This window comes from Sphaerisporangium sp. NBC_01403 (assembly GCF_045040145.1).
GTDB classification, from domain to species: Bacteria; Actinomycetota; Actinomycetes; order Streptosporangiales; family Streptosporangiaceae; genus Sphaerisporangium; species Sphaerisporangium viridialbum.
In genome coordinates this window covers 8,405,361-8,461,826 of the sequence record NZ_CP109534.1, presented here as the reverse complement: position 1 = coordinate 8,461,826, position 56,466 = coordinate 8,405,361, and the positions used below count along the sequence as shown (strand labels likewise).

Sequence of the window (56,466 nt, the reverse complement as noted above, 5' to 3'; positions counted from 1 at the left end):
TCCCAACAAGCTCGCAGAGCTGATGCTGCGCCTGCTCATCCGCTTCACCCTGCGCGTCGGCCAGCGTGCCGAATACCTCGCGGACGACCTGGCCGCACGCGCCGGCTCGTCGGCGGCAACCCGGTCCATGCTCGAAACCCTCGTACTCGGCGACAGCGTGGACACCTTCTTCCAGCGCCGGGCCGTCACTCACAGGGGAAAGCGGTCCCCACGCGCCGACTCACGCGGGCCGGACGACTTCGGTCTGTGGCAGGAACTGCGGGAGCACATCGCCTCAATCCCCGAGATCGAACGCACTCGGCGGCTCCGGGTGTCGGCCCTCCGGATGACCTCCGTGGACACCACTCATCCCCCCACCCATCTGCGCGTCCGCCGGATCAGCGCACGGAAGCCCGAGGAGGCCGCGATCACCCTTGACGAGGCGGAGACAGCCTCCACCGAGGCCGAACTGGCGGCAGTGCGCGCCCGGGTGGCCCGCGTCGTACTCAACTGACCTACCAGCACACGCTTGGAGTCACCGCTCCTTTTTCAGGGCGTCCAGCATGATCCTGAGGTCGGTCGTGGTCATGGCGCGGACCTGGGCTTGGACCCGCGCGGCCAGACTGTGACCTCGGTCCGTTATGACGAACGCCCTCCGCTCGCCGGACCATGAAATCGGCATGCCCTGTACTCCTCACGATACTATCGGCGGCGATACTATCGCTAGGAGGTGCATGTGAGCGGGTTCGTCGGCCGGGAGGCGGAGCTTGCGGCGCTGCAGGGGTTGCTCGACCGGGTGACCTCGGCCGCCGGTGATCTCCGGCCGGGGTGGTGCGTGCTCATGCGCGGGCGAAGGCGGATCGGCAAGTCCGCCCTGGCGGAGGAGTTCGTGACCCGCAGCGGCCTGGCGTCTCTGTACTTCACCGCCGCGCGCGCGAGCGCCGAGCAGGAGTTGCGGCAACTGCTCGACGACGTCGCGTCCTCCGACCTTCCTCACCGTGAACTCTTCGTCCAGACCCCGCCGGCCAACTGGAACAGTGCGCTCCAACTGCTGGCGGACGCGATCCCCGACGATTCACCATCGGTGGTGGTGATCGACGAGGTCCCCTACCTCATGGAGCGCATCGATGCCTTCGAAGGGTTGCTCCAGCGGGCCTGGGACCGCTTCCTGAGCCGCAAGCCCGTTCTGCTGATCCTCATCGGCTCGGACATGTCGATGATGGAGGCGCTCAACAGCTACGAGAGGCCGTTCCATCAGCGGGGCACCGAGATGGTGATCAGGCCTCTCAATCCTGCCGAGATCCAGCGGATGCTCGATCTGGACGCCAAGACGGCCTTCGACGCGGCTCTCGTCACCGGTGGCCTCCCTCTGGTGTGCGCCGAATGGGCACCAGGAACGTCGGTGTGGGAATTCCTGCATGATGCGCTGACCAACCCGGTATCGGCCCTGCTCGTCTCAGGAGAGAGGACGCTGGCCGCGGAGTTCCCAGGACAGGCCATGGCAAGGGAAGTGCTGGAGGCCATCGGCAGCGGGGAGCGCACCTTCGTCAACATCGCGCGGGCCGCGGGAGGCATCTCCCATTCCACCCTCACCCGCGCGGCGGACCTCCTCACGGCCAAAGGCATCGTGTCCTCGGAGCTCCCGCTGAGCACCCGCCCATCGAAGGAACGCCGATACCGGATCACCGATCCCTACCTTCGCTTCTGGCTCTACTTCCTGCGGCCGCACATGCCGGAGATCGAGCGACGCCGGGGTGACCTCACGCTACGGCGGATCGCAGCGGGCTGGGGCAGTTGGCGCGGAAGGGCGGTCGAGCCATTGGTACGCGAGGCGCTGGCCCGGTTGGTACCTGATGGACGGCTTCCCTCCGCCGAGGCGATCGGCTCCTACTGGACACGGAGCAACGACGTCGAGATCGACATCGTCGGAGCGGACCGCGCCCCCATCGCCAAGGAACTTCGCTTCGTCGGATCGATCAAGTGGCTGAAGAGCGCCTTCGACGATCACGACCTCCAGGAACTGATCCGGCACCGGGCCGCGCTGACCGATCGCACACTCCCATTGGTCGCCGCGTCCCGAAGCGGCGCGACGTGCGACGGACTCACCGCTCTCTACGGCCCAGAGGAACTCATCACCGCGTGGAGGCATCAGAGTTGACCAGAGAACCGCTAGACGGCGCTCGCTTCGTGGAGCCGGATCGGGTGAGGGCGGGTAGCGACCTTCCAGACCACGATGACGAGGAGCACCAAGAAGAGACCGTAGAGATCCAGGTGGATGCCGATCTGGGCCGTGTCCGGCTGTGCCGGTCCGGCTGACGATATGGCCTTCGTGACCGCGCAGGCCAGGAAGACTGGCGCTCCCACGGCCAGCACGTGAAGCGAGCGGGACCGTATCGCGAGACCGGCACGGATGACGTCGTCATCCGCACCGGGCACGGGACCGCGTGCCAACTTGAGCTGGATGAGAACGCTCAGGAGCGCGACCGCGGCGGCGAGAACCAGGGTGACTGTTTCCTGGATGCCATCGGTGACAGCCGACAGGAGTACGAACACCCAGCCGGCGACCGCCAGGATTGACAGGAACTGTGCGGGCATGGACAGCAACGCCGGCGGGCGGCGGTCACCGCCGTGAGGTCGCGGCAGCCGGAGTTCCGCGATCACTGCTCCCGTGTACCAGCCGAGGAACGGATAATCGAACCGATCCCGAGACTGATCTCGCCTCGAACGACCTTGACCAGGAGATACACCGCGAGCCCCGTCAAGAACCCGGCGGCTCGCCAGCGGCGGGTCGTACGGAGATAGCTGATCGCCATGGCGCCGTTGCCCAGGGTGATGTCGAGGTCATGGAGAGCGGCGAACCTCTCCAGCCGTTTCCGTTTCACCGGGCCACACTGACTTGCCACGATCGCGGCCACGGCCCCGATTTCCACCACGGCCACCAGCACCGATGCGATCATGACATATCCCCCTTTCTGGGGTTAGGTGATCAAACCGCAGACAGCGGATGACCATCCCTCCTACTACACGACGCACAACGGACGCGGCGCGTACTCGGTCGAGTGGCAGAAGTACATGGCCGACCATGTGTGCGCGCCGCCCAAGAAGAAGCGGAAGAAGACTTCCTGACCGGGCGGACCACGGTTCCTCCCCGGCGGTCGGCTGAGGCGATATTTCGGGATGACTCGGTCTTTGTTAGGTCTTGACTCTTGTTAGAAGATCGTGTTGATTTGCCAGAGACCTGTGGAGGACTACCTCGGAGTACCGAGGTACCGGGCGGGGTCGTTGCGCGGGATCAGTCCTGTTCATCCATCGTGTGCGGACCTGTGCCGCACGAAGGAGCGAAGAAGTGTCGAGACTGCGCATCATGGCGTCCCTCGCCGCTGTGGCGATCGCGGGGGCGCTGGCGGTGGTCCTGCCCGTGGCGCCCGCGTCCGCGGCGGCCTGCGCGACCCCGTGGAGTTCGTCGGCGGTGTACACCGGCGGGATGACCGCCTCCTACAACGCGCACAACTGGTCCGCGAAGTGGTGGACGCAGAACGAGGTTCCGGGCAACGCCGACGTCTGGGCCGACCAGGGCACCTGCTCCGGTGGCGGGAGCACGCCCCCTCCCTCCGGCTCGTGCAGCTACCCGAACTGGGTCGCCGGCCGGACGTACGTCACCGGCGACATCGTGAAGTACACCAACGGCCAGTACTACCGGGCCTCGCACGACAATCCCGGGTACGACCCGACCATCAGCACGTGGTACTGGGACCCGTACACCTGCAGTGGCGGCGGTTCGACGCCGCCGCCCACGGGCGGGTTCGTGGTGAGCGAGGCCCAGTTCAACCAGATGTTCCCGAGCCGGAACTCCTTCTACACCTACAGCGGCCTGGTCGCCGCGCTGAGCGCGTACCCCGCGTTCGCGACGACGGGCAGTGACACCGTCAAGAAGCAGGAGGCGGCGGCCTTCCTGGCCAACGTCAACCACGAGACCGGTGGGCTGGTCTACATCGTCGAGCAGAACACCGCGAACTACCCCCACTACTGCGACACGAGCCAGCCCTACGGTTGCCCGGCGGGGCAGGCCGCGTACTACGGTCGCGGTCCAATCCAGCTGAGCTGGAACTTCAACTACAAGGCCGCGGGCGACGCCCTCGGCATCAACCTGCTCAACAACCCGAACCTGGTGCAGACCGACGCCTCCGTGGCCTGGAAGACCGGCATCTGGTACTGGATGTCGCAGAACGGGCCCGGCACGATGACCGCGCACAACGCGATGGTCAACGGGTACGGCTTCGGCCAGACCATCCGCAGCATCAACGGCTCCCTGGAGTGCGACGGGAGGAACCCCGCGCAGGTGCAGAGCCGCGTCTCCGCCTACCAGAGGTTCACGCAGATCCTGGGCGTCTCCCCCGGTAACAACCTGAGCTGCTGACCCGTAGCGCATGACGGAGAAGGGTGCGGCCCGGTGGCCGTGCCCTTCTCCGTTGTGTGCGGCTACTCAGCGCGAATGTGGATGTCTCACGTAGATTGTCGCGATTGAGGGGGAATGAGAAGCGTGGGGGAGCCGTTGCGTACTCCCGGGGACGGCCGCGCGGCCAGCGGGGTGAGTCCGGCCTCGACGTCCACGACGCGCAAGGAGAACGCCCCGGTGACGACCGTAGCGAGCCCGAAAGGCATCGGCCTCAAGTCGGAACGCGGCCCGGTGCTCGCGGCCATCATGCTCTGTACGGGGCTGGTGGCACTCGACAGCACCATCATCGCGACGGCCGTTCCATCTGTGGTCAGCGACCTCGGCGGCTTCTCGCAGTTCCCCTGGCTGTTCTCCATCTACCTGCTCACGCAGGCGGTGACGGTCCCGATCTACGGCAAGCTGGCGGACATCTTCGGTCGCAAGCCGGTCATGTTCTTCGGCATCGCGGTGTTCCTGCTCGGCTCGGTGCTGTGCGGCGTCGCGTGGAGCATGCCCGCGCTCATCATCTTCCGCGCCCTGCAGGGCATCGGCGCCGGGGCCGTGCAGCCCATGAGCATCACGATGGTCGGCGACCTGTACTCCGTCGAGGAGCGCGCCCGCGTGCAGGGCTACGTGGCGAGCGTCTGGGGCATCTCCGCCGTGATCGGGCCCACGCTCGGCGGCCTGTTCTCCGAGTACGTCTCGTGGCGCTGGATCTTCTTCATCAACCTGCCGCTCGGCGCCATCGCGGCCTGGATGCTCGCCCGCCGGTTCAAGGAGCGGGTGACGCGCAGCTCCCACCAGATCGACTACGTCGGGGCCACGCTGCTCACCGGCGGCTCGTCCCTGCTCATCCTCGGCCTGCTCGAAGGCGGGGTGGCCTGGGGCTGGGCCTCGGTGCCGAGCCTGGTCATCTTCGCGGTGGGCGCCGTCCTGGTGGCCGCGTTCGTCATCGTGGAGCGTAGGGCGGCCGAACCCATCCTGCCGCTCTGGGTGTTCCGCCACCGCACGCTCACGGGAGGCAACCTCGTCGGGCTGGGCGTCGGCGCGCTCATGATCGGCCTCAGCTCGTACGTCCCGACCTTCGCGGAGGGCGTCCTCGGCACCGGGGCCCTGGTGGCCGGGTTCGCCCTGGCCGCGCTCACCGTCGGCTGGCCCCTGGCCGCGACCCTGTCGGGACGCCTCTACATGCGCATCGGGTTCCGCGACACGGCGCTCATCGGCAGCGTCCTGGTCGTGGCGGGCGCCGTCCTGTGCGCCCTGCTGGGCCAGAACGCGAAGGTGTGGATGGTCGCGGGAGCGTGCTTCGTCGTCGGCGCCGGTCTCGGACTGGCGTCCAGCCCCACGATGGTCGCCATCCAGTCGGTCGTCGGATGGGAGCGCCGGGGCGTCGTCACGGCGACCAACATGTTCTGCCGTTCCATCGGTAGCGCGGTGGGGGCGGCGGTCCTCGGGGCTATCTCCAACGCCACGCTCGCCGACCGCTTCGCCCACCCGCCGGCGTCACTGGCCGGCAAGCTGCCCAACAGCGTCGACGCCACGAGCCTCGTACTCGGCGCCCAGGGACCCGCCGCACAGTCGGCCACGGCCGTCTTCGTACGCAAGGCGCTGTACGACGCGAGCCACCACGTCTTCCTCGCGCTCGTCGTGGTCGCGGTGCTCAGCGTGGGCGCGCTGCTGCTCATGCCCCGCCGCACCGAGCAGCTCAGCTTCGACTGACGGTTCCCCCATGGCGGCGGCCGGGAACGGCATAACCGCCGTCCAGCCGGGAACGGGTGTGGGTGAAGGGAAGAGCATCGATCGCCCCGGTAAGGGGATGAGAAACCATGGCGATCTCTCTCAACCACACGATCGTCCCCGCGCGGGACAAGCGCGCCTCGGCCGGGTTCCTCGCCGGGATCCTCGGCCTACCTGTCGGCGAGCCGATGGGCCCGTTCATACCGGTGCGCATCGGGGAGTCGCTGACCCTGGACTTCGCGGACGTCGACTTCACCACCAGGGGCGTCACCGACATCGCCCCGCACCACTACGCGTTCGAGGTCGACGAAGCCGAGTTCGACCAGATCTTCGACCGGATCGAGCGGGCGGGCCTCGACTACTACGCCGAGCCCCACGAGCCCAAGCACTTCGGGGAGATCAACACCTCGCGTGGTGGACGTGCGGTCTACTTCGACGACCCCGACGGGCACATCATGGAGGTCATGACCACCCCCGGCGTCGACCCCCGCTGACGCGCAGGGTGTGAAGGCCGGCGGGCTGGGCTGACGGTCAGGCTTCGCCTGTTGCGAGTGCCATGCCGAGGGGCGTGCGCTCGTACAGCACCTGGTGGCCACGGCGGCGGGACGCCAGCAGCCCGGCGTTGCGCAGGACGGTCAGGTGCTCCGACACCGACGATGGCGCGAGGCCGTGCCGGTGTGCGAGAGCCGTGGTGGACGCGGGCTCGTCGAGGCCGCTCAGGATCGCGGCCCGGTTCGCGCCCAGCAGCCGTACGAGCGCGCCCGGCGCCTCGGGAACGGGACGCTGCCACAGGGCGCCCATGCCGCGCGCCGGATAGATCACCGTGGGCTGCCAGCGCGGGGCGAAACCGCTCACGACATCGGGCCACACGAAGATGCTCGGCATCAGCAGCACGCCCCGGCCGCCGAGATCCCACACGCCCAGGGACGCGGCCGGACTGCTGATCGCGAGCGTGCCGCCGGACCAGCGCAGGCCGGGGTGCAGGTCGGCGAACAGGCCCTCCAGCCCGCCGTCCGCCAACTGCCGCGACCGGTAGGCGATGTCGGCCTCCAGCAGGGAACGCAGGCGCGGCCAGTCCGCGGCGATCAGCGCCTGCCAGGCACGTTCCGTCAGATCGGCCAGCCTCTGCACGGCACGCTCGGGGTCGTCGAGCATCTCCCTGCCCAGCGGCGACTCGGCGGCTCCGGGGGTGCAGGCCAGCGAGCGCGCCATCTCCTCGTGCGCCACGGCGGGGTCGGTGACCCGCAGGAGCGCCAGCTCGTCCTCGAACGAGGCGGGCGAGGTGAAGGGGGTGCCCGGCGGCGGGCCCAGGAAGTCGGGCGTGTAGCCGCCGCGCGGCATGAACAGCCACAGGGCGGAAAGGTCGAGGCCGGCGACCGCCTCCCGCATCCTTCGCAGCCACGGCCGGTGGTAGCCGTGCCGCCCCCGGCGTCTCAGGGTCCGTACGGCCTCATGGGTCTCGCAAAGCGGCGAGAAACCGAACCGGCAGCGCAGCAGATCGTCGGTGCCGAACCGCAGTCGCAGCGGCATGGTCCCTCCGAAGATTCGGCTGCGACCGAAAGTCTAGAAGCCGCCCGGGTGCCCTGGGCAAGCTGCCGCCATGTCCTCCCCTCCCGCTCCCGAGAACCCCCACCCCACCGGCACGCGTCCGGACGGCGACGGGGAGCGGAGTGCCGGGTATCGGGCTGTGTTCGGGGTGCGGGAGTTTCGGGCGGTTTTCGTCGCGCATGCGATGTCCACGCTCGGGAGCGTCGTCTGCGAGATCGCCCTGGCCGTCCTGGTCTACAGGCTCACCGGCTCGCCGCTGCTGAGCGCGCTGACCTTCGCGTTCGGCCTGCTGCCGTACGTCCTCGGCGGCACTCTCCTTTCGTCCCTCGCCGACCGCTTCCCCGCGCGCCGGGTACTGGTCGTCTGCGACCTGGTGTCCGCCGCGTGCGCGGCCGGGATGCTACTGCCGGGCATGCCCGTCGCCCTGCTGCTCGTGCTGCGCTGCGTGATCGCCGCCGTCGCGCCGGTCTTCACCGGCACGCGTGCCTCGACGCTCGGCGACATCCTCGGAGAGGGTGACCTGTTCGTCCTCGGCCGCTCGGTGATACGGATCGTCGCGCAGAGCGCGCAGCTGGCGGGCTTCGCCATGGGAGGGCTGCTGCTGGCCGTCGCGTCGCCGCGTACCGTGCTCGCGCTGACGGTGGCGACGTTCCTCGGCTCGGCGGTGCTGCTCCGCTTCGGCACCCGCCGCCGGCCGGCGCGGGCTGCGACGGGCGGCGGGACGGTCCTGGGCGCCTCGCTCTCCGGGATGCGGCTGCTGCTCGCCGACCGGCGGATCCGGGCGCTGCTCCTGCTGTCGTGGGTGCCGCCGATGTTCGTGGTGGTGTCGGAGGCCCTTCTCACCTCGTACGCCGACTCGCTCATGCTGAGCCCGGCGGGGCTCGGGCTGCTCATGTGCGGCATGCCGATCGGCGCGATCACGAGCGAGACCCTGGTGGGCTCGCTGCTCGGCCCGCGCGGCAGGGCACGCCTGACGATGCCGGTCGCCGTCCTCGCGATGCTGCCCGCCCTCGGGTACGCGTTCGAGCCCTCGCTGGGCTGGGCACTGGTCTGCCAGATCCTCACCGGTTGCGGCATCTCGTACAGCCTCGGCCTGGACCAGTGGTTCATCGCCGCCGTGCCTGAGGAGCTGCGCGGCCGGGCGATGACGCTGATGACGGCCGGGCTGATGACCGCCCAGGGCCTCGGCATGACCCTGGCGGGCACGGCCGCCGAGTTCTTCCCGGTACACCAAGTCATCCTCTTCGGGGGCGTCCTGGGCATAGTGTGCGTATCAGCGGTGCTGCGATCCGTACGGACGTCGGCCCGCAGCACCGTCCATCGCGCGGAGGCCCCTCCTCAGCCCAGCTGAGCCTCGCCGACCGCTGCCGCTCTCCGGTGCCAGTCCTCACGCCGCCCTTTGGGCACGGCTCGACCGATCCCGCAGGTCATAGAAGGAAGACATTGAAGCGATACATCATCACGGGCACCCCGGGCGCCGGAAAGACGACGATCCTCCGGTGTCTGGAGGCGCTCGGGCACAGCGTCGTGGACGAGGCGGCGACGGCGGTCATCGCGTCGGAGCAGGCGCGGGGCGAGGCCGAGCCGTGGGCGCATCCGTCCTTCGTCGACAAGATAATCGCCTTGCAGCGGCAACGGCAGACGGATGCCCCGGCAACGGCCATCCAGTTCTACGACCGTTCGCCGATCTGCACCCATGCGCTCAGCACCTATCTGGGATACCCGTCCTCACCGGCGCTCTCCACAGAGATCGAAAGGATCACGCGCGAGGGCGTCTACGAGCGCCAGGTCTTCTTCGTCCGCAATCTCGGGTTCTGCGAGCCGACCGCCGCCCGGCGGATCAGCTTCGAGGACTCCCTTGAGTTCGAGCGTGTGCACGAGGAGAGCTATCAGCTGTTCGGCTACGAACTCGTCGGCATTCCGGCCGGAGAACCGGCTGATCGCGCGGCCGCGATCACGAACGCCATCTCGCGGCTCGACGGTGAGAACCGTCTGGCGACCGGGATCTCGTAGGCTGCCCCCATGTCTTCGCGAACTCCTCACGCTCAGCGGCCTTTGCGGGAACCGGTCGCACCGAAATTGAAGGGCCTTCTGAGCGGCGCGCGACTGCCCGAGCACGATCTCGTGGACGACGGTGCTTACCGGTCGCTGGAGTTCGACGGCGTCGACCTGTCGTCCCGGGACGCCGACACGGTCGAGTTCGAAGGATGCCGGTTCGTCGACATGCGATTCTCCGGCACGGTGATGCGCCGGGGCGGTTTCTCCGACGTGGCGATGGAGCGCTGCGACCTCTCCAACATGTCCGCCAGGTCGTCGTCGATGCACCGCACCCGGGTGACCGCGAGCCGGCTGACCGGCATGGCCTGGTCCGAGTGCGGGTTCCGGGACGTGCTGTTCGACGCCTGCCGCGGCGATCTCACAGGGTTCAGGTTCTCGACGTTCAAGAACGTCGTCTTCCGCGACTGCAACATGCTGGAGGTGAACTTCCAGAACGCGGATCTGAAGGGCGTCCGATTCGAGCGCTGCGACCTTACAGGCGCGCAGTTCTCCAACGCCCAGATGGAAGGCGCACGGTTGAACGACTGTGTGTTGCTGGGGATCGGCGGAGTTACCAGCCTCAGGGGCGTGACCGTCAGAACCTCGGACGCGCAGGGACTCGTCCACAGCCTCGCAAACGCCATGGGGATCCTCATCGAGGACTCGTAGTCGTGAAAGGCCTGGTCACAGCGGGCGACCTCACGGCCTCCGCCCCGTTGGGCGGATTGCAGGAAGGTCGGATACATGGCGCGCTTTTGAAGCGCTCCTAACCGCTCGGGAAGTTAGGGGCAGAAGGCCGTCGTTCCACGCTGACAGGATCTTGCCCCTGTCATGCACCAGACGCGGAGACCAACGGCCGTGACGCGAGGCCATTGATCGTTACTCTCAGTAGTCGAATGGTTGTCTCTTAGCCACAACAGCCGATCATTGAGAGGCCTCTATGGAAATGCGCCCCGCAAGGAAAGCCCGTACAAGCAGGAAAAGCCTCACGCGCGGGCTGCACGGACTTCTGCTGTTCAGTGCCGTGATCGCGATGTCCACGACCGCACACGCCGGTACGACGGCTCCCCCACGCCCCCCGGTGAAAGTCACGATGGCCCCCGCTTCCAGTGGCATCCCCGGCCAGTACATCGTGAGGCTGAAACCCGGCGCGAACACCTTCGGCGAGGTGGTCCCGGTGGGCGTGCGCCCCCTCTACACCTACCAGCGCGTGGTCAACGGATTCGCCGCCCGGATGACGCCCGCCCAGCTCAACCAGCTGCGAATCCATCCCTCCGTCGCGGCGATCGAAGAGGACGCCCTGGCCTACGCCTTCGGCTCGCCGCGCCCGGCCGGACCGGTAATGCGGCGCGTTCCGCCGGCGGCGCCCACCACCTCCTGGGGGCTCGACCGCATCGACCAGCGCCGCCTCCCGCTCAATCACCTGTTCAGTCCCGTGCACACCGGTGCGGGGGTGACCGCCTACATGATCGACAGCGGCATCGACCAGGCGAACACCCAGTTCACCGGCCGCCTCGTCCCCGGCTACAGCACGGTCAACGACGGTTACGGCACCAACGACTGCCTGGGCCACGGCACCATGACGGCCGGCATCGTCGGCGGCACCACCTGGGGAGTGGCCCACGCCGTGAAGCTCTCTCCGGTCCGCGTCCTCGGCTGCGACGGCAGCGGCGCGTTCTCCCAGATCATCGCCGGGTTCGACTGGGTGGCCGCCCATGCCGTCAAACCGGCCGTCGCCAACGCCTCCCTCGGCGGGCCGAGGTCCGACGCGGCCAACGCCGCCGCCACCGCGCTGGCCGACTCCGGCGTGTTCGTGTCCGTGGCCGCCGGCAACAGCTCCATCGACGCGTGCGGGATCTCCCCGGCCAGCGCCCCCCGGGTGCTGACCGTCGGAGCCTCCACCATCACCGACACCTTCGCCTCGTTCAGCAACGTCGGTTCCTGCGTCGACATGATCGCTCCCGGCGCGAACATCACCTCGGCCAGGAAGGGCGGCGGCAGTACCTCGGGCAGCGGAACCTCCTTCGCCTCCCCCTACGCCACCGGGGTCGGCGCGCTGTTCAAGCAGACCTACGGCGACTACGACACAGCCACCGTCCTCAGATGGCTCATCAGCGCGACCACCCCCAACGTCCTGACGGGCGTGCCTTCCGGCACCGGCAACAAGCTGCTGTACTCCGCCGGGCTCTAGCTCGTCCCGCTCCCCGGCGGTTCTCCTCGACGGCACGGTGCCGGTAGGCCAGGAATTGGCCTTGATCAGGCGAGACGTTGGCTCGCGTCCGAAGGGCCGGTGTTTGATCCGAAGATCACGGCACTCAAGACTGTGACCACTGCCAACGCGATGACCAGGGGGAACACACATGGGACCTTTGTGGGGACGTGTGGCGCGCGGTGCCGTGATCCTCGTCGCGGTCGCGGGGTTCGGCCAGCCGGCCGCGAATGCCAGCTCGGCCGGCCAGCCACCGCCGGGTGACCCCGCCACCACATCAGACGCGTCTGGGAAGATCACGTCGGCCAAGGCGCTGGTGCTGGTGGTCGGCCAGGGACCGGTCCTCGTACCGCCCTCCCGGGCCGTGGTCTTGCAGTGCTCGCCCAAGGGAGGCGGAACGCACCCAAAGGCCCGGGAGGCCTGTGCCGTGCTGGCACACGTAGACGGTGACGTGCAAAAGTTGAAGAGCCCACCCGGAAAAGTGTGCACGGCGATTTACGAGCCGGTGACGGTGTCGTCGGTCGGCGTCTGGGACGACCACTTCCTGCTGTCGATACGCACCTTCGGCAACGCCTGCGAGCTGCGTAACACGCTGGGGCCCGTCGGACTCTTCTGACGTGCACCCGATGAGTGAGCCGGCAAAGGGTCCAGCGGACGCCGGACCCTTTGCCGGCTCAGGCTCGCGTTCGCCCTCTTGAACGTGATCTACGTGGGAACAATGGTGGCATGGAGTTGTTCCCAGCGATACCGCTGGCCGAGTGGCGCGACACCAAGGCCACGCTGCACCGGTTCGCCCAGGTAATCGGAAAGATCCGGTTGGCCGCCGGAGTCCGGCGCAACCACTGGTGGAACGCCCCGTTCCACCTCACCGGGCGAGGTCTGACCACACGTCCCATGGGGCAAGTCGACGGCAACCCCATCTTCACGATCGACTTCGACTTCGTCGGGCATCGGCTCCACATCACCACGGTGGACGGCAGAGCGATGTCGTTCCCGCTGTACGGCCAATCGGTGGCGTCCTTCTACCGTGACACCATGCGGGCACTGGCCGATCTGGATGTGCGAGTCCACATCGACATACCGCACCCGTTCGACCTTCCGGACACGGGCCGGCCGTTCGAAGACGACACCGAACACGCGGCCTATGACCCGGTCATGGTCACCCGTTACTGGCAGGTCCTCAGCCAGGTGAATCTGGTGCTGGAGGAATTCGCCGCCGACTATTCAGGCAAGATCAGCCCGGTACACCACTTCTGGCACACCTTCGACATCGCCTGCACCAGATTCGGGGACCGTGTGGTCGACCAGCCGCCCGATGCGGACCCGGTGACCCGCGAGGCGTACTCGCGGGAGGTGATCAGTTCCGGCTTCTGGTTCGGCGACGACTCCTTCCCCGAGCCGGCCTTCTACTCCTACACCGCTCCCGAGCCGGAGAGGCTGGAGAACGAGCCCCTGCTGCCCGAGGCCGCACAGTGGATCGCGCAACGCGGCAGCCATCTCGCCGTCCTGCCCTACGCCGACGCCCGGACCGAGGCCGACCCGCGCGCCACCGTGCTCGCGTTCTACGAGAGCGCCTACCGAGCCGGAGCACGTCTGGCGAAGTGGGACATCCCCCGCCTCGCCTGCCCCGGCGGCATCACCGACCCGCTATTGAGCACCTGAGGGAACGCCATTTCACGCCTCAACGGTGAGAACGGTCCGGTCACCTAGAGATGGAGGGCGCGCGCTTCGCCGACTGCGTGCTGACGGGGATCGGCGGCGTGACCAGCCTCAGGGGCGTGACCATCAAGAGCCGGGACGCGCAAGCTCGTAAGTAGGCGCCGTTTCCCTTGGTCGGGGGCGGGGGACGCGCAGGGCGGCGGCGAAGATCGTCGCGATCAGAGTCAGGCCGACCAGCACCAACGTCGCTCCCCTGGGTCCGGCGTCCAGGAGCCTGCCCGCCGCGAACCCGCCTGCGAGGGCCACCGCCCCGGCAAGGAAGCTGAGCAGGCCGAAGTAGCTGCCGAACCGCTGGGACGGCGCGCAGCGCGTGATGATCTGGAACATCGCCGACTGTGTCAGCCCCGCGGCCATTCCGTGCAGCACGGCGGCGGCCGACAACACGATGATCTGGTCGCCCCCGGGAGGCACGGCGAGCAGCGTCAGATAGCCGGCGCCCGCGCAGAGCAGCCCGCTTCTGAGCACCCACGGGCGCTCGCCCCGCCCATCGGCGGCACACCAAGGCTGGATCGCGGCCGCGGCCATCGCCACCACGCAGAAGAACAGGGTCGTCGCGCCCGCGCCCACCTCCTTGAGCGGGACCACGGTGACGATCTGGTCGGCGAGCAGGGTGCTGGGTGCCACGGTCAGCGCGAATCGCAGGAACCGCCGATCCCTGAGCGCCAGCGACACCCCCTCGGTGAGCCCGCGCACGTCCAGCCCGGCCCTTGTGACGGCGCCGTGCCGGCTGCTCAGGAAGCCGTGCCGAGGACGCAGGAGCAGGAACAGCATGGCGCTGACCGCCCACGCGCACGCCGTTACGGCGGCCAGCAGCCCGAACCCGCCGTTCAGCAGGAGCAGCCCGATCGGCGGGCCGGCCACCGCGCCGAGCTGACCGGCGATCACGTAAGCCGCGAAGCCTCGGGAGCGACGGGCCGGCCTCACCCCGGCCAGCAGGGACTGCGCGGCCGGATGGAACAGCGCCCCGCCCACCGCCAGCACCACGGCGGCGCAGAGCAGCTCGCCAATGCCATCGGTGGTGCCCAGCAGCGTGAACCCCACCGCCCGCAGGGCGCAGGCCAACGCTCCCGCACGCGCCGGGCCGATCGCGTCGGTGATCGCGCCGACGGGCAGGAACAGCATGTACTGGAGCGCGACGCGGACGCCGAGCACCACGGCGATGGTCCCGGCGAGCATGCCGAGATCGTGGCGCAGGTGGGAGACCAGGTGTGCCATCACCGCGAAGTAGCCGAGGGAGATGGCCAGCTGGATCCCCACGACGACCGTTACCACCCGCCGATCCATTCGTACGGGGGTAGGCATGCCGGCTCCCTGCTCTCCATCCTGGACGCCAAGAGCAGACCAGAACCCGTCACCCACGTCCAATATCGGTATGACCATCGACACGATATCCGGATGACTATCGCTGCAGGTAGGCGAGCTGCTGGGCCGGGTCACACCATGGGTTCCGCCGTGCCGTCGGACGGGACGCGCCCCGGCACCCTCGCGTGGGTGAGCAGGGACAGGTCATAGGGCCGGAGCGCGTCGGATCTGTCCCACAAGGAGGCGTCGATCGCGTCGCGCTGGCGGGCGTGCTCGACGACGTCGAAGCCGTGCGCCTTCAGCAGAGAGGCCATGCCGTCGGGGCCGAGGAAGGTCAGCCAGGGTTCGCCGCCCCCGGCCGAGACCGGCATCACGGCCTCGACGTACGCCTGACCCGCCTCGTCCCGCAGGTCCTCGGGGAGCATGCTGTCGGCGACGACCTCGGTGCCGGGCGCGAAGCCGCCGATCACGGTCAGGGTCTGCCCGATGGCCTCACGGGTGAGGTACATCGTGACGCCGAGCCAGCTCACGAACGCGGGCCGGGACGGATCGAACCCGTGGGCGACGAGACGGTCCAGCAGCGACTCGGTCTCGAAGTCGAGGGGGACGAAGGTGACGGTTCCCGGCACCGCGACCCCCGTGTCCTCCAGCAGCCGGATCTTCCACCGCTGCGTGGCCGGATGGTCGACCTCGAACACCTGAACCCGGACCTGGCCGTCCGGCTCCGGATGATCTACGTACGAGCCGCCGGCCGCCCGGTAGGCGTACGAGTCGAGGCCCGCGCCGAGGATGACGTACTGGCGGATGCCCCCGCCAACCGCCTCGGCCAGGCGGTCCTCGGTGTAGCGGCTCCGGGTGACGGCGGCCGCGCGAGCGCCCGCGAGGATGACATGCGTGCCATGAGCGCGGTGGTAGCCGACGAGCTCCTCGGCCCGATCTCCCAGCAGCTCGTACGCCAGAGTGTCGGCGAAGATCCTCGGCTCGTCGTCGACGATCAGATGCGCGGCCCGCGCGGCGGCGGCCATGAGCGCGGTCTGGCTTGGTTCTCCATCGTGATTCACGCAAAGGACACTACATACAGATTTTGGCATTATATCAGGAAATAAAATCTTTCAAAAGCGCCATCGAATCACAATTAACTAACACCAGCCACGCCGCATTACCGCACACAGGCGCCGAAGCATCGTGAGATCCGCCGCAAGGCGGCGGTCGCCCCGTCCAGCCTGGCGCCGCTGACGGAGTTGCGGGGATCTGCCCGGAACGGGCATCCGCCTCCTTCACACGCACGCCAACCGAGGGGATGGCGGCGGCAAACATCCAACGGCTCGCGCTCACCGTGCGCGGGCAATCACATACTCTCCGTGTCTAATGGCTGACGCATGAGGAACGGCCGGGCCGGCCCGGAGGGACATCCCTTCAGACGCAGCGGCCCGGTCGGACCGACGTCATTCGATAGCAGGGGAGAAATCGTGACCAATCGTGTCGTGATCAGTTTGGGAACGGCTGCCTTCGCGGCCGTTACCGCGTTCTCGCTCCCGGCCGCGTCGGCCATGGCCGCGCCGGTTGACGAAACTCCCGTCACCGACACACCGCTGGCTCCCGTCACGGAAACGCCGCTGCCTCCGGGCGTGGTCAAGCTGACCGACGGCGAGCAGTGCCCGGCGAAGACACTGTGCCTCTACCGCGACTACGGCCACAAGGGTCCGGCCTACGGCATCGGAGCGGGCCACCAGGTGGACCTCAGCAAGCTGCCCATCGCCGGCGGCGTGGCCGGGCGACCCAGCGCGGCCAACAACATCTCCTCCTGGGTCAACAACACCGACTACAAGGCGAAGCTCATCAACATCGACCCGCCCGCGCTCAGCCGCTCACTGAAGAAGGGGCGCTCCCTCGAAGAGCCGGCGGCCACCAACGACACCGTCGACAGGGTCGACTGGGCCGCCGCCAAGTAGCCTCCACCCCGCCCCGGGCCGCCCGACACGGACGGCCCGGGGCCTTCGCGTCCTCCCGACCGCTCACGAGCGCCCGGCCGTCACCGCGGCGGCTCGGGCGCGCTGCGGGACGACGGTGTAGCGGGGGTCCTTGGCCGAGGCGACCCCCGCGGAGAACACGCTGAGACGTACGCAGGCCGACGCCGCCATGAGAGCCATCCCCGAGAGCACGGCGACGGAGCGCCTCCGCCCGGCCAGCACCGCCCCGGTCGCCCCCGCCACGGCCAGCGCCTCTCCCGCGCGCAGCAGGGTGCCCGCGCGTCCCCGCTCGTAGGACTCGGCGATCATGCCGAGGCGGCGGCGCATCAGCCGCCCAGCGGCCAACTCCAGCGCGGTGCCGAAGACGGCGGCGCGGCGCGCGGGGGCGTTCTCCGAGGACGGCGCCGCGATCATGGCGGCGCCCGCCGCCGTGGCCGTGGCCGAGCCGGCGAACAGGAACGGCATCTCCCGGTAGCCCTCGTGCCAGGCGGGCACGGCGGTGTCGCTCACCAGCACGGCCGTGTACGTCGTGATCGCCGGGCCGATCACCGCGGCCCCGTAGCACGCCGCGCGACCGGCGAGCGGGAACCGCCCGGTGACATCGGGGAGCATGCTGATCCCGACCAGCGGCGCGTACGCGGCCAGCAGCCACGAGCCGACGTTCATCGGCGAGGTGGGCTTGAAGGTGCGGAGCATGTGCAGGAAGCGCGCCGGCCGTCCGAGATCCTCGACGAGCAGCACCATCGACAGCGTGATCCCGGCGAGCGCGGCGACCTTGCCGGCCCGCGCGAGCCCCGGACGCCCGGTGAGCTGGCCTCCGGCGGCGAACACCGACGAGGCCCCGGCCAGGCCTCCCAGGTAGAGGTAGCCGCCGATGTTCGCCTCGCGCCAGGTCGGCGCCTTCAGGATCGGGCGGTTGTAGTACGAGACGATCTCGTCCGCCATCCGCGTCGCCTGGCCATCAACACGGCCTCGCGTGGTCATTTCACTCTCCTTGCCGGTCCGGGCGCGGCTCATCGGGGTCCAACGGCGAAGGCGGTGGCGACACCGCAGGCCAGGGTCAGCGCGGCGACGGCCGCGTGCCGCCACATCGAGTCGAGGTCGCGCGTCGTGTCCTTCGGGGCCGGGGGCAGGCCGTACACCTCGGGCTCGTCGAGCAGCAGGAAGAAGGCGCCGTTGCCCCGGACCCCGTCCTCGGGGTCGTGACCGTAGAGGCGGGCGTCGGCGACGCCGTCCTGGCGCAGCTCCTGGACGCGGGCGGCGGCGCGCTGCAGCAGTTCGTCCAGCGGCCCGTACTGGATGGACTCGGTGGGGCAGGCCTTGGCGCAGGCGGGGGTGAGGTCGTCGACCTGCCGGTCGTAGCACATGGTGCACTTGAACACCCGGCCGTCGCCCTCGCGCTTGTCGATCACGCCGTACGGGCAGGCGGACACGCAGTAGCCGCAGCCGTTGCAGATGTCCTGCTGCACGACCACGGTGCCGAACTCCGTGCGGAAGAGCGAGCCGGTCGGGCAGACGTCGAGGCAGGCGGCGTCGGTGCAGTGCTTGCACACGTCGGAGGCCATCAGCCAGCGCAGGTCGCCGGCGCCCTGGTCGCCGGAGTCGGCGGGCTTCTTGATGGGCTTGCGCTGCTCGATGAAGGCGACGTGCCGATAGGTGGACCCTGAAAGCTGCTCGGTGTTGTCGAAGGACAGGCCGGTGAACTCGAACGGCGGGTCCGCCGGGAGCTGGTTCCACTCCTTGCAGGCCACCTCGCACGCCTTGCATCCGATGCACACGGAGGTGTCGGTGAAGAACCCCATGCGGGGCGGATGCTCCGCGTAGCCGGTCTCCTCCTGAACCTCGGGCAGCCTCGTGGCCACCGGGATCGATCGCACGGTCATCTCCTCAGACCTCCTGGTGGGCGGGCTCGGTGATGCCGGCCCGGCGGCGGTACGTCTCCACCAGCCGCGGCAGGCCGGCGCCGCGTGGGCGCCGTCCTGGCTGGATGTCCGCGGTGAACGCCTTGTCCTCCTGGATGTCGGCGTTCGGGTCGAGCACGATGGGCGCCAGCTCGTTCGCCGGGTCGCCGGTGGCGCAGCCGTTCGGCCCGTAGTGGTACGGCAGGCCGATCTGGTGGACGACACGGCCGTTCATGCGCAGCGAGGGGATCCTGTCGGTCACCATGACCTTCGCCTCGATCGCGCCCCGGGCCGTGATGATGGTGGCCCAGCCGCCGTGCTCCAGCGTGCGCTCCTCGGCGAGCGCCGGCGAGATCTCGCAGAACATCTCCGGCTGGAGCTCGGCGAGGTAGGGCAGCCAGCGGCTCATGCCGCCCGCCGTGAAGTGCTCGGTGAGCCGGTAGGTGGTGACGACGTACGGATAGACCTCGCTGCCCGGCGGGTGGTAGCGGTTGCCAGGACGGTCGTACGTCAGCCGCGCGGGATTGCTCCGGTGCGTGCGGTAGAGCGGGTTGTCGCAGGGGGTGTCCTGCGGCTCGTAGTGGGTCGGCAGCGGCCCGTCCATGAGCCCGGCCGGCGCGTACAGCCAGCCCTTGCCGTCGCCCTGCATGATGAACGGGTCGATTCCCGACAGCGCGTCGGTGCCCACGGCGTCGTGCGGCGGCCGGTAGCCGGGCGGTCGGTCGGCGATGAAGTCCGGGATGTCGTGCCCGGTCCACCGGCCCTGCTCCGCGTCCCACCAGACGTACGCCTTGCGCGCGCTCCACGGGTTCCCCTCGGGGTCGGCCGAGGCGCGGTTGTACAGGGTGCGCCGGTTGAGCGGCCAGGCCCAGCCCCACTCGTGCGACACCCAGCTCTGCTCGGTGTGCGGCTTGCGGCGGGCCGCCTGGTTCACCTCGTCCGCGAACACCCCGCAGTAGATCCAGCAGCCGCAGGAGGTCGACCCGTCGCCGCGCAGCTCGGTGTAGGACGACAGCAGGCGCCCGTCCGGGCCGTACCCGTTGACCTCCTGGAGCACCGCCTCGGCGCTCGGCTCGGCGATCTCGCTCTCCACCGGGTAGTCCCAGGTCAGGTCAAGGATCGCGCGGTCGCTGGGCGCGGCGGAGTCCGCCAGCCGCTCCTTGACCATCCGCCCGAGGTGGTAGACGAACCACAGGTCGCTGCGGCAGTCGCCGCTCGGCGCGACGGCCTCGTTGTGCCACTGGAGCAGCCGGTTGGTGTTGGTGAACGTGCCGCTCTTCTCGGTGTGCGAGGCCGCGGGGAAGAAGAAGACCTCGGTGCCGATCTGGTCGGTGCGCAGCTCGCCGCTCTGGATCTCCAGGCCGTCCTTCCACCAGGTCGCCGACTCGATGAGCACGAAGTCGCGCACCACCAGCCATTCCAGGTTCGCCATGCCGAGCCGCTGCAGCCGGGTGTTCGCCGATCCGACGGCGGGGTTCTCGCCGAACAGGAAGTAGCCCTTGCACACGCCTTCGAGCTGCGCCATGACCGTGTCGTAGGTGCTGTGCGAGCCGGTCAGCCGGGGCAGGTGCCCGAAGCAGAATTGGTTCTCAGCGGTGGCCGCGTCCCCGTAGTACGCCTTGAGCAGGCTGATCACGTACGACCTGGCCTCGGCCCAGAAGCCCTTCTGGGTGCTGATGACGTCCACGAATTCGTCGAGGTTCTCGTCGGTGTGCGCGTACGGCATCGGGATGTAGCCGGGCAGCAGGTTGTAGAGCGTGGGAATGTCGCTGGAGCCCTGGATGCTGGCGTGCCCGCGCAGCGCCATGATGCCGCCGCCCGGCCGCCCGATGTTGCCCAGCAGCAGCTGCAGGATGCTCGCCGTCCGGATGTACTGCGTGCCGACGGTGTGCTGCGTCCACCCCACCGCGTACGCGAAGGCGCTGGTGCGGTCGCGCCCGGAGTTGGAGGTCAGCGCGTCGCAGACCTTCATGAAGGTCTCGCGCGGGATCCCGCAGGTCTCCTCGACGACCTCGGGGGTGTAGCGCGCGAAGTGCCGCTTGAGTATCTGGTAGACACAGCGGGGGTTGGTGAGCGTCTCGTCCCACTCGGGGTGCGGGGTCACCGGGGCGCCGCCCGAGCCGTGCGCCTCGCTCCTGCCGGGCATGTGGTAGGCGTCCAGGCTCAGCCGCCGGCCCGAGACCGCCTGCACCTGCGGCCCCTTGTACTGCCAGCTCGTGACGTCGTACATGCGCGTCTCGGGGTTCCATCCCGAGAAGATGCCGTCGAGGTCCTCACTGTCCAGGAAGTCGTCGGACACGATGGTCGCGGCGTTGGTGTAGTTGAGGACGTACTCGCGGAAGTCCTTCCCCTCCGTCAGCACGTGGTTGACGATCGCCCCGAGGAACGCGATGTCGGTGCCCGCGCGAATCGGCACGTACAGGTCGGCCAGGGCGCTCGTACGGCTGAAGCGCGGGTCCACGTGGATGATCGTGGCGCCGCGCAGCTTGGCCTCCATCACCCACTGGAAGCCGACCGGGTGCGCCTCCGCGAAGTTGGAGCCCTCGATGATGATGCAGTCGGAGTGCTGCAGGTCCTGCATGAACGTGGTCGAGCCGCCCCGGCCGAAGGAGGTGCCGAGACCGGTAACCGTCGAGCTGTGGCAGACCCGGGCCTGGTTCTCCACCTGCACGACGCCGAGCCCGGTCATCAGCTTCTTGATGAGGTAGTTCTCCTCGTTGTCCAGGGTGGCGCCGCCGAGGCTGGCGATGCCCATGGTCCTGGCCACGCGCCTGCCGTCGCACTCCTCCTGCCAGGTCTCCCGCCGGGTGCGCACCACCCGGTCGGCGACCATCTCCATGGCGGTGTCGAGGTCGAGCTGCTCCCACTCGGTGGCGTACGGCCTGCGGTACAGCACCCCGCGCTCGCGGCCAGGGCCGGTGGTGAGCTGGAGCGTCGCCGAGCCCTTGGGGCAGAGCCTGCCCCGGCTGATCGGGGAGTCCGGGTCGCCCTCGATCTGGACGACCTTCTCGTCGCGCACGTAGACGTCCTGCCCGCAGCCCACGGCGCAGTACGGGCAGACGGACTTCACCACCCGGTCGGCGGTGGACACGCGGGACCTCAGCGCGTCGGTCCTGGGTGACCTGACCGCCGCGCCCAGTCCGCACGGGTCGGGGCCGGTGAGCTGCCGAAGCACCGGCCACCGACCCAGGAAACCGCTGATCCCCATTTCGCCCCCGCCCGCATCAACTCGGCGAATCAACACCGTTGCCGTCGGGGGGCACACCGCGCTTTCTGCCCGTACCTCCCCCGCGGGGAAGAACTCCAACCTCCGGGACGAGTGGGAGAAACGGCTCTACGCGTCGTACGGGCTGGCGCCGGAGCCGATCGCGGTGAGCATCGTGGCCAGGTGCGCCTGGGCGGCGGCGTGCAGGCCGTGCCCGAAGCTCACCCGCGCGACGCCCAGCGCGCCGAGCTCGGTGAGGGACGGGACGCCGGGCCGGAACAGCACGTTGACCGGCCCGCCGATCTCGTCCGCGAGCACCCGGATGACGTCGGGATCCGAGGCGAGGATGGGGTACACGCAGTCGGCTCCCGCCCGGAGGTAGCCGCGCCCGCGCTCTACCGCCTCTGCGAGCCGCTGGGCCTGCGTGCCCTCGCCGTGGGCGAAGGTGTCGACCCGCGCGTTGAGTACCAGGTCGACGCCCGCGTCCGCCGCGGCGGCCCGCACCGCGGCCAGGAAGTCCGCCTGCTTCCCCGCGTCGACCATCGTGCCGGTGGCGGGGTCGGAGTCCTCCAGGTTGAGCCCCACCGCACCGGTGTCCGCCAGCCGTTCGACCAGCTCGGCGGGCGCGAGCCCGTACCCCCGCTCCAGGTCGGCGGTGACCGGCACCGGCACCGCGCGCGCGATGCGCGCCACCGCCTCGAACATCACGCCGGGCGGGGTCGTCTCGCCGTCCTCGTACCCGAGGACCGGGGCGACCGCCGCGCTGCCGGTGGCGACGACCGGGAACCCGGCCGCCACCACCGCGCGCGCCGAGGCGGCGTCCCAGATGTTCGGCAGCACGAGCGGGCTTCCCGGCACGTGCAGCGCACGCAGCGCGGCCGCCCTGGCATTGGCGTTCGTCGTCATGAGCCCCATGCTAGGCAGCCATTGGACCGGCGATCAGATCCACTTCGCCGCCGGAACGCTGGACCACTTTCGATGCCTCAGCTTGCGTCGAGGGACTTGTCCGCCACCGGCTCGGTGCCGTTCAGGCTGGGCGGCGTGGCGCCGGACAGGAGGGAGCGGGCGAGGCCGAGCCCGGTGCCGCCGAGCGTGAGCGCCTTGGCGAGCAGCTCTTCCACGCCCTGGGCGCCGTTCAGGACGACCATGTGGTCGATGTTGCCGAACGCCTTCGAGCCCGCCTCGACGATCGCCGGCCAGTTCTCGGCGAGCTGCTGGGCGATGACCGCCTCCTGGTTCTCGGCCAGCGCCTGCGAGCGGGCCCTGATGGAATCGGCCTCGGCCAGACCCTTGGCCCTCGCCGCCTCCGCGTCGGCCAGACCGCGTGCCTTGGCCGCCTCGGCCTCCGCGAGGCCGCGCGCCTGCGCCGCCGCCGCCTCGCCCTCACCGGTGGCGCGAGAGGCGGCGCCGGCCGCCTCGGCGCGGAGCCGCACGGACTCGGCCTCGGCCGCGGCGGCCTGCTTGACCTGCGATGCCTGCGCGGCGGCGCGCAGCTCGGTCTCCTTGGCCTCGGCCTCCGCCTGGGCGATGCGGGCGTCGCGCTCGGCCTGCGACAGCGTCACCGTCTCGTACGCCCTGGCGTCGGCCGGCTTGCGCACCTGGGACTGCAGCCGCTGCTCGGCGAGCTGGGCCTCCAGCTCGGCGGCGCGGGTCTCCTGGACGACGACCTCCTGGCGCGCGGTCGCCTCGGACAGCGGGCCGGCCTGGCGCGACTTGGCGGCGGCCTGGTCGATCTCCGCTTGGTATCCGGCCTGCTGGATCTGCGACTCGCGGACGGCTCCGGCCTTCTTGGCCGCGGCGACCTGCTCGGCCTCGGTGGCCTCCTGGTCGCGCTGGGCCTCGGCGATGCGGGCCGAGGCGGCGACCCTGGCGGCGTGCGGCTTGCCGAGGTTGAGGATGTAGCCCGTCTCGTCGTCGATCTCCTGGATCTGGAGGGAGTCGACCACCAGGCCGAGCTTGCTCATCTCGTCGGCGGCGCTGCTGCGGGTCTCGCCGGTCAGCCGCTCGCGGTTGAGGATGAGGTCCTCGACGGTCAGGTTGCCGATGATCGAGCGCAGGTGGCCGGTGAAGAGCTCGTGGATCGCGCCGTTCATGCTGTCCTGCTGGTCGAGGAAGCGGCGGGCGGCGTTGGCGATCGAGACGAAGTCGTCGCCGACCTTGTAGATGATCACGCCGCGCACCTGCACGGGGATGCCCTGCTGGGTCACGCAGTTGACCTGGAGGTTGGTGGCCCGGCTGTCGAGCCGCAGCCGCCGCGCCGTCTGGAACCCGGGCAGCACGGCCGCGCCCTTACCCGTGATTATCTTGAAGCCCAGGCTGTCCGCGAGCTCGTTCCTCGTGTGCGCACCGAGGCCGGAGATGATCAGCGCCTCGTTCGGCTCGGCGATGCGCCAGACCGCCTTGAACAGAAGAATGATGACGACGAGCAGGACGATGACACCGCCGGCCCAGATGGCCAGCTCCGTGGTGGTCATGGAGACCTCCGAAAATGAGGGGGGAGAGGAAGAGTCAGACGATCGCGCGTGCCACGTAGACCGTGCGCGGCGGCGAATAGTCGACGACGACGATGATCGTCCCTACCGGGATCTCCTCGTCGGGAACCGTCGGATGGGCGTAGAAGGCCTCGACGCCCCCGCGTATCGGCACCATCACCTCGCCCACAAGGCCCGGCCCGATCCTGCCGGTCACCCTGCCCTGCCTGCCGACCACCCGTACACACCCCGTCGCCGCACATCGACCGTGAACGCGAACGTTACCCCGTTCGCCGCGTTACATCATCAGCGGAGCGAGTGCCGAACAGCACTTCACCGCGAATTCGTACGTCCGCGCGTCTCGTCTTCAACCGGCCAACGACCGGCCTGATCACCGCGTTCCCATCGACAACAGCGAATCGGCACTCAAAGCAGGATGTCACCCGTGCGGTCGGCGCAATAAATGCCAAAAGAGTTGGCCCGCGCTCCCCGACACGCTCCGTTTCCCGCTCCGCCCGGCTGATGATCGCGGCATGATGGCTCATTTCCCGCTTGGCGGAGATTTTCCGGGAAGACGAGCACACGAGCACGGGGAGTCCGTCTCCGAGCTGCCCCCCGGATCCGGTGACGTACAGCGGGGACGCGGGCTCGGGATGGACCGCGAGATCAGCCGCAGGGACTTCTTCGACGGGGTGGCGGCGGTGGCCGTGTGCGCGGCGCTCGGCTCCCGCACGCGGCACGCCGGAGCCGCCGCGGCCGGGCACGCGACGAGGCTCCCCGCCCGCTCCCACGGACTCCAGGGCGACACCCCCGACGCGCTCGGCGTGGCGCACGCCCTGCGCGACGGCAGGTTCTGGGAGCGCGCGGGCACGCCCGAGCCCACCGGGGAGAGCTACGACCTCGTCGTGGTGGGCGCCGGCATCAGCGGAGTCACCGCCGCCTACACCTGGACACGGCGCGACCCCCGCGCGCGGGTGCTCATCCTCGACAACCACGACGACGTCGGCGGCCACGCCCGCCGCAACGAGTTCCACCCCGCCGGACGTACCGGGCCGCTGGTCGGGCACGGCGGCTCGCGCTCGCTGTACGCGCCCTCGGCCTGGTCCCCGGACGGTAAGGACCTGCTCGCCGGGCTCGGGGTGAAGTCGCGCGGCGGCCACCTCGACCCGGACCTCTACCCCGGGCTGCTGATGCACGACGGCGTCTTCTGCGACAGGGAGTCCTTCGGCGCCGACAAGCTCGTGGTGCTCGACCCGGGCAGGACGACCGCCCAGTGGGTCGCGGAGCTGCCGATCGCCGTCCAGGCCAGGAAGGACCTGGTCATGCTGTTCGACGATCCCCCCGACTGGTTTCCCGGCCTGCGGGACGAGGAGAAGAAGGAACAGCTGGCCGGGCTGACGTACGCGGGCTTCCTCCGTGACGTCTGCCGCGTGCATCCCGACGCCGTCAGGTTCTGCCAGACGATGCCCAACACCACCTGGGCCTACGGTTCCGACGCGCTGGGCGCCATCGACGCGTGGGCGGGCGCCGACCGCTTCACCTATCCCGGCTTCGCGGGGCTGAAGCTGGACGGCACCAAGCCCTCGGCGTACAACTCCCCGAGGGTGACCAGGAGCTGGGCGGCACAGGACGCCGACGTGTACTGCTTCCCCGAGGGCAACCAGGCGCTGGTCCGCATGATGGTCGCGCGCATGGTGCCCGGGTTCGCGGGGGCGGCCTCGGTGGAGGAGATCACCACCACGTCCTTCGACTACGGCCGCCTGGATCGTCCCGCGAACCGCGTGCGGTTGCGCCTGTCCAGCACGGTGGTGCTCGTGCGCAACGACGGCCCGGCCGAGACGGCGGCGACGGCGACCGTCGGCTACTTCGACGGCCACGGGGTCAGGACCGTGCGGGCGGGCGCGGTGGTCATGGCCTGCTGGAACATGGTGATCCCCCACCTCGTCCGCGACCTGCCCGCGGAGCAGAAGGAGGCGCTGCGCCAGGCGGTGAAGCTGCCGGTCGTGTCCGCGACGGCGCAGCTCCGCGACTGGCGCGCCTTCAGGGAGGCGGGGATCCGCCGCGCCCGCTTCACCGGGGCGTACTGGGTCACCGCCGAGCTGGCGCCGCCGGTCAGCGTCGGCTCCTACCGTTGCCCGAGAAGCCCGGACGAGCCGATCAACGTCCACCTGGTCCACACCCCCGCCACGCCAGGGATGGCGCCGAGGGACGCGGCGGTGGCGGGGCGCCGCGCCCTGTTCGGCACCCCGTACGGCACGCTGGAGTACGGCGTCAGGGAGCAGCTCACCCGGCTGCTCGGCCCCTGGGGGTTCGACCCGGCCCGCGACATCGAGGCGCTCACCGTCAACCGCTGGGGTCACGGGTACGCCCCCGAGTACGCGCGGCCGTGGGACGCGTTCTACCCGGACGGGCCGTTCCCCGCCGACACCGCCCGGCGGCGCTTCGGGCGCATCGCGATCGCCAACTCCGACTCGGTGCCCGGAGCGGACGCGGACGCCGCCGTCAGCGCCGCGTACAGGGCCGTGCGGGAGCTGGAGGACCGCCGGTCACTGTGATGAGGACCGCGGGCGGCGGATCATCGTGAAGGCCCACGAGGTGTCGGGCTCCACGGCCCAGCGGGTGAGGCGGCGCACGGGCGGCGTGCACAGCACGGTGGCGAGCACCACGCCGAAGGCGGCGACCAGGGCGATGCCCCACGGAGTGGCCAGCCCGTCGTCGTACCTCTCCATGACCTTCACCACCAGGCCGTGGAGGAGGTAGGCGTACATCGTGGCCGCGCCGAGGCCGGAGTACCACGTGCGCCGCGAGGGGGTGACGGCGAGGAACGCGGCCACCAGCAGCGCGCCGGCCGACAGCATGCCGAGCCTGATCAGGGTCCCTGTGACGTCGCCCACGCCGATCTTGTCGTTGCTGTGCCGCCACCGGATCCACTCGGTCGCGATGTCGGTGTGGAAGGCCAGCGCGGCGACGAGGCCGGTGGCCAGGACGACGGAGCCGAGCACCCGTACCGGGGGACGCTTGAGGAAGTCCAGGTGCTCGGGGCGGAGCATCAGGCCGAGGACGTAGAAGGGCAGCAGTCCGAGCGTGCGGTTCATCGACAGCTCGTCGGGGAGCTCGCTCATGCCGGAGAGCAGCGACAGCCCGACCGCGACGGCGAGCGGCCAGCGAAGCTGCTGCCACACCGGGGTCGACAGCCGCCACATGAACAGCGACATGAGGAACCAGGTGAGGTAGTACGGGTCGAGCAGGCTGATGTCCAGCTTCCCGTACAGGATGAGGCGCGGCAGCGAGTACACCAGCTCGAAGATCACGTACGGCACGGCGAGGCCGCTGATCAGCTTCCTCGCCTTACCCGCCGAGAAGGTGAAATTTCGTGATAAGTAGCCGCTCAAGGTGATGAAAAGCGGCATGTGAAACGTGTAGCCGAAGAAGTAGAGCGCGTGCGCGACCGGCACGTCCCGGAGGTCCTCGATGAGGTGTCCCGTCACCACCAGGATGATCGCCAGGTACTTGGCGTTGTCCAGGAACGGATCGCGAGTGGAGGGAGCGGCGATGCCGGAGGGAGCGGCGGTGGCGGCGGTCACAGCCCACGAACCCTAGCGAGACCGCCTGGGAATCAGGCGAACGACGGATGGCGCCTCGGCGAACACCCGTCAACGACGCTCAACTGACCTTGCCGTCGGAGAGACCGGTGACGGCGAGGCTCGCGTCCCAGAGCGCGGCGGCGAGGCCGGGGTCGGTCATGCCCCTGGTCGCCGACGCCGGGGCGTTCCCCGCGAAGTAGCGCCCGCTGTGCTTGGTGCCGTCGGGCGAGGTCGCCAGGTGGACCATCGTGCTCGCGCCCTGCTCGGGCGTCCGCGCGACCCCGGGAAGCACCATCAGCAGCTTCATGTAGAGGCTGTCGGGGGCGAAGCCCGTCCGGATGATGCCGGGGTGGAAGCACGTGGCGGCCACGCCGCGCCTGGCCAGCGCGACCGTGAACAGCGCGTTCGCCTGCTTGGTGTCGCCGTACTGCAGCCAGGCGCTCCAGCGTCTGCCCGACCTGTCGAGGTCGGCGGGGTCGAGGCGGCCGGTTCTCGCGGCGCCCGAGGAGGTGGTGACCACCCTGCCACCGGACGCGGCGACCCGGTCGAGCAGGAGGTTGGTCAGCAGGAACGGCGACAGATGGTTGACCTGGATCATGATCTCGTGGCCGTCGCGCGTCAGCTGCCGCTTCGCCGACATGACCCCGGCGTTGTTGGCGAGCACGTCGATGCGCTCGTACCGGTCGAGCAGGTCGGCAGCGAGCCTGGTGACGTCCTCGAACGAGGTGAAGTCGGCCATGGCGATGTCGGGCCGGCGGCCCGAGGCGCTCGCGACGCGGCCGGCGACGGCGTCGAGCTTGGCGCGGGAGCGTCCGACCAGGACGACGTCGTGCCCGGCGCGGGCCAGCCCTTCGGCGGCGGCCGCACCAATGCCCGCACTGGCCCCCGTAATCACAGTAATCATCTGTCCTCCAGTACGCCGGAAGCCTATCGGTGCTAGCCTTCTGTGCGATCTTCCGGAGGTGCATTTCCCCCTAAATGCGGCTAGAGCCTCCGAGCGATGCAGGAGTGACCATGGGTTCTGGAAAGCGGTCCATCCGGTACAAGATCTTTTCCTTGCTACTCCTCCCCCTGCTGTCGCTCAGCGCTTTGTGGGGATTTGTCCTCAATCTCACGATCGGTGATGGCATCTCGCTCCTGAGTGCGAACACGATCTATCAGAGCATCGGCGTGACTTCAACCGAGCTGGGGCTCCAGATCCAGGCCGAGCGTGCGCTGTCCGCGGGCACCCTCAGCGTGCGGGCCGGCGACCAGAACCGGCTCGCCACCCAGCGGCACGCCACGGACAAGTCGCTCACGGAGTTCCGCGCCGCGGGCACCGCCGAGCAAGCCGAGGGATCGCTCTCCGACGCGATGCAGACCGCGCTGACGTCCCTGCTCAACGAGCTGGAGCACCTGCCCAGCATCCGGGCCGACGTGGACACCGCGCAGTCGAGCCGGCTGGAGACCACGCAGTCCTACAACCGCATCATGGACGCGCTCTTCCGCGTGTACGACCGCATGGTGTCGGTGCCCGACCTCTCGATCTACGTGCAGGCCGGGGCGATGCAGGCCATGGGCAACGGCCGCGAGATCATCGCCCGCGAGAACGCGCTGATGAGCGGGGCCATCGCCACGGGCGGCCTCTCCGACGCCGAGTACATCGCCTTCTCCGAGTGGGCCGCCAACCGGCGCCTCCAGTACGCCAAGGGCATGGCCTCGCTGGACCAGGAGCTGCGCACGCCGTACGAGGAGGTCTTCGCCTCCCCGACCTTCAAGCGCTTCACCGCCATGGAGCAGGACCTCGTCGGCAAGGCCCGTGCCGGCGGCCCGCTGCCGGGCTCGCTCGCCAAGTGGCAGCCGATCACCGACAACCTCTCGGCCATGCTCGACCAGGTGAACGCGAAGGCGTCCTCCACCCTGGCCGACCGCGCCAAGAGCGTCGCCACCGGCATCCTCATCCGCATCGGCCTCGCGGGCGGCCTCGGCCTCGTCGCGGTCGTCGCGTCGATCATCATCTCGGTGCGCTTCGGCCGCCGCCTCGTACGTGAGCTGGCCGACCTGCGCAACTCCGCCCGCGAACTGGCCGACGTGCGGCTCCCGAGGGTCGTCGAGCGGCTGCGCGGGGGCGAGGAGGTCGACGTCGACACCGAGGCGCCGCCGATCGTCGGCGGCGACTCCGCCGAGGTCGCCGACGTCGCGCAGGCCTTCAGCTCCGTGCAGCGCACCGCCGTGGAGGCGGCCGTGGGCCAGTCCAACCTGCGCAGGGGCGTCAGCCAGGTCTTCCTCAACCTCGCCCGCCGCAAGCAGGGCCTGCTGCACCGCCAGCTCACCCTGCTCGACGCCATGCAGCGTCGCGCCAGGGAGCCCGAGGCGCTGGACGACCTCTTCCAGCTCGACCACCTGACCACCCGCATGCGCCGCCACGCGGAGAGCTTGATCATCCTGTCCGGGGCGGCGCCCGGCCGGGCCTGGCGCAAGCCGGTGCCGGTGCTCGACATCGTGCGCGCCGCCGTGGCCGAGGTGGAGGACTACACCCGGGTCAACGTGATGCCCCTGCCGAACGCCTACCTCAGCGGCACCGCGGTCGCCGACCTCATCCACCTCATCGCGGAACTGATAGAGAACGCGACGATGTTCTCTCCCCCGCAGACGCGCGTGCAGGTCCGCGGCGACTCGGTGGCCAACGGCTTCGTGGTCGAGATCGAGGACCGAGGCCTCGGCCTGACCCCGCAGGAGTACGCCGCGATCAACGACCGCCTCGCCAACCCGCCGGAGTTCGACCTGGCGGACAGCGACAGGCTGGGCCTGTTCGTCGTCGGCCAGCTCGCCGCGCGCAACGGCGTGAGCGTGATCCTGCGGGCGTCGCCGTACGGTGGCACGACGGCCATCGCGCTCATCCCGAAGGAACTGGTGGCCGACGACGGCTCACCGTCGCCGATCCCCGGCTCGCTCGCCGAGACCGGCCCGCAGCACGCGCGGGACTCCCTCACCGGCAGGGCGTCGCAGCAGCCTCCGGCGCTCGCCGCCGGGCCCGCCGGCGAGAAGTCGATGTTCTTCACCCCCCCGAGCGCGCGGTCTCCGGAGTCCACGCCCTCGCTCACCGTCGTGCCGAGCATCGCCGACACCGGGCCGATCGACACCTCCGGCATCGGGAGCCAGGGCAGGCCGCTGGCCGACGCCGAGGATCCCCCCTCGCTGCCGACGCGCACCTCCACGTCCAAGGGCAGCCACAGGGGCCTGCCGCGCCGGGTGCGCCAGGCGAACATGGCCCCGCAGCTCCGGGAGACCACCGGCCCCCTCGCCGCTCCCACGCCTCCCGCCGCACGCCCCGAGGTCGGACAATCCAGCCCTACTGGACAAACCGAGCGATCTCCGGACGAAGCTCGTGCTATGTTCTCCGCCTTCCAGCAAGGAGGACGCCGAGGACGCGCCGAGGCCGACCAATATCCGCAAGACGGTGCGCCGGAGGACGAGGGCCGGACCAGCGAGCGCGTGAGCAGGCACGACGACGAGAATGCCCTCCAGGACCGGGCATCCGAGAGTCCCGAAGGAGCCACCGCGCGCCCGAGCGAACGTGACCAAAAGCACGAGCTGCGCAACCATAGTGAGGGTTACGTACATCAGACGACTGGCGAGAAGGGTGACGAATGACCGGCAAAGTGTCGTCTAACGGCGAACTCAACTGGCTCCTCGACGATCTCATCAGCAGGGTCGCCGCCGTGCGCCAGGCGGTCATCCTCTCCACCGACGGCCTCGTCGTCGGAGCCTCCAAGGGCTTCAGCAGGGAGGACGCGGAGCACCTCTCCGCGGTCGCGTCCGGCTTCCAGAGCCTGGCCCGCGGCGCCGGGCGCCACTTCGGCGGCGGCGAGGTGCGGCAGACCATCGTCGAGATGGAGTCCGCGTTCCTGTTCGTGACCGCGGCCGGCACCGGCACCTGCCTGGCAGTGCTGAGCAGCTCGGACGCCGACGTGGGCCACATCGCGTACGAGATGGCGATGCTGGTCAAGCGCGTCGGCCAGCACATCTCCACCAACCCCCGGCGGACGTTGTCATGACGACACGCGGCGAGCAGTGGCTCGACGAGGAGGCCGGGCCGATCGTACGGCCCTATGCCCTGATCCGTGGCCGTACGCGGTCGTCGGGTGACAATCTGGACCTGATCGCTATGGTCACGGCGACCGGGTCTCCGTACACTGGCGAGGCCGGTCTCGGCCCCGAGGAGCAACGCATCCTCGAGCTGGCCGACCGGCCGATGTCGGTCGCGGACATCGCCTCCGAGATCGACCTGCCGCTCGGCGTGGTCCGCGTTCTCCTCGGCGATCTCCAAGACCAGGGCATGATCAGCGTACGGGCTCCCGCCCAGGCGGGACCGCGCCCAAATGAGCGCATTCTCAAGGAAGTGATCAATGGCCTACGAGCCCTCTGAGGAGCCCGTCGCCCTCAAGATCCTGGTGGCGGGCGGCTTCGGCGTGGGGAAGACCACGCTGGTCGGAGCGATCAGCGAGATCCGTCCTCTGCGCACAGAAGAGGTCCTCTCCGACCGAGGCATCGGCGTCGACGACATCGACGGCGTGGAGGGGAAGACGACCACCACGGTGGCCATGGACTTCGGGCGGATCACGATCCGCGAGGGTCTCGTGGTCTACCTGTTCGGCACGCCGGGCCAGGAGCGCTTCTGGTTCATGTGGGACGAGCTCTCCTACGGCGCGCTGGGCGCGGTCGTCCTCGCCGACACGCGGCGCCTGACCGACTGCTTCCCCTCCATCGACTACTTCGAGCAGCGCGGCACGCCGTTCATCGTCGCGGTCAACTGCTTCGACGGAGCCGACAAGCACGAGGCCGAGGACGTCCGCATCGCGCTCGACCTGGACCCGGACATCCCGGTCATCCTCTGCGACGTCCGCCGCCGCGCCTCCGCCAAGGTGGTCCTCGTGACCCTGGTCGAACACGCCCTCCGCACCCTCACCCCAGCCGCCGGATAGGAGCCACCCCCGCGCGCCCTGGCACGGGCGCCGGCGGGTGATCTCCTCACGGGGGGCGGCACCCGGCGGCCGCAGTTATTCAGCCCTCCCGTGACCCAGTGCCGTGGTGAGCCGTGTGATACCCACCCGGGGCCGTGAACGACCCGGAACGCCGGAAAGGCGGGCTTCGACACGGATCACGAGCGCTGGAGATCGCTTATGCGCATGTCCGACAGGCCTAGCAGGGCCGCGCTGTCATCCTCCGTCAAACCGGCCTGCCGGAGGCGTGCCGCCATGTCCGAAGCAGTGCGACGAAGATGCGCGCGCTCCTCCTGGTAGGAAGCGAGGAGCTCCTGCGGAACGCCAGATATCTCGTACACATACTCAACCGAAATCGGGACATCCCCGGGCAGATCAAGGACGAAGTGCTTGACCGCCTCGACCTCCTCGAAGAGCTCCGCGAGCGTGCGGCCGGTCACCCCGGACCGGATGGGAGCATCGAGAGGGTCGGCGCCCCAGACCACGATCTTCGTATCGAGCGTCTCCTCAAGGGTGACGCCAAACTTCAGGTGGCGAGTGATCGGCACGGTCATCGCAGCCAGCCCTCCTGGTAAGTGCTCAACACGCGGCCACGGTAGCCAGGGAGCCTCGCCTCGCCTTGGGAACCACAGGCTGGAGCCCAAGCCGGTACCGGAAGGAGCCTGCGTGTTATCGACCCCAAGTCGGGGTCGCTCGCAAAATTAGATGACGGCGAAGGCCTTCGGTCAGGCCAGCACGGGCTACCTTCCCTACCTTCTTGCGCGGCCTGTTAAGTGAGGTCGCCTCTCTTCAGGCCACCAACGAATGTCTGCCATTCACTGCTAGTCAAGTACAGCATCGGTCCGTTTGGATCCTTCGAGTCGCGAACAGCCCGTCCTCCGCCCGGGAGTGCTGCTACCTCGACGCAGTTGTCATTGGCCCCACTTCGGTCGCTCTTTCGCCAGGTGAGCGGCATGTTTCGATCCACGTGACCCGCCTACTTCCTGTATTCGTCCATCTGGGTGGTCATACGGCTCACCGACTCCTCTGGCGAAAGCGCCAATGCCTGTACTTGGCTGTAGATCAGCGCATATCGCCGATACTTTTCCGGCGTTTCCAGCCAAAGATTCTCGGTGGCTGTCTCCATGTATACGAGGCTGGGGTCGTCTACCGGAGACGGGAAGTCCAAGATCATAAACCCTCCGATCATGGCGGCGTGTGCCCCTACCGAGTTCGGAAGCACCTGAACCGTAACATTTGGGCGCGCTGCCATCTTGATCAGGTGTTGAAGTTGTTCCTCCATCACCTTTGGACCACCGACGGCTCTGGCGAGCGCGGCCTCATCTATCACGGCCAGAAGTTCGGGCGGAGACTCACGGTCGAGGATCTTCTGTCGCGTGAGTCTGGCTTCCACATGGCGCTCGATCACGTGATCCGCTTGTTCGTCAAGGACCTGGCCCGCCCGCCAGACCGCCCCCGCGTATGCGGCCGTCTGCAGGAGCCCGGGGACGATCAATGCCTCGTATGTTCTGATCACGGAGGCGCCGGCTTCGAAATCCGGCAGTGAACTGCGGAAGACATCCTCGTAGTCGGCCCACCAGCCACGCTGGCGCGCCTCCCTGGCGAGATTGATCAACGCGTCGCGCTGGCGCTCGTCCGTGACGCCGTAGAGATCCAGCAGAAGGCGGATGTCATGAACGTTGGGGAGCTTCCACTGATTGCGCTCCATCCGCGCGACCTTGGATGGGTCCCACTCAAGTCGCTTCGCAGCCTCGGTTGCGGTGAGCTCTGCCGCCTGGCGGAGTTCGCGGAGTACATGAGATAGCCGTCGCCGCTTGACAGTCGGACTCATCACAATGCCGACCTCCTACCTATGACTCGCCAATAAGGGTCCGGCCCCAAATAGGACCTATCTATCTAAATGAATTTCGCTATTGCGAATCCATTGAGGGGATAGCACTATGGTGACCGTCATCGATCACTGATGGTGGCCGAACGGTGACGGTGATACGAAATCGTGAACAAGCACTTCGGTAACAACGTCGAAAATCCGACACTTCGCCCAAGTTGCGCAAGGGTCGTCTGACCCGACTGAAGAGTCGCGAGATCTCGACAATTACGGCAATCAAGACAGCTTTGACGAAGCTCGGCATACCGCAAGGGTTCAGATATCTGAACGGGGCCGCGGCAAACGACCGAACGGACCCCTTGAACACACGCTGGAGGTGCGACCCGTGATCAACCCTAGTAGAACTGTGCGCGTTGTCCGGGTTCGTTGGCGGGCTGGGCAGCCGCCGATGCCGCTTGGGTGTCGGTGGTGTGGGCATCCGCCGTACGCCCACGAGGCCGCGAGCCTGCCGCACCGGCCGGGTCACGAGTGGGAGCAGCCCACTCCGGCGCAGGTCGACGCCCGGATGAGCGCGCGGCGGCGTCTCGGGTTGGACGGCCGGTTGCCGACGGTGATGCCGATGCGCCCGCTGCCCAGGCGCGAGCCGTATGGGATCTCGCACGAGCCCTGTCACGTCTCGCTGGAGTCCCACGTGGCGTTGGCCGGACGGCACAGGCGTACGGCGGAACCCACGACGGCGGTTGCCGTTCCGTACCGGCGTGGCCGGCCTCCCGGTACGCGAGTCCCACCCGGCGAGCGCGAGCCGTACCAGCAGCGGGTAGCGGCGTGAACAAACGCGATTACAGGACGCGGCCGGGTGGACGGCACCGGAAAGGGGCGTCTGCCGAGAAGGTCACCCGGCAACCATGGGACCTCGCCGAACGAGCCTCCGCTCACCAGTTGGACCTGATGGAACCCGGATGGTCCATCTGGTACGGCGTCGGCACGCGACGTTTCCACGCCATCGCCACCTGGTCCGCACCCCGCCCGCTGATCGTGCAGGCCCGCACCGCCGACGAACTACGCGACCTCATCCGCGAAGCGGAACGGACAACGCGCTCAAGCCCCACGGCCGACCGGCTTCTCCCGGCACCCCACCCACCCGCGCTGACCCCATCCCGAGGAGTTTCGATGCCCGGAACGCCGGACGGTCTACGTACCGTCTGCTGGGACCTCCCTCACGACCTCTCAGTGATCGGCAAGACCCGCGAACTGGTCAACGGCATCCTCACCGCCTGGACGTTCGGCGAGCTCGCGGACGACGTGGTCCTGGTCGTCAGTGAACTGCTGGCGAACGCGGTCAACTATGGCGATCCTCCGATCAGGCTCTCCCTCTGGGCTTCGGCCGGGGAGCTGTGCGTCCGGGTCACCGACCATGGGAACGGTCAACCCCGCCACCTCGACCTCGGCATCGACGCGACCCACGGCCGCGGCCTCACCATCGTCGCCGCCCTCGCCCACGACCACGGCATCACCCCGCTCACCGACGGCCCCGGCAAGACCGTCTGGGCCCGCTGGCGACACGCCGGCCAGAACACCGGCCGCATGTCCATCGAGCAGGTCTAGTGGGTCAAGGTGAGCGCCGCCCAGCCGTCGCCGGTGAGCTCGTCCTCACCCGCGTAATTGAGCAGCTCATCACGCACCAGACGAGTAACGGTCTCCGCGCCAAAGACACGCAGCCTCCCCTCGTCGGCCCCACTCATCAGCCGCAGAACCGACGCTTCGACTTCCGCGGGGCTCGTTCCTCAGACGGTGCCTCTGGGGTGGGTGGTCAGGTGGTGGCCTACTCGGCCGACGAGGCGGGCCATTTCGTAGGCGATCAGGCCGGCGTCGGCGTCCATCTTGCTCATCACCGCGAGGCAGCTTCCGTTGCCCGCCGCCGTGACGAACAGCAGGGCCGCCTCCATCTCCACGATGGTCTGCCGTACCGCGCCGCCGCCGAAACGAAGACTCGTGCCCTTGGCGAGGCTCTGGAAGCCGGCGGCCACGGCCGACAGGTGTTCCGCGTCCTCGCGCGAGAGGCTGCCGGAGGCCGCGACGCGCAGCCCGTCGTTGGACAGGATGATCGCGTGCCGCACGTCCGTCACCCGCGTCACGAAGTCGTCAAGCAGCCAGTTCAGCTCGGTCGACATCCCCACACCTCCTCGCCGTCTCATTCACCGCCGGCAACGCGGAGATCGTGATCCGGATGGACCCGCTCGATGCCATGTCATCGCCGGGGCGCCGTCAGGGGCCGGCAGCCGAGGGCGAAGACCGGCGATGAGACTAGCAGTGTGGCGGCTGCTTTTCTTGATACATCCGTGATATTTCGTGAATTGGGTTCTTAGGCGATCAGTGTCGGCTTAGCACCCTGGTGGACTGGCCCGCGCTGCTTGAAGTGCTTTTCATGGCCGGAGCGAGCATCATCGCCAGGGCTCGGCCGGCGCTCATCGCCGGGGTCCTGGCCGGCATTCTGGCCGGGGTACGCGCGGGGCTCACCGGCCTGCTCCTCGTGGGGGCGGGCACCACGGTCGGCGCGGACTCCACGGGCACCGGGGTCGCGGCGGCGACGGAGGCGGGCACCGCGGTCGCGGCGGGCATGGCGGGCGCGGCGACGGGCATGGCGGGCGCGGAGGTGAAGGCGACCGGCATGGCGGCGACGGCGGGTGCGGGGGTGGCGGAGGGGGCGTCCGCGAGGCTCCAGGTGATGCGGGTGAGGTGTACGGCCACGACGGCGAGGACGGCGGTCTCGATGCCGAGGAGCGACCATTCGACCGTGCCGACCATCACCCGGTGCCCGGGGAGGGCCACGTAGGTCAGCACGGCCAGGGCGCCGCCCGCGCCCAGCGACAGCCACTCCAGCGGGCGGGCCGCAGGCCGCCAGCGCTCGTCGTCGCCGAACCGCCGCACCATCAGCGCGGCGGCCCCGGCGAGGGCGACCAGCGCCACCACGATCATGATGTCCGCCGCCACCGTCCCCGGCAGCAGGGCCGTGCCGGTCAGCGACGCCGCCCACACCGCCACGAGCCGCTCGGGCCAGCCCGACACGGGCGCCCGTACGGCGCGCAGGCACGCGAGCAGGCCGAGCGAGGACGCCGCGAGCAGCACCATCGCGAGCGCCGTGGCCGGGCCGCGGTCGAGCGCCGCGGACCGGCCGATCGTCAGGTGAAGCGTGTCGAGGGGAACACCGATCAGGCCGACCGCCATCATGATCGACGCGACCAGCACTCCGGTACCGGCGACCAGGGGGTTAAGCCTTCTCAGGGGAAGCATGGACCAAGACTGACCCGAAACGATCGTTTCGAACATCCGGTGCCGCCCCTGAGCGACCCCTGAGGCGATCCCGGGGTACCTCAGGGTCGGAGGCCGGACCTCGGGCGACGGTTCCCGCGCACCAGAGGTCAGATCCCGGCGACCGGCCCCGCGCACCGGAGGACAGACCTCGGCGACGGGCCCGCGTATCGGAGGTCAGATCCCCGCGACGACCTCCGCGTAGCGGGAGCGGACGTCGGGCGCGGGGTCCGCCTCGAAGAGCTCGGGTGTTCCGGCATCCCACCTGGGAGGTTCCGGGGTGCCCGCGAGGAGCCAGGCGGCCTGGCGGGCCGCGCCGTCGGCGACGTACTCCCCGGGCTCGGGCACGAGCACGGGACGTCCGAACACCGCGGGCGCGATCCTGCGTACCGCCTCGGAGTTGGCGCCTCCGCCGATGAGCAGCACCCGCCGGGGCGAAAGCCCAAGCGCGTCCAGCGCGTCGGCCAGCCCGCACAGCATGCCCTCCACGGCGGCCCGCGCGAGGTGCGCGGGGGTCGAGTTGGACAGCCGCAGCCCGTGCACCGAGCCGGTGGCCTCCGGACGGTTCGGGGTCCGCTCCCCTTCGAGGTACGGCACGAGCACGAGCCCGTCCGCACCGGAGGGGGCCCGCAGGGCGAGGTCGGAGAGCTCGGCCGTGGTGACGCCGACCATGCGCGCCGCCGCGTCCAGCACCCGGGCGGCGTTCAGCGTGCACACCAGCGGCAGGAACCGCCCGGTCGCGTCCGCGAAGCCCGCCACGGCTCCCGAGGGGTCGTGGCTCGGGACGTCGGAGCAGGCGAAGACCGTCCCCGAGGTGCCGATGGAGACCACCACGTCGCCGGGGAGCAGTCCGACCCCGAGCGCCGCGGCCATGTTGTCGCCCGTGCCGGGCGCGAGCCGTACCGCCTCGCCCCGCCCGGTCTCGCGCGACTCCCCCGCCTGGCCGGTGGGGTCGAGCACGCGGGGCACCAGGGGGGTGTGGCCCATGGCCAGCTTGAGCAGGTCGGAGCGGTAGGAGCCCGTCGCGGGCGACCAGTAGCCGGTGCCGGAGGCGTCGCCCCGGTCGGTCGTGAGCGCGCCGATGCCCGGCGACCCGGCGAGGCGCCAGGTGAGCCAGTCGTGCGGCAGGCACACCGCCGCCGTGCGCGCCGCGTTGTCCGGCTCGTGCTCGGCCAGCCAGCGGAGCTTGGTCACGGTGAAGGAGGCGACCGGAACGCTGCCGGCCGCCTCGGCCCATGCCTGGGGCCCGCCCAGCTCCGCGATAAGGTCCTCGGCCGCGCGCGCGGAGCGGGTGTCGTTCCAGAGCAGCGCGTCCCTGACGACCTCGCCGTGCTCGTCGAGGCAGACCATGCCGTGCTGCTGCGCGCCCACCGACAGCGCCGCCACGTCGGCGAGGCCTCCCGCGGCGGCGACCGCCTCCTGGAGCGCGTTCCACCAGTGGTCCGGGTGGATCGCGGTGCCGGGCGGGTGGGGTGCCCGGCCCTCGCGGACCAGGCTCCCCGTCTCGGCGTCGCGGATGACGACTTTGCAGCTCTGCGTCGAGGAGTCGACTCCCGCGACCAGGGTCATCCCCGCACTCCGAGGAGGTGCTCGAGCGCGAGCTGGTTGAGGCGGGTGAAGTGGAAGCCGCGCTCGGCCACCTTGTCGATGTCGAAGTCGTCCTTCGCGAGGTCCTCGTAGGTCTCCCCGGCGGCCAGGGTGGGCTGGGCCAGCTCGGTGACGCGGGAGTTCACCAGGGCCTCCTGGACCTCGGGGTCGGCGCGGAACGCCGCCGACTTCTCCTTGAGGATCAGGTACGTCCGCATGTTGGCGGCGGCCGAGACCCACACGTCCTCGGCGTCCTCGGTGCGCAGCGGCTTGTAGTCGAAGTGCCGCGGGCCCTCGTAGCCGCCGTTCTCCAGCAGGTCGACCAGGAAGAACGCGCTCTTCAGGTCACCGTGGCCGAAGACGAGGTCCTGGTCGTACCTCGGACCGTGCTGGCCGTTGAGGTCGAGGTGGAAGAGCTTGCCGTGCCAGAGCGCCTGGGCGATGCCGTGGACGAAGTTCAGCCCGGCCATCTGCTCGTGGCCCACCTCGGGGTTGAGGCCCACCATCTCGGGGTGCTCCAGCTCGTTGATCAGCGCGAGCGCGTGGCCGATCGTGGGGAGCAGGATGTCGCCGCGGGGCTCGTTCGGCTTGGGTTCGAGGGCGAACCGCAGGTCGTACCCCTTGTCGATCACGTAGGAGCAGAGGATGTCGAGGCTCTCCTTGTAGCGGTCGAGGGCCGCCCTGACGTCCTTGGCCGCGTCGGACTCCGCGCCCTCGCGCCCGCCCCAGCAGACGTACGTCGTCGCGCCCAGCTCGGCGGCGAGGTCGACGTTGCGGATGACCTTGCGGAGCGCGTACCGGCGGACGTCCCGGTCGTTGCTGGTGAACCCGCCGTCCTTGAAGACGGGGTGGGTGAACAGGTTGGTCGTCGCCATGGGAACCTTGAGGCCGGTTTCGCTCAGGGCCCGCTTGAAGTTCTCGATGGCCTTGTCGCGGTCAGGCTCGGTGGCGAGGAGGTCGTCGTCATGAAAAGTCACGCCGTAGGCGCCGAGCTCGGCGAGACGGTGCACCGCCACCACCGGGTCCAGCGGGGCGCGGCTGGCGTCGCCGAACGGGTCACGCGCCTGCCAGCCGACCGTCCACAGGCCGAACGTGAACTTGTCTTCCTTCGTGGGTGCGTACGCGTTCACTGTTGGTCTCTCCCGATTTAGTCTATGTTGTGGACTAAATATCGGCCGGTACTCGCGGCAGGTCAAGAGGGACACCGCGGCGAGTTCACGGGAAGGTATTGGGCGCTGTGATCGAAGCAGGAGAGAACCCCTGATGGCACAGGCCGTACGGCACGATTCGATGCGTGCGGGAAACCTCGCCGTGGTCCTCGGGGAGCTCGACCGGAGCGGGCCCCTGACCCGTGCCGCGCTCGCCGAGACCACCGGCCTGACCAAGACCACGGTGTCCAAGCTGGTGGGAGACCTCATCGACGCGGGCATGGCGGTGGAGTCCGGCACGGTGCGGGACGGCGAGCGCGGACGGCCCGGCGTGGCCGTGCGCCTCAGCGGGCACCGGGTCGCCGCGCTGGGCCTGGAGATCAACGTCGACTACCTGGCCGCCTGCGTCGTCGATCTCAGCCGCACGGTGCGGCTGATCCGTACACAGGCTGTGGACAACCGCGCGGCCTCGCCGGCGGACGTGATAGGACGGCTGCGGCGGCTGGCGACCGCCCTGCTCGCCGACGCCGCCGCGCAGGGGCTCTCGGTCGCGGGCGCGATCGTCGCGCTGCCCGGCCCCGTCGACCGCTCCACCGGCGCCGTCCACCGCGCGCCCAACCTCGGCTGGCGTGACGTGACCGTCGCGGAGACGCTGGCGCTTCCGCTTCCCGTGCTCGTGGACAACGAGGCGAACCTCGCCGCGCTGGGCGAGCTGTGGTTCGGGTCCGGGGCCTCGCTCGGCGACTTCCTCCACGTGTCCGGGGAGATCGGCATCGGCGCCGGCCTGGTGGTCGAGGGCGCGCTGTTCCGCGGGGCGCACGGGTTCGCGGGCGAGCTGGGCCATGTCGTCGTCTCCCCCGACGGCCCCCCGTGCCGGTGCGGCGGCACCGGCTGCCTGGAGCGGTACGCCGGGCAGGACGCCCTGCTGCCCCCGGGCGAGGAGATCGCCGAACTGGTGGCGCGCCTCAACGCGGGCGAGCCCTCGGCGGCGGCCGCCTGCGAGCGGGCGGGCTCGGCGCTCGGCGTCGCCCTCACCACCGCGGTCAACCTGATCGACCCGGACACGATCGTGCTCGGCGGCATCTTCGCGCCGCTGTTCCCCTGGGTGTCCGGCCCGGCCGAGCAGGCGATGCGCAAGCGGCTCGGGCAGATGCGCGCCCGCGTCCCCGCCCTGGTCGTCTCGCAGGTCGGGGCCGACGCCGCGACGCTGGGCGCCGCGGGCCAGGTGATCCAGCGCATCATCGCCGACCCCGGGGCCTTCCTGCTCACGCCTCAGGGTGAGCCCGCCCTGTGACCACGGACCGGGCGCGAGGTATATTTGGTTGAGAGTTCAACTTACCGGAGGCGCACATGCCCGTTCACCGTCTCAACCACGCCGTCCTGTACGTGCGCGACGTCGAGCGCAGCGTCGCGTTCTACCAGGAGGCGCTCGGCTTCCGCGCGGTCATGGCGTTCCCCGGCGCGGCCTTCCTCCAGGCGCCGTCGTCGAACAACGACCACGACCTCGGGCTGTTCCAGATCGGGGCGGAGGCCGGGCCGTCCCAGGCTGGGCGGGCCACCGTCGGCCTCTACCACCTGGCCTGGGAGGTCGAGACGCTCGGCGACCTCGAGGAGATCGCCGCGAAGCTGAGCGACCTCGGCGCCCTCGTCGGGGCGTCCGACCACTCCACCACCAAGGCCCTGTACGCCAAGGACCCTGACGGCATCGAGTTCGAGGTGTCCTGGCTGGTGCCGGCCGCGCTCCTCACCGAGGAGACGCTCGCGGGGCGCAGCAAGATCCAGCCGCTCGACATCGCCCGCGAGAAGGAGCGGTACGGCGCGAGCACGCGCGGCGGGGTGGGAATCTCGATCGGCGTCGCCTGACAAGGTGGTGCGGGCGGCTCAGGCCGGGCCGACCTCGAGCACCGCCTGCTCGACGGTGTCGAGGGACTCGAAGTGGTTGTCCAGGCCGCTGATCCTCAGCCGTCGCCGCAGGTAGTCGGGGACGGCCACGAGGATGAGCCGTCCCTTGGCGGACGTGATCTGGTTGAAGACGTAGACCAGCGACCCGAGCCCGGCGGAGTCGCAGAACTTCAGGCCGGCCAGGTCGATGATGACGCGGGGGCCCTGCTCTCCGCTCCACACTCCGTCGATGTGGGCGTTGAAGACGGGGGTGCCGTGGAAGTCCAGGTCGCCGGCCAAATGCAGCACCGTGCACTCATCAAGGCGTTCAACACGGATATCTAAGTTCTGACCGTGCTGCGACGCTGACATGGGTATGCACCCCTTCTAACGGGCAAACCGTTTGTTGTCTCAGTAGAGGCTATGCCCCTCGCGTCTCACCGGCCACCCACGGGGTCACGGCCGGTACTCGCCCGAGGTTCGCACGCCCGCGCTCAACTCACGCTGCAGGGTGAAGGCGTGGTGCAGGTAGTCGCGGGCGAGGTCCGCCCGGCCGGCCGCCCGGTGCAGCTCGCCGAGCATCTGCGTCGCGCTCGCCTCCCCGCTGCGGTCGCCGAGCCGCTGGAAGATCGTGCGGGACTTCTCCAGCTGGGCCGAGGCGTGCATCCGCTCGCCCCGCACGGCCCGGCGCCTGCCGAGGCCCTGCATCGCGTACGCGGCGCAGTGGCAGTCGCCGAGGCTCTCGAAGATGTCCAGCGCCTGGTCCTGGAAGTGCATGGCGCGGTCGAAGTCGGCCGCCAGGTCGTGCAGCCTGCCGAAATGGTTGAAGACGCAGCCCTCCCTGTGCCGGTCACCGAGCGACCGCGCCAGCCGCAACGCCTCGTCCAGCCATCGCGACGCCCCCGCGAGGTCGCCGGACTCCAGGAACACCTTGCCGATCGCCTGCCGCGCGTAGGCCTCGCCCGCCTTGTCGTCCATGCCGAGGAACATGCCGAGCGCCTGCCGGAAGCGCCGCAGCGCGCTGAGGTGTTCGCCCCTGATCTGGTCCACGGCGCCCAGCCCGCAGATCGCGATCGCCTCGCCCCTGCGGTCGCCCACCTCGCGGAAGATCGTGTGGGACCGCTGGAACATCTCGGCGGACTCGGTGTATCCGTCCTGGTACAGGTACACCTGGGCGAGCCCGCGGAGCAGCGCCGCCTCGCCGCGCAGGTCCCCCTTGGCGCGCACAGCGTCGAGCGCGATCTCGTGCGTGATCCGCCAGGCGTCGTAGTGACCCCGCAGGTCGAAGTAGGGCACCAGGGTCGCCGCCAGGCCCCACGCCGAGTCGGCCATCCCCGCGTCGGCGGCGAGCCTCACCGTTCCGACCAGCGCGTCCCGCTCGGTGTCGAACCACGACAGCGGGTTGACCGTCACGTGCCCGACGGTGGTGCGGGCGGGCTCCCAGCGGGCGGCCGTCGGCGACATCAGGCCGAACACCGTGGTCGGCAGCCGCTTGGTCGCCTGCTCGGCGATCGCGAGCCACGCCCCGACCACCCTGCCGAGAGCCGGCCCCTCAGGATCGGCGTGCGCCCTCTCCCTGGCGTCGCAGCGGATCAGGTCGTGGAGCCGGTAGCGGGGACGGCCGGCCGGATCGCTTCCCACCAGCCGCAGCAGGCTCGCGTCGACCAGGTCGTCCACCACGTCGTCCGAGCGGTGCCGGTCGAGCACGGCGTCGACGACCCAGGCGGGGAGGACGTGCGGGCCCAGCAGGCCGAGCGTCCTGAACGCCCGGGCGGCGGCGTCGGGCAGCAGCCGGTAGCTGCGGTCCACGCTCGCCCGTACTTCAAGGTCCCCGACCCGCAGCTCGCCCAGCCTGCGGGCCTCGTCGGCGAGCCGCCGCTCCATCACGCGCAGGGACCATCCGGGCCGTCCCACCAGGCGTGCTCCCGCGATCCTGATGGCCAGCGGGAGGTAACCGCAGGACTTCACGATGGCCGACGCCGCGTCCCTCTCCCTGTTCAGCCGCTCGGCGCCCACGATCGCGCGGAGCAGCTCCTCCGCCTCCCGCGGCGCCAGCACGTCCAGCTCCACCTGGCGCGTACCGGGAAGCTCGGTGATCCGGCGGCGGCTGGTCACGAGGACCGAGCAGCCGCTGCCGGGCAGCAGCGGGCGCACCTGCGCGGTGCTCGCCGCGTCGTCCAGCAGGACCAGCACGCCCCGGTCGGAGAGCAGGGATCTGTACAGCGCCGAGCGCTCCCGCAGGCCGTCCGGGATCGCGCGCTCGGCCACGCCGAGCGCGCGCAGCGCCTCCGCCAGCAGCTCGCCCGGGGCGGGGGGCGTCAGGGAGGTGCCTGCGAGATCGAGGTAGAGCTGACCGTCCGGGTAGCGGGCCCGTACGGCGTGCGCGCAGTGCACCGCCAGCGCCGACTTGCCCACGCCAGGCGGGCCGACGACGACCGTGATCGAGGGCGGTCCCGCCGCCCTTCCCGGCGTCAGGGCCTCCACCAGCGACTCCACATCCCCCTGCCTGCCGGTGAAGTCGGGCACGTCCGGCGGAAGCTGGTACGGCCTGGGCCGCTCCTGGCCGGCGGTCGGGTCATGGCCCAGGGAGAGGTCAGGGCTTGCGTCCGTTGAAGAGTCATGGCTCGTGGAGGGGTCTCCGGCGAGGACGACCGCGTGGGCGCGGCGTAGTTCGGCGCCGGGCTCGATGCCGAGCTCCTCCACCAGCCGGTCGCGGATCGTGGTGTACGCGAGCAGCGCCTCGGCCTGGCGCCCGCTCCGGTTCAGCGCGAGCATGAGCTGCTGCCACAGGCCCTCCCTGAACGGGTGTTCCACGAGCAGCCCGCGCAGCTCGCTGATCGCGCCGCTGTACTGCCCGAGGGCGACTCGCATGGCCAGCAGTTCCTCGGCCGCCGAGAGCCGGGCCTCGGCGAGGGGCTCCAGCCGGCCGGCCCAGAGGGGGCTGCCCGGCAGGTCCTCCAGGGGCGCCCCCCGCCACAGCGCCAGCGCCCGGCACAGCTCGTCGACGGCCTGGGAGGTGCGGCCTTCGGCCCGGGACCGGCCGGCCTGCGCCATCAGCGCCTCGAAGCGGAGCAGGTCGAGGTCCTCCGTACGAACCTCGATCATGTAGCCGGACTGCTGGGCCCTGATGGCCGTACGGGCTCCCGCGTCACCGAGGCCGACGCGCAGCGAGCTGACGTAGGTCCGCAGGTTCTCCACGGCGGAGCGGGGCCTGCGCTCGGGCCATAGCACCTCTACCAGCAGGCCGGTGCCGACCACCCGGTTGGCGTGGAGCAGCAGGGTGGCCAGCAGCATTCGTGGTTTCGTGCCCCCGAGGCGCAGGGCCTGCCCGTCGAGCCGGACATCCAGTGGACCGAGCACGTTAAATGTGGGCTGATCAGCCATGATGCCCGATTCTGCTCCCTTAGAGACTTTTCAACCGTGCAGAGGGTTGGGTCGCTCGAAGCCAGGATCTCATTTGTATCGGTTTTGGACGTTTTCTATATGACATATCCGGACTCTTTACGCCAACAGGGGTCTCCGGAGCGCCCTTCGGAGGTTCCACGCCAACCCCGCGACCGGTCGTGCCGAGTCGGCGCCAACGCCGAGCCGACCGAGCCGCGAGAGAGGATCGGCATGAAGATCAAAAGGGTGTTCACCGCAGGACTGGCCCTGATGCTCAGCCTCGCAGGCGGCGTCGCACTGGCCCCGAGCGCCGGCGCGGCCGGCCCACGACCGAACTTCCAGCTTCCCTTCCCATGCGGCCAGACCTGGACCGGCAACTCCAGCGCCAGCAGTGCCCACCAGTCCTGGGAGATCGACTTCAACCGGGGCAGCACGGCGGACGCCGACCTCGGCGACACCGTGGTCGCCGCGGCGGCCGGCACGGTGGCCATCTCGGCCCACCAGGGCTCCACCAACGGCTTCGGCAACCTGGTCAAGATCGACCACGGCGGCGGATGGTCCACCTACTACGCGCACCTGCGCGTGCGGTCGGTGAGCGCCGGCGCGCAGGTCACACAGGGCCAGAAGATCGGCGAGGTCGGCAACACCAGCAAGCCCGGCAACAACATCTCGCCGCACCTCCACTACGAGGTCAGGACGACCGACACCTCCTACCCCGCCAACATCCAGAAGGCCGTCTTCAACGGGTCGACCTTCGGCTACCCGGTCCAGACGGTCACCTCGAACAACTGCTCCGGCAGCAACAACCCGTACTCGCCCGAGGAGGTCTGCGGCAGCGGGTACAGCGTGATCGACTCGGCCGCCCTCGGCTCGTCGGGCAAGGTCTACCTGCTCTACAACACCGGCAACGGCTACAACTGCGTGACCACGATCAAGAGCGCGTCCGTGGGCACGGCCACCACCACCTCCGCCTACCTGGAGGTGCAGGGCAAGAGCAGGATCACCGACTCCGGCAGCTTCGCGTACTACGCGGGCCCGGTACGCGCCGCGGCCACCAACACCTGCGTCAAGTGGGGCGGGAAGGCCGGGTCCTCCACCTACGACAGCCCCTTCGAGCACTGCGGCTGAACAGGCCGTACCCAAGGCCACTTCCAGACCGCTGGAAGTGGCCTTCCGCCTTGCCGGAACCCCGGACAGAAGGCCCGCGCTGCCCGATTTCACCCTTTTTCAACCGATTCCAGAATGGTCCACCGGCCGCCTGGATCTTATTTGTATGGGTTTTGGACCTTTCTTATATAGCTTATCCGGACGGACCAGCGGGGGCCCTGGGATCCGTGCTCCGGAGCCTGCCGGGAACCCCGCGATGAGAATTTCGCGCCCGGTCTGGCCGGCTCGGCACCCAGCACCCGAACCAGGCCGGAGCCATGAGAGAGGATCGGCATGAAGATCAAAGGGGCGTTCACGGCAGGGGTGGCCCTCCTGCTCAGCCTCGCGGGCGGCGTCGCACTGGCCCCGAGTGCCAGCGCGGCCGGCGCCCGCCCGGGCTTCCAGCTCCCCTTCCCCTGTGGTCAGACCTGGACCGGCATCACGGGTAGCGGCGCCCACCAGTCCTGGGAGATCGACTTCAATCGAGGTGGCACCGCGGGGGCGGACCTCGGTGACACCGTGGTGGCCTCGGCGGCCGGCAAGGTGGTCATCTCTGCCCACCAGGGCTCGGCCAACGGCTTCGGCAACCTGGTCAAGATCGACCACGGCGGTGGCTGGACCAGCTATTACGCGCACCTGCGGGTGCGGTCGGTGAGCGCCGGCACGCAGGTCGCGCAGGGGCAGAAGATCGGTGAGGTCGGCAACTCGACCAAGCCAGGCAACAGCCTCGCGCCGCACCTCCACTACGAGGTGCGCACGTCGGGGTCCTACCCCGGCAACGTCCAGAAGGCCGTCTTCAACGGAGCGACGTTCGGGTACCCCACCCAGACGCTGACCTCGAAGAACTGCTCAGGAGGCGGCACCACCAGGACCAACAAGAACCCCAGCCCGAGCACCAACCCTCACTCGCCCGAGGAGGTCTGCGGCAGGGGGTACAAGGTGATCGACAAGGCCGCCCTGGGCTCGGCCGGCACGGTCTACCTGCTGTACAACGCATCCAACGCGAACAACTGCGTGACCACGATCAAGAGCACGTCGATCGGCAAGGCCACCGCCACCTCCGCCTACCTGGAGGTGAAGAAGCAGAAGCGGCTCACCGACTCGGGCAACTTCGCGTACTACGCGGGCCCGGTGCGCGCCGCCGCCAAGAAGACCTGCGTCAAGTGGGGCGGGAAGGCCGGATCCTCGGTCTACGACAGCCCCTTCGAGCACTGCGGCTGACCGTGTAGCGGGCGGCTGACACCGATCCACGAGGCCACTTCCGGACCACCGGAAGTGGCCTTTCGCCATACAGGGCCGGTACGGCCGCAGGGGCGCGGCCCGTACGGCCGTGGCGGTCAGGGCCTATCCGCCCGGCGGGCCGGGCGGCGCGGGATCCGGGTCTACAGGGCCGTACCATCGGCCGCTGTAGGACTCCCAGCTCGGGGGCGCGCCCGGCAGGGGAACCCGCCGATCAGAGCCGCGGAGGCCGTCGAGGGCGAGCGTCAGCAGCCGCCGGCTGATGGTGTCCTGATCTTCAGTGCCGCGCGGGATGCGGCTGAAGTGCTCGATCAGGTACGAGACGTCGAGCGGGGCGAGGTCCGGCCGCACGGTGCCGTCGGCCTGCGCCCGGCGTACCAGCTCGTCCATCAGCTCGCGGCCCAGCTCGCTCGCAGCGGTCATCTCGGCGGTGACGGCGATCGTTCCCGCCGCAGGCCCGAGGGCACCCACCCGCGCGGCGACGCACCGCTGGACGTAGCCGCAGACGGCCGACCACCCGTCGCCCTCGTGGGCCAGCGCCTCCCGCGCCGAGGCGATGGACTCCTCCATCGACAGCAGGCAGAGCCGTTGCAGCAGCTCCTCCTTGCTGCCGTACCGGCGGTAGAACGTGGCGATGCCGACGCCCGCACGATCGGCCAGGGCGGACATCGGGGCCCCTGCGCCCTGCTCGGCGAAGACCGCGCGCGCGGCCTCCAGCACGATGCGGTCGTTGCGCTCGGCCTCGGCCTGGCGTCCCCAGCGGCGCTCCGGCCGCGCCTCCGCGCCTGCTCGCCCTGCCTCCGCCCGGGGAGGCTCGTTCGAATCCACGGCCGGAGTCTATTGCAATCGGAGCGAACCATTCCGATATGTTATTCGGAGCGATCCGCTCCGATAGGCGGGTCCCGTGGAGAGGAGCGGTCGTGCGGGCGGTATGGCTACGAGAGTTCGGCGGGCCGGAGGTTCTGGTCCCCGGGGAGGCGCCGGATCCGCGTCCGGGCCCCGGGCAGGTGGTGATCGAGGTGGCCGCGATCGGCATCCCGTTCGTGGAGACGCAGGTCAGGTCGGGTGTGGCGCCGGTGCCGCTACCCCGGTTGCCGATCATCCCCGGCAACGGCGTGGGCGGCACGGTCGTCGAGGTCGGGCCGGGCGCCGATCCGGCCCTCGCCGGCCTGCGCGTCGTGACCTCGCTGAAGGGCTCGGGAGGGTACGCGGAGCGGGTGGCGGCGGACACCGGTGGCCTCATCGCCGTCCCGCCGGAACTCGATCTGCACGACGCGGTGGCGTTGCTGGCCGACGGCCGTACCGCGATGGGCATCGTCCGGGCCGCCGCGCCCCGTCCCGGTGAGTGGGTGCTCGTGGAGTCGGCCGCCGGAGGCGTCGGCAGCCTGCTCGTCCAGCTCGCGGCCGGCGCCGGCGCCCAGGTGGTCGCGGTGGCGGGCTCCCGGCGCAAGCTCGACCTCGCCACAGAGCTGGGCGCCAAGGTGACCGCCGACTACACCGAGGACGGCTGGGGCGACCGGGTGCGCGAAGCCGTCGGCGATGCGGGCGTGCACGTCGTGTTCGACGGGGTCGGCGGGGCCGTCGGCCGTACGGCGTTCGAACTCGTGGCCCCACGCGGCAGGTTCCTGATGTTCGGCGCCGCCAGTGGAACCGTGACGGACGCGACTGTGGCAGAGGTGTTCCAGCGCGGCATCGCCCTGATCACCGGGGGCCAGATGTTCGGCTCACCCGCCGGCATCAAGGCACTGGCCGAGGCCGCGCTGGCCGAGGCCGCCGCCGGTCGGCTCCGTCCCGTCATCGGGCAGACCTTCCCGCTGGAGCGGGCCGCCGATGCCCATGCGGCCATCCAGGCACGAACGACGCTCGGGAAGACCTTGCTGATCCCCTCCGGCGACCTCGAAGTACGCAGCTAAGGAGACCGGCCCCGGCGCGGGCCGGGTCGTCCTGATGACCGACCAGCCCGACTGGCAACGCCACTACGAGCTGGCCGCCGAGCTGAACGCGCTGGTCAACGCGTCACTATGACGTGACGGCCTCCACGGCGGCGACGATCATCTGGGCGTTCGCGGGCACGGCGACGCGCTGCACGAAGACGGTCGGCGTGGCGTTCACCCCCCGCTGCGCGGCCCTCGCGGTCACGTACGCCGCCCACTCGACGTAAGTGTGCCTGCGCACGCACGCGCCGAAGGCCGGGTCGGTCAGCCCGACCGAGTCGCCCAGCTCGATCAGCTCGTCGTCGCTGAGCCCCGGCCCGCCCTCGGGCGGCTGGTTGACGAACAGCGCATAGGCGTACTCCATGAACCTGCCGTGGTCGGACGCGCACCCGGAGGCCGAGGCCGCCCGGGAGGAGTACTGGTTGGTCGACGCCGCGTCCAGGAAGGCCATCGGGTGGTACACCAGGGTGATCAGCCGGTTCTCCACCAACTGGTCGAGCGTGGGCCCGGCCGTCAGCTCGAACTGCTTGCAGAACGGGCATTGGAAATCGATGTAGGCGTCCACGATGACCGGCCCGTCGCCGACGATGACGCCGTCTCCGGTCTCCGTCGCCCCGGCCGGCACGTGGGCCGGTGCCATGACCTGGCCTGCTCGCATGCTCATGCGACCTCCTAAGAACCGGGGACCGGGGACCTCGGCCCCCGGACAGTAGAACGGCCTGGCCGTGCGCGTCTGTTCTCGCCGGAGCACAAAGATCGGCCAAAGCCTCGCAAGGACTCAGCTACGCGAGGCCGCCGCAGGGCGTCAGGAGCCCACCTGGAACGGCCGCATCATCTCGTTGTCCTCGTGTTCGAGCAGATGGCAGTGCCACACGTACGAGCCCTCAAGGTCGAACATCATCTTGATGCGGGTGACCTCCTTCGGATAGGCGATCACCGTGTCCTTGAAGCCCCGTTCCCACGGCTGGGGCGGCCGGACGGCGGTGCCCTTGAGCGGCCTGCGGTCGACCACCTCGAAGCGGACCTCGTGCAGGTGCACCGTGTGGGCGTCGTCGGTGGAGTTGTGGATCTCCCACACCTCGATGGCGCCGAGCGCGGGATTCTCCGTGACGGGGTCGGACCACATCTTCGCGGTGCCGCCTCCCGCGAGGGTGCCGAGCATCGTGGCCGTCGGCACCTCCGTTCCCGCCCTGACCTCCATGGAGTGCTCAAGGAGCGCCACCTGCCGGGTCAGCGTCGCCGGGCCCCGCCGGGTGAGCGCGGGCAGCCTGAGCCGCGCGGGCGGCACGCTCTCGTCCCTGCCCGACAGCGACCTCAGCACGAACTTCATGACCTGCCCCGTGGTCGCGGGGTTGGCGGGCGCCGCCTTCGCGTTCCCGCTGAACGGCTCGTCGGGGCCCTCGTTGATCAGATAGAACTCCGTGCCCGGCCTGACACCGGTGAAGTCGACGATCACGTCGGCACGCTCGGCGGGGCCCATGACCAGGCTGTTCAACCGCACCGGCTCCGGGAGGTACCCGGCGTCCGCCCCGATCTGCCAGAAGGGCACGGCGGGCGCCACCGGGCGTCTGGCGAGAGGGTCGGCCGCCACCTTGAGGATCAGGAACCGCGAGTTGCACCCGTTGAGGAAGCGGAGGCGGTAGCGGCGCGGCTCGACCGCGAGCACCGGCCACGTGCGGCCGTTCACCATCATCGCGTCGCCGAAGAACTCCGGCTGCCAGATGGGCGGTACGTGGCTGCGGGGAATGTACGGGCCGGCGTACCTGTCGGAGAACTGCGCCCGGCTGCCGGGGTAGAACAGCGAGCCGTCCTTGGCGAAGGACCGGTCCTGGATGATGATCGGGATCTCGTAGTAGCGCGTGCCGGGAGGGTCGCCGGCCTGGGGAGCGGGCCCGGGAAGCACCCCCGGGTCGAGGTCGGACGCGCCGCCGCGCAGCAGGTAGAAACCCGCGAGCCCCGCGTAGACGTTGAGCCGCGTCATGCCGAGGGTGTGGTCGTGGTACCACAGCGTGGCGGCCGGCTGGTCGTTGTCGTACTGGTAGACCGCCGACCCCGGCTGCCACTCGACGCTCTCGCGGCTCCCGAACGTGCTCATGAACTCGGCGTACCGCGAGCCCTCCGTGGCGTGGCCTCCGGGGATGTTCCGCGCCGCGGGGAGGTACCACGACTCGGGATGGCCGTCGCTGTCGTCCGTGGTGCACCCGCCGTGCAGGTGCGTGGTGATCGGCACAGGTCCTCGGTACCTGCCGGGCGTGGCGGCGAACGACGGGCGCTTGTCCCTGCCCGGCAGCCCGCCCGGCGGGTTGGCCCAGTGCAGCGTCGGGTCCACCGGCAGCAGGTGGGACAGGTAGCGCCCGTCCCCGTCGACGAGCTGGTTGACCCACATGACGCGGATGGGACGGCCGGACCTGGCCTCGATGGTCCAGGCGGGCGAGGCGAAGCTCCCGGGATGATCAGGCGAGCCGTACCCCCACAGCGTGGTGGCCGGGCTGCCGGGAGGCAGCACCTGCTGCCGGAACTGCCGGACGCCGATGACGTAGCGGTCGCGGTCGCCCTCCTGCGAGGCGGGCATGGCCGACGGGATGACGAGCGGCGCCACGTACTTCGCGATTCCCGCCGCGTCGAGCGTGCCGGCCCAGTGCGCCGCCCGCCCGGCGGACGTCACCCCGGCCGAGGTGGACGCCTGAGCGGCCCTGCCGGTGGCCAGCAGGGCGGCTCCGCCCGCCGCCGCCTTCAGGACCTGACGTCTAGTGATCATCTCGGCTCCTTTCCCGGGGCCGGGAAGTCTGGAGATCGGCCTGCCTGGCGGCATGCCCACGTCACGCTCCATGTGCGGATATATGCCTTATAAGGCGACAATTCCCCCTTAACGACTTGTACCCATCCGACCGCCTTCCGAGCCCCAGCCGAACGGGCCGTGTCGACGAACCGGGTGGGCAGCCCGACCGGTGCGTCAGCGCGGGCCCGCCCAGTCGTCCCGCCTAGTGGTCCGCGGCGTCGGCCGGACGTCCCAGATCGCGGACGAGGGTCGCGGTGAAGTCGCGGGCCGTCTCGTTGAGGCGGGCGAGGAACTCGATGACGTGCTCCAGGTGTTCGTCGTCGTAGTCGTCCACTACTCCGGCGAAGGCCGACTCCACCCGTGCGAAGATCTCCGCCAGCGCCGCCTCGTGCCGCCCGGTCGAGCGCACCAGCACCTTGCGGCGGTCGGCTGCGTCGCGCCGGCGCTCGACGAAGCCGTTGCGCTCCAGCCGGTCGATCACCGCCGTGATGGCCGAGGTGCTCATGCCGGTCACCTCGGCCAGCCGCCCCGCGGTGAGCTCCGGTTCGTGACGTGCCAGGTCGAGGCACTTCAGGTCGGTCGGCCCGAGCCCGAAGTGGCCGGCGATGGCCTGGTGCATCACCACCCCTCGGCCCGCGTTCTCCCGCATCGCATCGGCGAGCGCCCGCGTCAACTCGGATCTGCGGCCCCTTGACACCGAACCTCCAGCATCTAATATCTCGATCTGTCGAGATTTCCTATCCTTCGTACAATCTACCTCAGGGAGTGACCATGGAGGAGACAACCCTGCCTGTGCTCATCGCCGGTGCCGGTCTCGCCGGGCTGTCCACCGCGATGTTCCTCGGCGTGCACGGCGTGCGGTCGCTCGTCGTCGAGCGCCACCCCGGGCTGTCCACGCAACCCAAGGCGCGCGGGCAGATGCCGTCGACCATGGAGGCCCTCGCCACCGCCGGGGTCGCCGAGCGGTTCGTACGAGCCGCCCCGCTCGGCCGGGGCGAGAACAAAATCGTCATCGCCGAGAGCGTCACAGGACCGGTACTGCACAACTTCGTCCGGAAGATGCCGGACCTCTCCATGTTCTCGCCCGTGCCCATGGCCTCCACGAGCCAGGAACGAGCCGAGCGCATCCTCGCCGCCAGAGCGATCGAACTGGGTGCCGACATCGCTTTCTCCACCGAACTCGAACGGTTCCACCAGGACGACGACCAGGTGACCGCCGTGCTGCGCGACACCGTCACCGGGGAGCGGCGCACGCTGACGGCCCGGTACCTGGTCGGCGCGGACGGCCACAAGGGCCCGGCCCGCGACATGGCGGGCATCGCGACCCACGGACGATCCTGGCACGACACCGCGCCGAGCGATCGCAGCGGGCTCCCCGACCCGCACGGCCCCGACCGGGCCGCCGACCCTGGTGACCGGCCCGCTCGAACCCTGTTCCTGCAGTTCGAGTCCGATCTTGAGGTCGCGCTCAACGGCTCCGCCTTCGGGCTGTTCTACCTGCAGAACCCCGCCCTCCCCGGAGGCTCGGCCACGATCGTCACCACCGACCACCCCGGCCGGTACGTGCTCAGCTGCGCCTTGGCCTCCGGCGGCGAACCCGGCGCCGAGCGACTGACCGAGCTGATCCGCACCGCCTGCGGCATCCCGGACCTGGACGTCAAGATCCTCGACGCGGCGTGGTCGTCCACCGGGGACCACATCACCCGCGTCGCCGACACCTTCCAGGCGGGCCGACTCTTTCTGACCGGGGACGCGGCCCACCTGATGCCCCCGACCGGAGGGCAGGGCGGCAACACCGCCGTCCTGGACGGCTACCACCTGGCCTGGAAGCTCGCGGCCGTGCTGGGGGGAACCGCGGGACCAGCGCTGCTCACCAGCCACGACGCCGAGCGCCGCCCCTTCGCCGACGCGCTCGCCGAGCAGCAGTACGCGAACATGGTCCAGCGACAGGCCCCCCACCTTCACGACGAGACCGTGGCCGAGATCATGGACCCGGCCGTCGGACTGTTCGGCTACGTCTGCCCCTCTGGCGCCTTCGTACCGGAGGAGCGGGCGGATGCACCCGCGCTGTTCGAGCACCCCGCCGCGCCCTCCGGGAGGCCGGGATCGCGCGCGCCGCACATCAGGCTCACGCGCGCGGGCGCGCCCATCTCCACCCGTGACCTGTTCGGACCGCGGTTCGTCCTGCTCACCGGGCCGGACGGCGGGCCGTGGGCCGAGGCGGCCGGCGACGCCGCACGGAACCTCGGCCTCACTCTGGACCTGCATGCCATCGGGGGTTCGTCCGACCTCGCCGACCCGGACGGCCGCTTCCCGAGCGCCTACGGCGTCACACCCACCGGAGCCGTACTGGTGCGGCCGGACGGCGTCATCGCCTGGAGATCACCCGACGGCACCGCCCCCCAAGACCTCGAACACGCCCTGCGCCGCGTCCTCCACCGAAACTGAACAGTCGCACAAACGAAGTGACAGCAAGAACCCAACTGGTCCGGCTCTGGTAGTTGAGCCTGGCGAGCGGAACCTCCCGACCGCGAGCCGCCGGTCGGGTCCCTTGAGCCCGAGGTCGTCGTAGAGCAGCGGGGCGAGCGGCCGGAGAGTCAGCCGGGGAGCAGGCCGAGCATGCGGCAGCAGCGGAGCACGGCGCCGGGGTCGCCGTCGAGACGCAGCCTGCCCACGACGACCGCCTCCAGGGGGTCGAGGCGGCCCGCCCCGATCTCCACGAACGTGATCGCGTCGGTCACCGCGAGGAGGTCGGGCTCGGGGGTCGGGCCCGCCACGATCTGGGCGTTCCCTTCCTTGACCGCGACGTGGAAGACCTCGATGCGGCCGTCCTTGCCGGCGATCTCGAACTGGTAGCACTCGTCGGGGGCGGACACCGACGGCGGGCGCATCATGGCCTCCACCGCGACCAGCGACCACTCGGGACGCACCTCGTCCTCCGGATCGGGCTCGGCCAGGAGCGGCATGCCCCAGCGGGCGAGGTCGAGCACGACCGGGCGCAGCGACTGACCTCGCTCGGTCAGCCTGTAGCGGCGGGCGCGGCCGTCGGGATCGGAGGTGAGCTGCTCCACCACCCCCGTGTCGCTCAACAGCTTGAGCCGGACGGCCAGCAGGTTCGTGCCGATGCCCGGCAGGTTGGCCAGCAGCTCGTT

At 69.9% G+C, this 56,466-nt stretch carries 53 protein-coding genes (2 of these 53 running past the window's edge); 25 read left to right on the top strand and 28 right to left on the bottom strand.

Annotated elements, in window-relative coordinates; all coding sequences use genetic code 11:
• A protein-coding gene (locus OG589_RS38085; RefSeq protein WP_405143330.1) for a M48 family metalloprotease crosses the window boundary here: on the top strand, nt 1-493 show its 3' end. The gene continues 815 nt to the left of window position 1, outside the view; the window shows 493 of its 1,308 coding nt (coding positions 816-1,308); its start codon lies off the left edge, out of view; the stop codon is at nt 491-493.
• A gap of 21 nt (nt 494-514) precedes the next feature.
• Here the strand turns inward: OG589_RS38085 and OG589_RS38080 are convergent, their stop codons facing one another.
• The gene (locus tag OG589_RS38080) at nt 515-661 is read right to left on the bottom strand and encodes a hypothetical protein (RefSeq protein WP_405143328.1); all 147 of its coding nucleotides are present in this window, start codon (nt 659-661) and stop codon (nt 515-517) included.
• A gap of 54 nt (nt 662-715) precedes the next feature.
• Here OG589_RS38080 and OG589_RS38075 point away from each other — a divergent pair, with 54 nt between their 5' ends.
• A complete protein-coding gene (locus OG589_RS38075; RefSeq protein WP_405143326.1) occupies nt 716-2,137 on the top strand; it encodes an ATP-binding protein in 1,422 nt (473 codons plus the stop codon).
• 11 nt (nt 2,138-2,148) lie between these two features.
• On the opposite strand, the gene OG589_RS38070 is transcribed toward OG589_RS38075, so the two are convergent.
• Both OG589_RS38070 and OG589_RS38065 read right to left on the bottom strand, forming a co-directional pair.
• Nucleotides 2,149-2,574 carry a hypothetical protein gene (locus OG589_RS38070; RefSeq protein WP_405143324.1) on the bottom strand — a complete coding sequence of 142 codons (426 nt, stop codon included), beginning with the start codon at nt 2,572-2,574 and terminating at the stop codon, nt 2,149-2,151.
• A gap of 62 nt (nt 2,575-2,636) precedes the next feature.
• Nucleotides 2,637-2,936, bottom strand: a complete 300-nt coding sequence (locus OG589_RS38065) for a hypothetical protein (RefSeq protein WP_405143322.1) — start codon at nt 2,934-2,936, stop codon at nt 2,637-2,639.
• Nucleotides 2,937-2,961: 25 nt separating this feature from the next.
• On the opposite strand from OG589_RS38065, the gene OG589_RS38060 reads away from it, so the two are divergent.
• The 4 genes from OG589_RS38060 (at nt 2,962) to OG589_RS38045 (ending at nt 6,645) form a co-directional block, all read left to right on the top strand.
• Nucleotides 2,962-3,105 (top strand): hypothetical protein, encoded by a 144-nt coding sequence (locus OG589_RS38060; protein ID WP_405143320.1) that lies wholly within the window; start codon nt 2,962-2,964, stop codon nt 3,103-3,105.
• Nucleotides 3,106-3,325: 220 nt separating this feature from the next.
• Nucleotides 3,326-4,396, top strand: a complete 1,071-nt coding sequence (locus tag OG589_RS38055) for a glycoside hydrolase family 19 protein (protein ID WP_405143318.1) — start codon at nt 3,326-3,328, stop codon at nt 4,394-4,396.
• 216 nt (nt 4,397-4,612) lie between these two features.
• On the top strand, nt 4,613-6,133 hold the full coding sequence (locus OG589_RS38050) for an MDR family MFS transporter (RefSeq protein ID WP_405143316.1): 1,521 nt from the start codon (nt 4,613-4,615) through the stop codon (nt 6,131-6,133).
• A 107-nt stretch (nt 6,134-6,240) separates the two neighbouring features.
• On the top strand, nt 6,241-6,645 hold the full coding sequence (locus tag OG589_RS38045) for a VOC family protein (RefSeq protein ID WP_405143315.1): 405 nt from the start codon (nt 6,241-6,243) through the stop codon (nt 6,643-6,645).
• Nucleotides 6,646-6,682: 37 nt separating this feature from the next.
• Here OG589_RS38045 and OG589_RS38040 read toward each other — a convergent pair whose 3' ends face one another.
• Nucleotides 6,683-7,681: a DUF5937 family protein gene (locus OG589_RS38040; RefSeq protein ID WP_405143313.1), complete on the bottom strand. Its 999-nt coding sequence runs from the start codon at nt 7,679-7,681 to the stop codon at nt 6,683-6,685.
• Nucleotides 7,682-7,751: 70 nt separating this feature from the next.
• Between OG589_RS38040 and OG589_RS38035 the strand changes: the two genes are divergently transcribed.
• The 6 genes from OG589_RS38035 to OG589_RS38010 all read left to right on the top strand — a co-directional run bounded on the left by OG589_RS38035 (nt 7,752) and on the right by OG589_RS38010 (nt 13,607).
• Nucleotides 7,752-9,050 carry an MFS transporter gene (locus tag OG589_RS38035; RefSeq protein WP_405143312.1) on the top strand — a complete coding sequence of 433 codons (1,299 nt, stop codon included), beginning with the start codon at nt 7,752-7,754 and terminating at the stop codon, nt 9,048-9,050.
• Nucleotides 9,051-9,076: 26 nt separating this feature from the next.
• On the top strand, nt 9,077-9,712 hold the full coding sequence (locus tag OG589_RS38030; protein WP_405143310.1) for an AAA family ATPase: 636 nt from the start codon (nt 9,077-9,079) through the stop codon (nt 9,710-9,712).
• Between the two features lie 66 nt (nt 9,713-9,778).
• Nucleotides 9,779-10,405, top strand: coding sequence for a pentapeptide repeat-containing protein (locus OG589_RS38025; protein WP_405143308.1), 627 nt, complete (start codon nt 9,779-9,781; stop codon nt 10,403-10,405).
• Between the two features lie 364 nt (nt 10,406-10,769).
• Entirely contained in the window at nt 10,770-11,927 is a 1,158-nt protein-coding gene (locus tag OG589_RS38020) for a S8 family peptidase (protein WP_405143306.1), read from the top strand.
• 205 nt (nt 11,928-12,132) lie between these two features.
• The gene (locus tag OG589_RS38015; RefSeq protein ID WP_405143305.1) at nt 12,133-12,561 is read left to right on the top strand and encodes an SSI family serine proteinase inhibitor; all 429 of its coding nucleotides are present in this window, start codon (nt 12,133-12,135) and stop codon (nt 12,559-12,561) included.
• Nucleotides 12,562-12,671: 110 nt separating this feature from the next.
• Nucleotides 12,672-13,607, top strand: a complete 936-nt coding sequence (locus OG589_RS38010) for a DUF5996 family protein (protein WP_405143303.1) — start codon at nt 12,672-12,674, stop codon at nt 13,605-13,607.
• Between the two features lie 123 nt (nt 13,608-13,730).
• Here OG589_RS38010 and OG589_RS38005 read toward each other — a convergent pair whose 3' ends face one another.
• Both OG589_RS38005 and OG589_RS38000 read right to left on the bottom strand, forming a co-directional pair.
• Nucleotides 13,731-14,936: an MFS transporter gene (locus OG589_RS38005; protein WP_405143302.1), complete on the bottom strand. Its 1,206-nt coding sequence runs from the start codon at nt 14,934-14,936 to the stop codon at nt 13,731-13,733.
• A gap of 161 nt (nt 14,937-15,097) precedes the next feature.
• On the bottom strand, nt 15,098-16,027 hold the full coding sequence (locus tag OG589_RS38000) for a class I SAM-dependent methyltransferase (RefSeq protein ID WP_405143300.1): 930 nt from the start codon (nt 16,025-16,027) through the stop codon (nt 15,098-15,100).
• 408 nt (nt 16,028-16,435) lie between these two features.
• Here OG589_RS38000 and OG589_RS37995 point away from each other — a divergent pair, with 408 nt between their 5' ends.
• Nucleotides 16,436-16,918, top strand: coding sequence for a peptidase inhibitor family I36 protein (locus OG589_RS37995; protein ID WP_405143298.1), 483 nt, complete (start codon nt 16,436-16,438; stop codon nt 16,916-16,918).
• 63 nt (nt 16,919-16,981) lie between these two features.
• Here OG589_RS37995 and nrfD read toward each other — a convergent pair whose 3' ends face one another.
• From nrfD to OG589_RS37965, 6 genes are all read right to left on the bottom strand, one after another.
• Nucleotides 16,982-17,920: an NrfD/PsrC family molybdoenzyme membrane anchor subunit gene (nrfD, locus tag OG589_RS37990; RefSeq protein ID WP_405143296.1), complete on the bottom strand. Its 939-nt coding sequence runs from the start codon at nt 17,918-17,920 to the stop codon at nt 16,982-16,984.
• 29 nt (nt 17,921-17,949) lie between these two features.
• Nucleotides 17,950-18,738, bottom strand: a complete 789-nt coding sequence (locus tag OG589_RS37985; protein WP_405152209.1) for a 4Fe-4S dicluster domain-containing protein — start codon at nt 18,736-18,738, stop codon at nt 17,950-17,952.
• A gap of 85 nt (nt 18,739-18,823) precedes the next feature.
• Nucleotides 18,824-22,045, bottom strand: coding sequence for a formate dehydrogenase (gene fdh, locus OG589_RS37980; RefSeq protein WP_405143294.1), 3,222 nt, complete (start codon nt 22,043-22,045; stop codon nt 18,824-18,826).
• Between the two features lie 126 nt (nt 22,046-22,171).
• Nucleotides 22,172-22,948 (bottom strand): isocitrate lyase/phosphoenolpyruvate mutase family protein, encoded by a 777-nt coding sequence (locus OG589_RS37975; protein ID WP_405143292.1) that lies wholly within the window; start codon nt 22,946-22,948, stop codon nt 22,172-22,174.
• Between the two features lie 77 nt (nt 22,949-23,025).
• On the bottom strand, nt 23,026-24,516 hold the full coding sequence (locus OG589_RS37970) for an SPFH domain-containing protein (protein ID WP_405143290.1): 1,491 nt from the start codon (nt 24,514-24,516) through the stop codon (nt 23,026-23,028).
• A 34-nt stretch (nt 24,517-24,550) separates the two neighbouring features.
• On the bottom strand, nt 24,551-24,751 hold the full coding sequence (locus OG589_RS37965) for a hypothetical protein (RefSeq protein WP_405143288.1): 201 nt from the start codon (nt 24,749-24,751) through the stop codon (nt 24,551-24,553).
• A gap of 415 nt (nt 24,752-25,166) precedes the next feature.
• Here OG589_RS37965 and OG589_RS37960 point away from each other — a divergent pair, with 415 nt between their 5' ends.
• The gene (locus OG589_RS37960; RefSeq protein WP_405143286.1) at nt 25,167-27,068 is read left to right on the top strand and encodes an NAD(P)-binding protein; all 1,902 of its coding nucleotides are present in this window, start codon (nt 25,167-25,169) and stop codon (nt 27,066-27,068) included.
• On the opposite strand, the gene OG589_RS37955 is transcribed toward OG589_RS37960, so the two are convergent.
• Together OG589_RS37955 and OG589_RS37950 are read right to left on the bottom strand one after the other, a co-directional pair.
• Nucleotides 27,060-28,097 (bottom strand): acyltransferase family protein, encoded by a 1,038-nt coding sequence (locus tag OG589_RS37955; protein WP_405143284.1) that lies wholly within the window; start codon nt 28,095-28,097, stop codon nt 27,060-27,062. The genes OG589_RS37960 and OG589_RS37955 overlap by 9 nt on opposite strands.
• 79 nt (nt 28,098-28,176) lie before the next feature.
• Nucleotides 28,177-29,001, bottom strand: a complete 825-nt coding sequence (locus OG589_RS37950) for an SDR family NAD(P)-dependent oxidoreductase (RefSeq protein ID WP_405143282.1) — start codon at nt 28,999-29,001, stop codon at nt 28,177-28,179.
• A 266-nt stretch (nt 29,002-29,267) separates the two neighbouring features.
• Here OG589_RS37950 and OG589_RS37945 point away from each other — a divergent pair, with 266 nt between their 5' ends.
• Genes OG589_RS37945 through OG589_RS37930 form a run of 4 tightly spaced genes read left to right on the top strand, consistent with a single transcriptional unit; the run spans nt 29,268 to nt 33,061 of the window.
• On the top strand, nt 29,268-31,730 hold the full coding sequence (locus OG589_RS37945) for a nitrate- and nitrite sensing domain-containing protein (protein WP_405143280.1): 2,463 nt from the start codon (nt 29,268-29,270) through the stop codon (nt 31,728-31,730).
• On the top strand, nt 31,727-32,134 hold the full coding sequence (locus tag OG589_RS37940) for a roadblock/LC7 domain-containing protein (protein ID WP_358552923.1): 408 nt from the start codon (nt 31,727-31,729) through the stop codon (nt 32,132-32,134). Before OG589_RS37945 ends, OG589_RS37940 begins: the two co-directional genes overlap by 4 nt.
• Nucleotides 32,131-32,505, top strand: a complete 375-nt coding sequence (locus OG589_RS37935; RefSeq protein WP_358552921.1) for a DUF742 domain-containing protein — start codon at nt 32,131-32,133, stop codon at nt 32,503-32,505. The genes OG589_RS37940 and OG589_RS37935 overlap by 4 nt, the downstream gene beginning before the upstream one ends.
• Entirely contained in the window at nt 32,486-33,061 is a 576-nt protein-coding gene (locus tag OG589_RS37930; RefSeq protein WP_358552919.1) for an ATP/GTP-binding protein, read from the top strand. The genes OG589_RS37935 and OG589_RS37930 overlap by 20 nt, the downstream gene beginning before the upstream one ends.
• Nucleotides 33,062-33,237: 176 nt before the next feature.
• Here the strand turns inward: OG589_RS37930 and OG589_RS37925 are convergent, their stop codons facing one another.
• The 3 genes from OG589_RS37925 to OG589_RS37915 form a co-directional block, all read right to left on the bottom strand.
• Nucleotides 33,238-33,633 (bottom strand): hypothetical protein, encoded by a 396-nt coding sequence (locus OG589_RS37925; protein ID WP_405143277.1) that lies wholly within the window; start codon nt 33,631-33,633, stop codon nt 33,238-33,240.
• A gap of 215 nt (nt 33,634-33,848) precedes the next feature.
• Nucleotides 33,849-34,034: a DUF397 domain-containing protein gene (locus tag OG589_RS37920; protein ID WP_405143275.1), complete on the bottom strand. Its 186-nt coding sequence runs from the start codon at nt 34,032-34,034 to the stop codon at nt 33,849-33,851.
• Between the two features lie 21 nt (nt 34,035-34,055).
• Entirely contained in the window at nt 34,056-34,910 is an 855-nt protein-coding gene (locus OG589_RS37915) for a helix-turn-helix domain-containing protein (RefSeq protein ID WP_405143273.1), read from the bottom strand.
• Nucleotides 34,911-35,855: 945 nt separating this feature from the next.
• Between OG589_RS37915 and OG589_RS37910 the strand changes: the two genes are divergently transcribed.
• Nucleotides 35,856-36,512, top strand: a complete 657-nt coding sequence (locus OG589_RS37910; RefSeq protein ID WP_405152208.1) for an ATP-binding protein — start codon at nt 35,856-35,858, stop codon at nt 36,510-36,512.
• A 179-nt stretch (nt 36,513-36,691) separates the two neighbouring features.
• Here OG589_RS37910 and OG589_RS37905 read toward each other — a convergent pair whose 3' ends face one another.
• The 4 genes from OG589_RS37905 to xylA form a co-directional block, all read right to left on the bottom strand.
• Nucleotides 36,692-37,078, bottom strand: coding sequence for a roadblock/LC7 domain-containing protein (locus tag OG589_RS37905; RefSeq protein WP_405143271.1), 387 nt, complete (start codon nt 37,076-37,078; stop codon nt 36,692-36,694).
• A 199-nt stretch (nt 37,079-37,277) separates the two neighbouring features.
• Nucleotides 37,278-38,198: a hypothetical protein gene (locus OG589_RS37900; protein WP_405143269.1), complete on the bottom strand. Its 921-nt coding sequence runs from the start codon at nt 38,196-38,198 to the stop codon at nt 37,278-37,280.
• 195 nt (nt 38,199-38,393) lie between these two features.
• A complete protein-coding gene (gene xylB / locus OG589_RS37895) occupies nt 38,394-39,785 on the bottom strand; it encodes a xylulokinase (protein WP_405143267.1) in 1,392 nt (463 codons plus the stop codon).
• Nucleotides 39,782-40,933 (bottom strand): xylose isomerase, encoded by a 1,152-nt coding sequence (gene xylA, locus OG589_RS37890; protein WP_405143265.1) that lies wholly within the window; start codon nt 40,931-40,933, stop codon nt 39,782-39,784. The genes xylB and xylA overlap by 4 nt, the downstream gene beginning before the upstream one ends.
• A 133-nt stretch (nt 40,934-41,066) precedes the next feature.
• Between xylA and OG589_RS37885 the strand changes: the two genes are divergently transcribed.
• Complete coding sequence (locus OG589_RS37885) at nt 41,067-42,245, top strand: ROK family protein (RefSeq protein WP_405143263.1); 1,179 nt, start codon at nt 41,067-41,069, stop codon at nt 42,243-42,245.
• A gap of 56 nt (nt 42,246-42,301) precedes the next feature.
• Nucleotides 42,302-42,814 carry a VOC family protein gene (locus OG589_RS37880; protein ID WP_405143261.1) on the top strand — a complete coding sequence of 171 codons (513 nt, stop codon included), beginning with the start codon at nt 42,302-42,304 and terminating at the stop codon, nt 42,812-42,814.
• A gap of 18 nt (nt 42,815-42,832) precedes the next feature.
• Here the strand turns inward: OG589_RS37880 and OG589_RS37875 are convergent, their stop codons facing one another.
• Both OG589_RS37875 and OG589_RS37870 read right to left on the bottom strand, forming a co-directional pair.
• Nucleotides 42,833-43,204 carry an STAS domain-containing protein gene (locus OG589_RS37875; protein WP_405143259.1) on the bottom strand — a complete coding sequence of 124 codons (372 nt, stop codon included), beginning with the start codon at nt 43,202-43,204 and terminating at the stop codon, nt 42,833-42,835.
• An 84-nt stretch (nt 43,205-43,288) separates the two neighbouring features.
• The gene (locus OG589_RS37870; RefSeq protein ID WP_405143257.1) at nt 43,289-46,216 is read right to left on the bottom strand and encodes an AfsR/SARP family transcriptional regulator; all 2,928 of its coding nucleotides are present in this window, start codon (nt 46,214-46,216) and stop codon (nt 43,289-43,291) included.
• A gap of 231 nt (nt 46,217-46,447) precedes the next feature.
• Here OG589_RS37870 and OG589_RS37865 point away from each other — a divergent pair, with 231 nt between their 5' ends.
• Together OG589_RS37865 and OG589_RS37860 are read left to right on the top strand one after the other, a co-directional pair.
• The gene (locus tag OG589_RS37865) at nt 46,448-47,344 is read left to right on the top strand and encodes a M23 family metallopeptidase (protein WP_405143255.1); all 897 of its coding nucleotides are present in this window, start codon (nt 46,448-46,450) and stop codon (nt 47,342-47,344) included.
• Nucleotides 47,345-47,656: 312 nt separating this feature from the next.
• Complete coding sequence (locus tag OG589_RS37860; RefSeq protein WP_405143254.1) at nt 47,657-48,583, top strand: M23 family metallopeptidase; 927 nt, start codon at nt 47,657-47,659, stop codon at nt 48,581-48,583.
• Nucleotides 48,584-48,706: 123 nt separating this feature from the next.
• On the opposite strand, the gene OG589_RS37855 is transcribed toward OG589_RS37860, so the two are convergent.
• Nucleotides 48,707-49,429: a TetR/AcrR family transcriptional regulator gene (locus OG589_RS37855; protein ID WP_405143252.1), complete on the bottom strand. Its 723-nt coding sequence runs from the start codon at nt 49,427-49,429 to the stop codon at nt 48,707-48,709.
• A gap of 92 nt (nt 49,430-49,521) precedes the next feature.
• Here OG589_RS37855 and OG589_RS37850 point away from each other — a divergent pair, with 92 nt between their 5' ends.
• Nucleotides 49,522-50,514, top strand: a complete 993-nt coding sequence (locus OG589_RS37850; protein WP_405143250.1) for a zinc-binding dehydrogenase — start codon at nt 49,522-49,524, stop codon at nt 50,512-50,514.
• Nucleotides 50,515-50,620: 106 nt separating this feature from the next.
• On the opposite strand, the gene OG589_RS37845 is transcribed toward OG589_RS37850, so the two are convergent.
• The 3 genes from OG589_RS37845 to OG589_RS37835 form a co-directional block, all read right to left on the bottom strand.
• The gene (locus OG589_RS37845; protein WP_405143248.1) at nt 50,621-51,199 is read right to left on the bottom strand and encodes a DsbA family protein; all 579 of its coding nucleotides are present in this window, start codon (nt 51,197-51,199) and stop codon (nt 50,621-50,623) included.
• A 141-nt stretch (nt 51,200-51,340) separates the two neighbouring features.
• Nucleotides 51,341-53,293: a multicopper oxidase family protein gene (locus OG589_RS37840; RefSeq protein ID WP_405143246.1), complete on the bottom strand. Its 1,953-nt coding sequence runs from the start codon at nt 53,291-53,293 to the stop codon at nt 51,341-51,343.
• A 223-nt stretch (nt 53,294-53,516) separates the two neighbouring features.
• Entirely contained in the window at nt 53,517-54,011 is a 495-nt protein-coding gene (locus OG589_RS37835; RefSeq protein WP_405143245.1) for a MarR family winged helix-turn-helix transcriptional regulator, read from the bottom strand.
• Nucleotides 54,012-54,085: 74 nt separating this feature from the next.
• Here OG589_RS37835 and OG589_RS37830 point away from each other — a divergent pair, with 74 nt between their 5' ends.
• Complete coding sequence (locus OG589_RS37830; RefSeq protein WP_405143243.1) at nt 54,086-55,762, top strand: FAD-dependent monooxygenase; 1,677 nt, start codon at nt 54,086-54,088, stop codon at nt 55,760-55,762.
• A 149-nt stretch (nt 55,763-55,911) separates the two neighbouring features.
• Here the strand turns inward: OG589_RS37830 and OG589_RS37825 are convergent, their stop codons facing one another.
• Nucleotides 55,912-56,466 carry the 3' portion of a winged helix-turn-helix transcriptional regulator gene (locus tag OG589_RS37825; RefSeq protein ID WP_405143242.1) on the bottom strand. The gene runs 120 nt beyond the window's last position, so the window shows 555 of its 675 coding nt (coding positions 121-675); its start codon lies off the right edge, out of view — the gene reads right to left on this strand; its stop codon occupies nt 55,912-55,914.

What these genes read in the sequence shown, in the direction of transcription:
- OG589_RS38080 (WP_405143328.1), bottom strand. Translation starts at nt 661, where the DNA reads ATGCCGATTTCATGGTCCGGCGAGCGGAGGGCGTTCGTCATAACGGAC.
- OG589_RS38070 (WP_405143324.1), bottom strand. Translation starts at nt 2,574, where the DNA reads ATGCCCGCACAGTTCCTGTCAATCCTGGCGGTCGCCGGCTGGGTGTTC.
- OG589_RS38065 (WP_405143322.1), bottom strand. Translation starts at nt 2,936, where the DNA reads ATGATCGCATCGGTGCTGGTGGCCGTGGTGGAAATCGGGGCCGTGGCC.
- OG589_RS38045 (WP_405143315.1), top strand. Translation starts at nt 6,241, where the DNA reads ATGGCGATCTCTCTCAACCACACGATCGTCCCCGCGCGGGACAAGCGC.
- OG589_RS38040 (WP_405143313.1), bottom strand. Translation starts at nt 7,681, where the DNA reads ATGCCGCTGCGACTGCGGTTCGGCACCGACGATCTGCTGCGCTGCCGG.
- OG589_RS38035 (WP_405143312.1), top strand. Translation starts at nt 7,752, where the DNA reads ATGTCCTCCCCTCCCGCTCCCGAGAACCCCCACCCCACCGGCACGCGT.
- OG589_RS38020 (WP_405143306.1), top strand. Translation starts at nt 10,770, where the DNA reads ATGTCCACGACCGCACACGCCGGTACGACGGCTCCCCCACGCCCCCCG.
- OG589_RS38010 (WP_405143303.1), top strand. Translation starts at nt 12,672, where the DNA reads ATGGAGTTGTTCCCAGCGATACCGCTGGCCGAGTGGCGCGACACCAAG.
- nrfD (WP_405143296.1), bottom strand. Translation starts at nt 17,920, where the DNA reads ATGACCACGCGAGGCCGTGTTGATGGCCAGGCGACGCGGATGGCGGAC.
- OG589_RS37985 (WP_405152209.1), bottom strand. Translation starts at nt 18,738, where the DNA reads ATGGGGTTCTTCACCGACACCTCCGTGTGCATCGGATGCAAGGCGTGC.
- fdh (WP_405143294.1), bottom strand. Translation starts at nt 22,045, where the DNA reads ATGGGGATCAGCGGTTTCCTGGGTCGGTGGCCGGTGCTTCGGCAGCTC.
- OG589_RS37975 (WP_405143292.1), bottom strand. Translation starts at nt 22,948, where the DNA reads ATGACGACGAACGCCAATGCCAGGGCGGCCGCGCTGCGTGCGCTGCAC.
- OG589_RS37970 (WP_405143290.1), bottom strand. Translation starts at nt 24,516, where the DNA reads ATGACCACCACGGAGCTGGCCATCTGGGCCGGCGGTGTCATCGTCCTG.
- OG589_RS37960 (WP_405143286.1), top strand. Translation starts at nt 25,167, where the DNA reads ATGGACCGCGAGATCAGCCGCAGGGACTTCTTCGACGGGGTGGCGGCG.
- OG589_RS37950 (WP_405143282.1), bottom strand. Translation starts at nt 29,001, where the DNA reads ATGATTACTGTGATTACGGGGGCCAGTGCGGGCATTGGTGCGGCCGCC.
- OG589_RS37940 (WP_358552923.1), top strand. Translation starts at nt 31,727, where the DNA reads ATGACCGGCAAAGTGTCGTCTAACGGCGAACTCAACTGGCTCCTCGAC.
- OG589_RS37935 (WP_358552921.1), top strand. Translation starts at nt 32,131, where the DNA reads ATGACGACACGCGGCGAGCAGTGGCTCGACGAGGAGGCCGGGCCGATC.
- OG589_RS37930 (WP_358552919.1), top strand. Translation starts at nt 32,486, where the DNA reads ATGGCCTACGAGCCCTCTGAGGAGCCCGTCGCCCTCAAGATCCTGGTG.
- OG589_RS37925 (WP_405143277.1), bottom strand. Translation starts at nt 33,633, where the DNA reads ATGACCGTGCCGATCACTCGCCACCTGAAGTTTGGCGTCACCCTTGAG.
- OG589_RS37920 (WP_405143275.1), bottom strand. Translation starts at nt 34,034, where the DNA reads ATGCCGCTCACCTGGCGAAAGAGCGACCGAAGTGGGGCCAATGACAAC.
- OG589_RS37915 (WP_405143273.1), bottom strand. Translation starts at nt 34,910, where the DNA reads ATGAGTCCGACTGTCAAGCGGCGACGGCTATCTCATGTACTCCGCGAA.
- OG589_RS37910 (WP_405152208.1), top strand. Translation starts at nt 35,856, where the DNA reads ATGGAACCCGGATGGTCCATCTGGTACGGCGTCGGCACGCGACGTTTC.
- OG589_RS37905 (WP_405143271.1), bottom strand. Translation starts at nt 37,078, where the DNA reads ATGTCGACCGAGCTGAACTGGCTGCTTGACGACTTCGTGACGCGGGTG.
- OG589_RS37900 (WP_405143269.1), bottom strand. Translation starts at nt 38,198, where the DNA reads ATGCTTCCCCTGAGAAGGCTTAACCCCCTGGTCGCCGGTACCGGAGTG.
- xylB (WP_405143267.1), bottom strand. Translation starts at nt 39,785, where the DNA reads ATGACCCTGGTCGCGGGAGTCGACTCCTCGACGCAGAGCTGCAAAGTC.
- OG589_RS37885 (WP_405143263.1), top strand. Translation starts at nt 41,067, where the DNA reads ATGGCACAGGCCGTACGGCACGATTCGATGCGTGCGGGAAACCTCGCC.
- OG589_RS37880 (WP_405143261.1), top strand. Translation starts at nt 42,302, where the DNA reads ATGCCCGTTCACCGTCTCAACCACGCCGTCCTGTACGTGCGCGACGTC.
- OG589_RS37875 (WP_405143259.1), bottom strand. Translation starts at nt 43,204, where the DNA reads ATGTCAGCGTCGCAGCACGGTCAGAACTTAGATATCCGTGTTGAACGC.
- OG589_RS37870 (WP_405143257.1), bottom strand. Translation starts at nt 46,216, where the DNA reads ATGGCTGATCAGCCCACATTTAACGTGCTCGGTCCACTGGATGTCCGG.
- OG589_RS37865 (WP_405143255.1), top strand. Translation starts at nt 46,448, where the DNA reads ATGAAGATCAAAAGGGTGTTCACCGCAGGACTGGCCCTGATGCTCAGC.
- OG589_RS37860 (WP_405143254.1), top strand. Translation starts at nt 47,657, where the DNA reads ATGAAGATCAAAGGGGCGTTCACGGCAGGGGTGGCCCTCCTGCTCAGC.
- OG589_RS37845 (WP_405143248.1), bottom strand. Translation starts at nt 51,199, where the DNA reads ATGAGCATGCGAGCAGGCCAGGTCATGGCACCGGCCCACGTGCCGGCC.
- OG589_RS37840 (WP_405143246.1), bottom strand. Translation starts at nt 53,293, where the DNA reads ATGATCACTAGACGTCAGGTCCTGAAGGCGGCGGCGGGCGGAGCCGCC.
- OG589_RS37830 (WP_405143243.1), top strand. Translation starts at nt 54,086, where the DNA reads ATGGAGGAGACAACCCTGCCTGTGCTCATCGCCGGTGCCGGTCTCGCC.